The organism is Arthrobacter sorbitolis (assembly GCF_054510995.1).
Genome location: NZ_JBTNDM010000005.1, coordinates 57,672 through 114,608, shown reverse-complemented (window position 1 = coordinate 114,608; position 56,937 = coordinate 57,672). Strand labels below are relative to the sequence as shown.

At 64.2% G+C, this 56,937-nt stretch carries 56 protein-coding genes (1 of these 56 cut by a window edge); 31 read left to right on the top strand and 25 right to left on the bottom strand.

Features of this window, described 5'->3' with window-relative positions:
* Positions 1-113 precede the first annotated feature (113 nt).
* Positions 114-1,274: a ScyD/ScyE family protein gene (locus tag ACX80K_RS11605; RefSeq protein WP_459272031.1), complete on the top strand. Its 1,161-nt coding sequence runs from the start codon at positions 114-116 to the stop codon at positions 1,272-1,274.
* A 40-nt stretch (positions 1,275-1,314) separates the two neighbouring features.
* Here the strand turns inward: ACX80K_RS11605 and ACX80K_RS11600 are convergent, their stop codons facing one another.
* Together ACX80K_RS11600 and ACX80K_RS11595 are read right to left on the bottom strand one after the other, a co-directional pair.
* Entirely contained in the window at positions 1,315-1,692 is a 378-nt protein-coding gene (locus tag ACX80K_RS11600) for a DUF1622 domain-containing protein (RefSeq protein ID WP_459272030.1), read from the bottom strand.
* Positions 1,693-1,729: 37 nt separating this feature from the next.
* Complete coding sequence (locus ACX80K_RS11595) at positions 1,730-2,206, bottom strand: PGPGW domain-containing protein (RefSeq protein ID WP_459272029.1); 477 nt, start codon at positions 2,204-2,206, stop codon at positions 1,730-1,732.
* 145 nt (positions 2,207-2,351) lie between these two features.
* On the opposite strand from ACX80K_RS11595, the gene ACX80K_RS11590 reads away from it, so the two are divergent.
* From ACX80K_RS11590 to ACX80K_RS11555, 8 genes are all read left to right on the top strand, one after another.
* The gene (locus ACX80K_RS11590) at positions 2,352-2,612 is read left to right on the top strand and encodes a GlsB/YeaQ/YmgE family stress response membrane protein (protein ID WP_459272028.1); all 261 of its coding nucleotides are present in this window, start codon (positions 2,352-2,354) and stop codon (positions 2,610-2,612) included.
* A 167-nt stretch (positions 2,613-2,779) separates the two neighbouring features.
* Entirely contained in the window at positions 2,780-3,988 is a 1,209-nt protein-coding gene (locus ACX80K_RS11585) for a LolA family protein (RefSeq protein ID WP_459272027.1), read from the top strand.
* A gap of 32 nt (positions 3,989-4,020) precedes the next feature.
* A complete protein-coding gene (locus tag ACX80K_RS11580; RefSeq protein WP_459272026.1) occupies positions 4,021-4,983 on the top strand; it encodes an ABC transporter ATP-binding protein in 963 nt (320 codons plus the stop codon).
* On the top strand, positions 4,973-5,806 hold the full coding sequence (locus ACX80K_RS11575; RefSeq protein WP_459272025.1) for an ABC transporter permease: 834 nt from the start codon (positions 4,973-4,975) through the stop codon (positions 5,804-5,806). The genes ACX80K_RS11580 and ACX80K_RS11575 overlap by 11 nt, the downstream gene beginning before the upstream one ends.
* A gap of 94 nt (positions 5,807-5,900) precedes the next feature.
* Complete coding sequence (locus ACX80K_RS11570; protein ID WP_459272024.1) at positions 5,901-6,923, top strand: extracellular solute-binding protein; 1,023 nt, start codon at positions 5,901-5,903, stop codon at positions 6,921-6,923.
* Positions 6,920-8,620, top strand: a complete 1,701-nt coding sequence (locus tag ACX80K_RS11565) for an ABC transporter permease (protein WP_459272023.1) — start codon at positions 6,920-6,922, stop codon at positions 8,618-8,620. The genes ACX80K_RS11570 and ACX80K_RS11565 overlap by 4 nt, the downstream gene beginning before the upstream one ends.
* Positions 8,617-9,762 (top strand): ABC transporter ATP-binding protein, encoded by a 1,146-nt coding sequence (locus tag ACX80K_RS11560; protein ID WP_459272022.1) that lies wholly within the window; start codon positions 8,617-8,619, stop codon positions 9,760-9,762. Before ACX80K_RS11565 ends, ACX80K_RS11560 begins: the two co-directional genes overlap by 4 nt.
* Positions 9,759-12,269 (top strand): AMP-binding protein, encoded by a 2,511-nt coding sequence (locus ACX80K_RS11555; protein ID WP_459272021.1) that lies wholly within the window; start codon positions 9,759-9,761, stop codon positions 12,267-12,269. The genes ACX80K_RS11560 and ACX80K_RS11555 overlap by 4 nt, the downstream gene beginning before the upstream one ends.
* 13 nt (positions 12,270-12,282) lie before the next feature.
* Here the strand turns inward: ACX80K_RS11555 and ACX80K_RS11550 are convergent, their stop codons facing one another.
* On the bottom strand, positions 12,283-12,846 hold the full coding sequence (locus tag ACX80K_RS11550; protein WP_459272020.1) for a 3'-5' exonuclease: 564 nt from the start codon (positions 12,844-12,846) through the stop codon (positions 12,283-12,285).
* A gap of 238 nt (positions 12,847-13,084) precedes the next feature.
* On the opposite strand from ACX80K_RS11550, the gene ACX80K_RS11545 reads away from it, so the two are divergent.
* The 3 genes from ACX80K_RS11545 to ACX80K_RS11535 all read left to right on the top strand — a co-directional run bounded on the left by ACX80K_RS11545 (position 13,085) and on the right by ACX80K_RS11535 (position 15,922).
* Positions 13,085-13,909, top strand: a complete 825-nt coding sequence (locus ACX80K_RS11545) for a nuclease-related domain-containing protein (RefSeq protein ID WP_459272019.1) — start codon at positions 13,085-13,087, stop codon at positions 13,907-13,909.
* Positions 13,910-14,231: 322 nt separating this feature from the next.
* The gene (locus ACX80K_RS11540) at positions 14,232-15,092 is read left to right on the top strand and encodes a hypothetical protein (protein ID WP_459272018.1); all 861 of its coding nucleotides are present in this window, start codon (positions 14,232-14,234) and stop codon (positions 15,090-15,092) included.
* 191 nt (positions 15,093-15,283) lie between these two features.
* A complete protein-coding gene (locus tag ACX80K_RS11535; RefSeq protein ID WP_459272017.1) occupies positions 15,284-15,922 on the top strand; it encodes a hypothetical protein in 639 nt (212 codons plus the stop codon).
* 323 nt (positions 15,923-16,245) lie between these two features.
* On the opposite strand, the gene ACX80K_RS11530 is transcribed toward ACX80K_RS11535, so the two are convergent.
* The 3 genes from ACX80K_RS11530 to ACX80K_RS11520 all read right to left on the bottom strand — a co-directional run bounded on the left by ACX80K_RS11530 (position 16,246) and on the right by ACX80K_RS11520 (position 19,732).
* Positions 16,246-17,670, bottom strand: a complete 1,425-nt coding sequence (locus tag ACX80K_RS11530) for an amidase (protein WP_459272016.1) — start codon at positions 17,668-17,670, stop codon at positions 16,246-16,248.
* A gap of 41 nt (positions 17,671-17,711) precedes the next feature.
* Entirely contained in the window at positions 17,712-18,164 is a 453-nt protein-coding gene (locus ACX80K_RS11525; protein WP_459272015.1) for a G5 domain-containing protein, read from the bottom strand.
* Positions 18,165-18,496: 332 nt separating this feature from the next.
* The gene (locus ACX80K_RS11520) at positions 18,497-19,732 is read right to left on the bottom strand and encodes an amidohydrolase (RefSeq protein WP_459272014.1); all 1,236 of its coding nucleotides are present in this window, start codon (positions 19,730-19,732) and stop codon (positions 18,497-18,499) included.
* A gap of 172 nt (positions 19,733-19,904) precedes the next feature.
* On the opposite strand from ACX80K_RS11520, the gene ACX80K_RS11515 reads away from it, so the two are divergent.
* On the top strand, positions 19,905-21,032 hold the full coding sequence (locus tag ACX80K_RS11515; RefSeq protein ID WP_459272013.1) for a hypothetical protein: 1,128 nt from the start codon (positions 19,905-19,907) through the stop codon (positions 21,030-21,032).
* 67 nt (positions 21,033-21,099) lie between these two features.
* On the opposite strand, the gene ACX80K_RS11510 is transcribed toward ACX80K_RS11515, so the two are convergent.
* Positions 21,100-22,260: a GmrSD restriction endonuclease domain-containing protein gene (locus tag ACX80K_RS11510; RefSeq protein ID WP_459272012.1), complete on the bottom strand. Its 1,161-nt coding sequence runs from the start codon at positions 22,258-22,260 to the stop codon at positions 21,100-21,102.
* 245 nt (positions 22,261-22,505) lie between these two features.
* Between ACX80K_RS11510 and ACX80K_RS11505 the strand changes: the two genes are divergently transcribed.
* From ACX80K_RS11505 to ACX80K_RS11495, 3 genes are all read left to right on the top strand, one after another.
* The gene (locus tag ACX80K_RS11505; RefSeq protein ID WP_459272011.1) at positions 22,506-23,672 is read left to right on the top strand and encodes a thermonuclease family protein; all 1,167 of its coding nucleotides are present in this window, start codon (positions 22,506-22,508) and stop codon (positions 23,670-23,672) included.
* Positions 23,673-23,878: 206 nt separating this feature from the next.
* The gene (locus ACX80K_RS11500; RefSeq protein ID WP_459272010.1) at positions 23,879-25,045 is read left to right on the top strand and encodes a TRAFAC clade GTPase domain-containing protein; all 1,167 of its coding nucleotides are present in this window, start codon (positions 23,879-23,881) and stop codon (positions 25,043-25,045) included.
* A 391-nt stretch (positions 25,046-25,436) separates the two neighbouring features.
* A complete protein-coding gene (locus tag ACX80K_RS11495) occupies positions 25,437-26,171 on the top strand; it encodes a DUF4230 domain-containing protein (protein ID WP_459272009.1) in 735 nt (244 codons plus the stop codon).
* Positions 26,172-26,273: 102 nt separating this feature from the next.
* Here the strand turns inward: ACX80K_RS11495 and dhaK are convergent, their stop codons facing one another.
* Genes dhaK through ACX80K_RS11475 form a run of 4 tightly spaced genes read right to left on the bottom strand, consistent with a single transcriptional unit; the run spans position 26,274 to position 29,625 of the window.
* Complete coding sequence (gene dhaK / locus ACX80K_RS11490) at positions 26,274-27,269, bottom strand: dihydroxyacetone kinase subunit DhaK (RefSeq protein WP_459272008.1); 996 nt, start codon at positions 27,267-27,269, stop codon at positions 26,274-26,276.
* Positions 27,270-27,311: 42 nt separating this feature from the next.
* Positions 27,312-27,944: a dihydroxyacetone kinase subunit DhaL gene (gene dhaL / locus ACX80K_RS11485; RefSeq protein WP_459272007.1), complete on the bottom strand. Its 633-nt coding sequence runs from the start codon at positions 27,942-27,944 to the stop codon at positions 27,312-27,314.
* Positions 27,941-28,759, bottom strand: a complete 819-nt coding sequence (locus ACX80K_RS11480) for an HAD-IA family hydrolase (protein ID WP_459272006.1) — start codon at positions 28,757-28,759, stop codon at positions 27,941-27,943. Before ACX80K_RS11480 ends, dhaL begins: the two co-directional genes overlap by 4 nt.
* Before the next feature lie 2 nt (positions 28,760-28,761).
* Positions 28,762-29,625, bottom strand: coding sequence for a class II fructose-bisphosphate aldolase (locus ACX80K_RS11475; RefSeq protein ID WP_459272005.1), 864 nt, complete (start codon positions 29,623-29,625; stop codon positions 28,762-28,764).
* A 174-nt stretch (positions 29,626-29,799) separates the two neighbouring features.
* On the opposite strand from ACX80K_RS11475, the gene ACX80K_RS11470 reads away from it, so the two are divergent.
* Positions 29,800-30,237, top strand: coding sequence for a GlcG/HbpS family heme-binding protein (locus ACX80K_RS11470; RefSeq protein ID WP_459272004.1), 438 nt, complete (start codon positions 29,800-29,802; stop codon positions 30,235-30,237).
* Positions 30,238-30,258: 21 nt separating this feature from the next.
* Here the strand turns inward: ACX80K_RS11470 and ACX80K_RS11465 are convergent, their stop codons facing one another.
* Positions 30,259-30,756, bottom strand: a complete 498-nt coding sequence (locus tag ACX80K_RS11465; RefSeq protein ID WP_459272003.1) for an SRPBCC family protein — start codon at positions 30,754-30,756, stop codon at positions 30,259-30,261.
* A gap of 110 nt (positions 30,757-30,866) precedes the next feature.
* On the opposite strand from ACX80K_RS11465, the gene ACX80K_RS11460 reads away from it, so the two are divergent.
* A complete protein-coding gene (locus ACX80K_RS11460; RefSeq protein ID WP_459272002.1) occupies positions 30,867-31,658 on the top strand; it encodes an alpha/beta fold hydrolase in 792 nt (263 codons plus the stop codon).
* A 48-nt stretch (positions 31,659-31,706) separates the two neighbouring features.
* Here the strand turns inward: ACX80K_RS11460 and ACX80K_RS11455 are convergent, their stop codons facing one another.
* Entirely contained in the window at positions 31,707-33,539 is a 1,833-nt protein-coding gene (locus ACX80K_RS11455) for a LuxR C-terminal-related transcriptional regulator (protein WP_459272001.1), read from the bottom strand.
* A gap of 1,167 nt (positions 33,540-34,706) precedes the next feature.
* Here ACX80K_RS11455 and ACX80K_RS11450 point away from each other — a divergent pair.
* The 3 genes from ACX80K_RS11450 (at position 34,707) to ACX80K_RS11440 (ending at position 38,919) form a co-directional block, all read left to right on the top strand.
* Entirely contained in the window at positions 34,707-35,909 is a 1,203-nt protein-coding gene (locus tag ACX80K_RS11450; RefSeq protein WP_459272000.1) for a HEPN-associated N-terminal domain-containing protein, read from the top strand.
* Between the two features lie 482 nt (positions 35,910-36,391).
* On the top strand, positions 36,392-37,765 hold the full coding sequence (locus tag ACX80K_RS11445; protein WP_459271999.1) for a DNA cytosine methyltransferase: 1,374 nt from the start codon (positions 36,392-36,394) through the stop codon (positions 37,763-37,765).
* Positions 37,762-38,919, top strand: coding sequence for a PDDEXK family nuclease (locus ACX80K_RS11440; RefSeq protein ID WP_459271998.1), 1,158 nt, complete (start codon positions 37,762-37,764; stop codon positions 38,917-38,919). Before ACX80K_RS11445 ends, ACX80K_RS11440 begins: the two co-directional genes overlap by 4 nt.
* 139 nt (positions 38,920-39,058) lie before the next feature.
* On the opposite strand, the gene ACX80K_RS11435 is transcribed toward ACX80K_RS11440, so the two are convergent.
* On the bottom strand, positions 39,059-39,196 hold the full coding sequence (locus ACX80K_RS11435; RefSeq protein WP_459271997.1) for a hypothetical protein: 138 nt from the start codon (positions 39,194-39,196) through the stop codon (positions 39,059-39,061).
* Positions 39,197-39,797: 601 nt separating this feature from the next.
* On the opposite strand from ACX80K_RS11435, the gene ACX80K_RS11430 reads away from it, so the two are divergent.
* The gene (locus tag ACX80K_RS11430; RefSeq protein ID WP_459271996.1) at positions 39,798-40,859 is read left to right on the top strand and encodes a hypothetical protein; all 1,062 of its coding nucleotides are present in this window, start codon (positions 39,798-39,800) and stop codon (positions 40,857-40,859) included.
* Positions 40,860-40,969: 110 nt separating this feature from the next.
* On the opposite strand, the gene ACX80K_RS11425 is transcribed toward ACX80K_RS11430, so the two are convergent.
* Entirely contained in the window at positions 40,970-41,446 is a 477-nt protein-coding gene (locus tag ACX80K_RS11425; RefSeq protein ID WP_459271995.1) for a hypothetical protein, read from the bottom strand.
* A gap of 327 nt (positions 41,447-41,773) precedes the next feature.
* Between ACX80K_RS11425 and ACX80K_RS11420 the strand changes: the two genes are divergently transcribed.
* The 4 genes from ACX80K_RS11420 (at position 41,774) to ACX80K_RS11405 (ending at position 44,766) form a co-directional block, all read left to right on the top strand.
* Positions 41,774-42,031, top strand: coding sequence for a hypothetical protein (locus ACX80K_RS11420; protein WP_459271994.1), 258 nt, complete (start codon positions 41,774-41,776; stop codon positions 42,029-42,031).
* Positions 42,032-43,267: 1,236 nt separating this feature from the next.
* Positions 43,268-43,801 (top strand): hypothetical protein, encoded by a 534-nt coding sequence (locus ACX80K_RS11415; protein ID WP_459271993.1) that lies wholly within the window; start codon positions 43,268-43,270, stop codon positions 43,799-43,801.
* Positions 43,788-44,333, top strand: a complete 546-nt coding sequence (locus ACX80K_RS11410; protein ID WP_459271992.1) for a helix-turn-helix domain-containing protein — start codon at positions 43,788-43,790, stop codon at positions 44,331-44,333. The genes ACX80K_RS11415 and ACX80K_RS11410 overlap by 14 nt, the downstream gene beginning before the upstream one ends.
* Positions 44,320-44,766 (top strand): hypothetical protein, encoded by a 447-nt coding sequence (locus ACX80K_RS11405; RefSeq protein ID WP_459271991.1) that lies wholly within the window; start codon positions 44,320-44,322, stop codon positions 44,764-44,766. The genes ACX80K_RS11410 and ACX80K_RS11405 overlap by 14 nt, the downstream gene beginning before the upstream one ends.
* 96 nt (positions 44,767-44,862) lie before the next feature.
* Here ACX80K_RS11405 and ACX80K_RS11400 read toward each other — a convergent pair whose 3' ends face one another.
* The 3 genes from ACX80K_RS11400 to ACX80K_RS11390 form a co-directional block, all read right to left on the bottom strand.
* Positions 44,863-45,099: a helicase associated domain-containing protein gene (locus ACX80K_RS11400; protein ID WP_459271990.1), complete on the bottom strand. Its 237-nt coding sequence runs from the start codon at positions 45,097-45,099 to the stop codon at positions 44,863-44,865.
* A gap of 409 nt (positions 45,100-45,508) precedes the next feature.
* Positions 45,509-45,958, bottom strand: a complete 450-nt coding sequence (locus ACX80K_RS11395; RefSeq protein WP_459271989.1) for a hypothetical protein — start codon at positions 45,956-45,958, stop codon at positions 45,509-45,511.
* Position 45,959: 1 nt separating this feature from the next.
* Positions 45,960-46,196 carry a helix-turn-helix transcriptional regulator gene (locus ACX80K_RS11390; RefSeq protein WP_459271988.1) on the bottom strand — a complete coding sequence of 79 codons (237 nt, stop codon included), beginning with the start codon at positions 46,194-46,196 and terminating at the stop codon, positions 45,960-45,962.
* 76 nt (positions 46,197-46,272) lie between these two features.
* Here ACX80K_RS11390 and ACX80K_RS11385 point away from each other — a divergent pair, with 76 nt between their 5' ends.
* Positions 46,273-46,482: a hypothetical protein gene (locus ACX80K_RS11385; protein ID WP_459271987.1), complete on the top strand. Its 210-nt coding sequence runs from the start codon at positions 46,273-46,275 to the stop codon at positions 46,480-46,482.
* 511 nt (positions 46,483-46,993) lie between these two features.
* Here the strand turns inward: ACX80K_RS11385 and ACX80K_RS11380 are convergent.
* The 3 genes from ACX80K_RS11380 to ACX80K_RS11370 all read right to left on the bottom strand — a co-directional run bounded on the left by ACX80K_RS11380 (position 46,994) and on the right by ACX80K_RS11370 (position 49,069).
* Positions 46,994-47,626: a hypothetical protein gene (locus ACX80K_RS11380; protein WP_459271986.1), complete on the bottom strand. Its 633-nt coding sequence runs from the start codon at positions 47,624-47,626 to the stop codon at positions 46,994-46,996.
* A 433-nt stretch (positions 47,627-48,059) separates the two neighbouring features.
* A complete protein-coding gene (locus ACX80K_RS11375) occupies positions 48,060-48,533 on the bottom strand; it encodes a hypothetical protein (RefSeq protein WP_459271985.1) in 474 nt (157 codons plus the stop codon).
* 2 nt (positions 48,534-48,535) lie between these two features.
* Positions 48,536-49,069 (bottom strand): hypothetical protein, encoded by a 534-nt coding sequence (locus ACX80K_RS11370; protein WP_459271984.1) that lies wholly within the window; start codon positions 49,067-49,069, stop codon positions 48,536-48,538.
* A 227-nt stretch (positions 49,070-49,296) separates the two neighbouring features.
* On the opposite strand from ACX80K_RS11370, the gene ACX80K_RS11365 reads away from it, so the two are divergent.
* On the top strand, positions 49,297-49,686 hold the full coding sequence (locus tag ACX80K_RS11365; protein ID WP_459271983.1) for a tyrosine-type recombinase/integrase: 390 nt from the start codon (positions 49,297-49,299) through the stop codon (positions 49,684-49,686).
* 12 nt (positions 49,687-49,698) lie between these two features.
* Here the strand turns inward: ACX80K_RS11365 and ACX80K_RS11360 are convergent, their stop codons facing one another.
* Positions 49,699-50,145: a Panacea domain-containing protein gene (locus ACX80K_RS11360; protein WP_459271982.1), complete on the bottom strand. Its 447-nt coding sequence runs from the start codon at positions 50,143-50,145 to the stop codon at positions 49,699-49,701.
* Positions 50,129-51,145 (bottom strand): hypothetical protein, encoded by a 1,017-nt coding sequence (locus tag ACX80K_RS11355; protein ID WP_459271981.1) that lies wholly within the window; start codon positions 51,143-51,145, stop codon positions 50,129-50,131. Before ACX80K_RS11355 ends, ACX80K_RS11360 begins: the two co-directional genes overlap by 17 nt.
* Before the next feature lie 522 nt (positions 51,146-51,667).
* Between ACX80K_RS11355 and ACX80K_RS11350 the strand changes: the two genes are divergently transcribed.
* Entirely contained in the window at positions 51,668-51,934 is a 267-nt protein-coding gene (locus tag ACX80K_RS11350; RefSeq protein ID WP_459271980.1) for a hypothetical protein, read from the top strand.
* 858 nt (positions 51,935-52,792) lie between these two features.
* Here the strand turns inward: ACX80K_RS11350 and ACX80K_RS11345 are convergent.
* Complete coding sequence (locus ACX80K_RS11345; RefSeq protein ID WP_459271979.1) at positions 52,793-53,524, bottom strand: GntR family transcriptional regulator; 732 nt, start codon at positions 53,522-53,524, stop codon at positions 52,793-52,795.
* Positions 53,525-53,897: 373 nt separating this feature from the next.
* Between ACX80K_RS11345 and ACX80K_RS11340 the strand changes: the two genes are divergently transcribed.
* Positions 53,898-55,067, top strand: coding sequence for a DNA cytosine methyltransferase (locus ACX80K_RS11340; RefSeq protein ID WP_459271978.1), 1,170 nt, complete (start codon positions 53,898-53,900; stop codon positions 55,065-55,067).
* A gap of 231 nt (positions 55,068-55,298) precedes the next feature.
* A complete protein-coding gene (locus tag ACX80K_RS11335; protein WP_459271977.1) occupies positions 55,299-55,790 on the top strand; it encodes a very short patch repair endonuclease in 492 nt (163 codons plus the stop codon).
* 406 nt (positions 55,791-56,196) lie between these two features.
* Here the strand turns inward: ACX80K_RS11335 and ACX80K_RS11330 are convergent, their stop codons facing one another.
* Positions 56,197-56,937, bottom strand: partial view of an NgoMIV family type II restriction endonuclease gene (locus ACX80K_RS11330; RefSeq protein ID WP_459271976.1) — the 3' portion only. Its footprint extends 276 nt past the window's final position; only the last 741 of its 1,017 coding nucleotides appear in the window; its start codon lies off the right edge, out of view — the gene reads right to left on this strand; the stop codon is at positions 56,197-56,199.

The window sequence follows — 56,937 nt, the reverse complement described above, 5'->3', positions numbered from 1 at the left end:
GCGGGCCCCGGGGGACTTCGAGGCCGGCGCGGGTGGTACGGCGGCGCTGCCGCCCCTCGGTGCTGGGCCGGTCTGAGCGTCTCAACGATCCCTCGCACCCAAGGACAGCAACCATGAAGGGTTCACGCACGTCCATCGCGGCTGCGGCTCTCGCCGTCGCCCTCACCTCCTCCGCCGTCGCAACCGCGCTACCCTCCGTCGCCGGCTCGGGATACGGCGACCGGGAGGTCACCGCCGGAGACTCGGTCGATCTCGCGACCGGCCTCGTGTCCCCGCTCCGGGTGGCCGTCGGCCGCGACGACACCGCCTACGTCTCGCAGAACTTCGCCGGCCTGCTCACCAGCGTGGACCGTGACGGCAAGACCGCCACGCTGGTCGAACGCCCCGGCATCGAGATCGGTGGGGTCTCCACCCGGTACGGCGACGTCTACTACACCGAGAGCGCGGGCGGACCCGGCAGCACCGACCCGTTCGTCGCCAACGTCAGCGTCCTCGAGGACGGCGAGACCCGCGTGATCGCCGACTTCGCGGCGCTCGAGACCGAGAACAACTACGACGGTGACAACGAGTACGGGTTCCAGGACCTGCCCGAGGCCTGCGCGGCCGAACTCCCCGCCGATCTCCGCGAGTTCCTGCTGCCCCACGGCGGCGAGGTCTACTCGCACCCGTTCGCGACGGCGGTGTCAGACCGGGGCCGCTACGTGTACGTGGCCGACGCAGGGGCCAACGTCATCTGGACGGTGGACACCCGGCGCGGCGACATCGAAGCGACGGTCCTCGACCCCGTGCCCACCCTGGCCACGGAAGAGCTCCTCGCCTCCCTCACGGCCCAGGGCATCACCCTGCCCGAGTGCGTCCTCGGCTACACGTTCAACTCCGAGCCCGTGCCCACGGACATCGAGTTCGGTCCGGACGGGCTGCTGTACCTGACGTCGCTGCCCGGTATCCCGGAGGATCCGACGCTCGGCTCGGTGCGCAGCTTCGACCCGGACTCGGGTGATGTCGACGTCGTCGTCTCCGGCCTCACGTCGCCCACCGGGCTGGCGTTCGACCGGCATGGCAACCTCTTCGTCGCCGAACTGTTCGCCAACAGGATCTCGATCATCCCGGCGGGGACCGACGAGGCGGAACTCTTCGCCGAAGCCACTCAGCCGGCGGACGTCGAGGTCGACGACGAGTACCTGTACTCGACCAGGAACGCGCTGTCGGAGGAGGCAGGCGGAACGCTCGTCCGGACGGGCCTGGACTACACCTCGGACCACGGCGGGCACTAGCACCCGACGACGCGTCCCGCGCGGGGCGCGTCGTCGCCGGTCAGGAGGCTCCGGCCGACCCGTCGGGAGGGCCCGGGGCTTGCTTCTGCCAGGGCCACCGGCCGCTGATCTCGAGTTCGAGGGACCAGCTCAGGAAGGTCCGGATCAGGACGATCACGGCCAGCACCCCGACGGACTCGAAGGTCGGCGTCACGGCCACGGTGCGGATGATGTCGGCCGCGACGAGGAGTTCCAGCCCGAGGAGGATCGACCTGCCGAGCCGCTGGCGGTACCGGTCGTAGATGCCGACGTCCCGTCGGTGCCGCAGGATCGCGGCGCCCGCGATGAGGGTGGCGACGACGGCACCGATGACGATCGCCGCCACGCCGGCGGCATCGACGGCCTTGCCTGCGCCCTCCATGACCTCCTGGAACGTCACGTCGATCTCCTCTCGGGCAGGTACAGGCCTGGCTCCCTCACGGCCGGAAGCGGCGGATGCTGTAGACGATGAACGCTGCGGCCAGCACCGCGGAGAGGATGAGACTCGATCCGACGCTCCAGCCGCCGGTGAGCCACCAGCGCTCGTCGAGCGGCCACCAGGCGGGGCTCGGCGGGTTCACGCCCCAGAGCACGCCGAGCAGGAGCAGCACGAGCGCACCCGCGAAGCTGAGCACGATGGCGCGCTTGGTCCTCACGCCCTGTGCAGCGGCGGCGAAGGCCTTCTCCTTGACGGGCTTCAGCCAGCGCCTCGCCCACTCGTACTGCTGGGCCAGGACGGCGAGGCCGGCCACGAGCGCCAGCAGGCCCGGGCCGGGGAGCACGAGGGCGGCCAGTCCGACGAGCACGAGCAGCCAGCCGACCACCAGCCCGAGAATCCGGCTGGCGCCGTGCGGGCGGCTGCGTCCGGCGGATCGGGCACCGCGGGAGCGCCCGGGCCTGCCGGCTCGCTCCATCAACAATTCCTCAGTGGGCTTGGCATTCCTCTATCGTTGAACCGATCGACGGTATTGGCAACGCCCGAAGCACAGAGGCGGGTCGCTTGCCACCAGGACCACAGGCTTCCCGCGCGCAGCGCGGCCTCTTCCAAGGAGATTCATCATGATCGGTTTCATCATCGCGGGACTCGTCATCGGCGCCCTCGCGCGGCTCATCAAGCCCGGCAGGCAGAACCTCGGGCTCGTCGCCACCCTCCTGCTCGGGCTCGTCGGCTCCGTCATCGGCGGCTCGATCGCGAGCCTCCTCGGGACGGGGAACATCTTCGAGCTGAACGTCTTCGGCTTCATCGTGTCCGTCATCGTGGCCGTGCTGCTGATCGGCGTCGCCGAGACGGTCGCCGGCCGTCGCCGCGTCACGCGCTAGCTCATCCGGATCCATGGGAAGGGACGGCTCCGGCCGTCCCTTCTCCGCGTGTCGGCGGCACGCCTCGCACGTCCCACTCGTTCTCCGAAGTACACGTGCCCAACGTCCAGCTTGCAGGTGTAGCCTTGGCGCCAGATGGGGCACAGATCCGTTCGGAAGGCTCAATCATGAACAAGAACTGGCGCTGGCTCCCGGCCGGCATCGTACCGGTCGTCATCGTCACTGCTGCCGTGAGCGGCTCCGCCGTCGCCGAAGCCCAACCGCAACTGCCCGCGAAGACCGCGCAGGAGCTGCTCGAGTTCGTGGCGACCAGCACCGACGACGCCTACTCGGGCACCGTCGAGCAGTCGTCGGACCTCGGCCTCCCCGACATCGGCATGGCCACTCCCCCGGGCCGCACCTCCAGCTCCGACCCCACCTCCACGGCCCTCGAGCTCCTGACCGCCGACCACACCGCACAGGTGTACGTCGACGGGACGGAGAAGGCACGCGTCCAGGTGCTCGACCAGCTGGCGCAGCGCGACGTCGTCATCAACGGGAACGACGCCTGGTACTACGACTCCGAGTCCAACGAGGCCACGCACGCCGCCCTTCCCGACAAGGACGCCGTGAAGGCGGACCTCGAGGCGAAGCTGCAGGAGAAGGCCGCCGAGCACCCCGAGCTCCTGGACCTCCCCCGGACGCCCGCCGAGGTCGCCGAGGTGTTCCTCGCACGGATCGACCCCAGCACCGAGGTGACGGTCGAGGGGACGAGCCGCGTCGCAGGCCGCAGTGCCTACGAACTCGTCCTCACACCCGAGGACGACGCCACCCTGATCGGTACCATCTCCGTCAGCGTCGACTCCGAGACCGGTGTCCCCCTGAACGTCACGGTCCTCGCGAAGGGCCAGGAGGAGGCCGCGTTCTCCGCCGGCTTCAGCGCGGTGGACTTCAGCACCCCCGACGCCGACGTCTTCGCGTTCACCCCGCCGGCAGGCGCCACCGTCACGGAGGCCCCGACCGCCGACGAGCTGAAGGCGGAGGTCGAGGCCGGGAAGGACCTCGCCCAGGCTCCCGCCGAGGCACCCCAGCAGCCCACGGTGATCGGTGAGGGCTGGAGCACCATCGTCGAACTGCCCGCCGGCACCGCAGCGAAGCTGGGGCTCGGGTCCGCTGCCGGGGACGCCGCCGGCATGGGCGACATCATGGAGATCAAGCCGGGCATGGATCCCGAGGAGGTCGCAGGCGCCCAGGCCCTCCTGGAGCAGGCCCTCACCGACGTCGAAGGCGGGAAGGCACTCCAGACCTCGCTCGTCTCGGTGCTGGTCACCGACGACGGCCGGATCCTCGCAGGCGCCGTCGGCGTCGACCAGCTCGTCGCTGCCTCCCGGCAGTGATCGCAGGAGTACCCGCGGAGTCCGCACAGGCCGTGCGGACTCCGTCCGCGAGCGCCGGCGGATTCGCGATCGAGACGCGCGGTCTGACCAAGGCCTTCGGCAGGCAGCGGGCCGTCGACGGCGTCGACCTCGCCGTCCCCCGCGGCACCGTGTTCGGGTTCCTCGGACCCAATGGATCGGGCAAGACCACCACCATCCGCATGCTCCTCGGCCTCGCCGCGGCGACCAGTGGGGAGATCCGGCTGCTCGGCGGCGCCATGCCGAAGGACGCCCGCGCCGTCCTGCCGCGCGTGGGTGCGCTCGTCGAGGGGCCGGCCATCTATCCGTTCCTCTCGGGGCGCGCGAACCTGCAGCGGTTCGACGCCGCCGACCGCCACACGTCCCCCGCCACTCGGAACGCCCGCGTGGACGCCGCCCTCGACCGCGTGGGCCTCGGCCATGCCGCGAAGAAGCGGGCCCACGCCTATTCGCTCGGCATGAAGCAGCGCCTGGGCATCGCCAATGCGCTGCTCGCGCCGCGCGACCTGCTGATCCTCGACGAACCCACCAACGGGCTCGACCCGCAGGGCACGCGCGAGGTCCGCAACCTCATCAGATCCCTGTCCGACGACGGCACCACCATCTTCGTCTCCAGCCACCTCCTCGCCGAGGTGGAGCAGATGTGCACGATGATCGCGGTCATGAGCGCGGGCCGGCTGGTTGCGCAGGGCACCCTCGACGAACTCCGGTCCGCGGGCACGGCGCGGGTCCGCATCACCACGCCCGACCACGCCGACGCCCACCACGTCCTCACCGGGCTGGGGCTCGTCCCCGAGCTCCACGGGCGCGACGACGTCGTCACCGCCGAGCTCTCGGTGCCCGGGCTCCAGCCCGAGACCGTGAACGCGGCCCTCGTCCGCGCCGACGTGCGCGTGCGGGGCTTCGAGGCGAGCGGCGCGTCCCTCGAGGACCGGTTCGTCGCCCTCACGGGAGAGGGGTTCGACGTTGCCGGCTGACGTCTCGCTCGGACTGACCCTGGTGGTCTCCGAGATCACCGTCCTGTTCCGCAGGCTCCGCACCTGGGCGATGATCGGCGCACTCGCGCTGATCCCGATCCTCATCGCCGTCGTCGTGCGTGTCTCCTCCGACGGGTCGGGCAGCGGCCGCGGTCCGGCGTTCCTCGACAGCATCACGCAGAACGGGCTGTTCGTCTCGCTGACGGCGCTCACCGTCGCCATCCCGCTGTTCCTGCCGCTCACCATCGGGGTCGTCGCGGGCGACACGATCGCGGGCGAGGCCAACCTCGGGACGCTGCGCTACCTGCTCGTGGCGCCGGCGGGTCGCATACGGCTGCTGCTCGTGAAGTACGCGGGGGCGGCGCTGTTCTGCTTCGTGGCGACCCTGACCGTCGTGATCACCGGCGCGATCATCGGGGCGCTGCTGTTCCCCGTGGGGCCCGTGACGCTGCTGTCCGGGGACACCGTGGGCATTCCCGGCTACTTCGGGCGGCTGCTGCTGCTCGCGTTGTACGTGACGGTGTCGCTGCTGGGCCTCAGCGCCATCGGGCTGTTCATCTCGACGCTGACGACCATCCCGGTCGGCGCCATGGCCGCGACGGCCGCGCTGGCCGCGGTGTCGCAGATCCTGGGCGCCCTGCCCCAGCTCGAATGGCTGCACCCATGGCTGTTCACCCACTACTGGCTCGGCTTCGCGGACCTCCTGCGGCAGCCGATCGTCTGGAACTCCTTCGCGGACAACGCGCTGCTGCAGCTCGGCTACATCGCCGTGTTCGGCGCGCTGGCCTACGGGCGGTTCAGCACCAAGGACATCCTGAGCTGATCCCGAATAGCCCTGCCTACTTAACTTAGGCTACCCTTGCTCGTTGAGAGCCTCGCGTTCGACGGACATCCCCCACTGCCTGAGAAGAGACCTGATGCATCCGCGCCCCCTGACGGCCACCCTCGTCGGACTGACAGCCCTGACCTCGATCCTCACGGGCTGCAGTGCCATCGGTGGCGACTCGGCCGACCTCCAGATCTACTCGGCCCGGCACTACGACCTCGAGGGTGCCTTCGGACAGTTCACCGACGAGACGGGCATCACCGTCGAATTCATCACCGGTGACGATGCCGAGCTCCTCGAGCGCCTCAAGGCCGAGGGCGACGACACCCCGGCCGACGTCTTCCTGACCGTCGACGCCGGCAACCTCTGGAACGGTGCACGCCAGGGCGAACTCGCCGCCACCGATTCCCCGGTGCTCGACGAGGCCGTCCCCGAGGACCTGCGCGACGACGAGGGCCGCTGGTACGGACTCGCCCTGCGCGCGCGCACGGTCACGTACAACCCCGACGCCGTGGACCCCGCCGACTTCGATGCGACCGAGACCTACGCGGGCCTCGCGGACCCCACGTGGAAGGGCCGGCTGTGCATGCGGGACGCCACCTCCGCCTACACCCAGTCCCTCGTCGCCGGCCTGATCGACCTCCACGGCCGGGAGCGGGCCCTCGAGATCGTCCAGGGCTGGGTCGCCAACGACGTCGAGATCCTGAGCAACGACGTCCTCCTCCTCGAGGCCATCGACGCCGGGACGTGCGACGTCGGCATCAACAACCACTACTACCTCGCCCGCACCCTCGAGGAGAACCCCGACCTGAACGTGGACCTGTACTGGGCGAGCCAGGCGGGCGCCGGGACGCACGTGAACATCTCCGGCGCCGGCGTGGTCGAGGGCTCCGACAACGCGGAGGATGCGCAGCAGCTCCTCGAGTGGCTAGCCACCGACGGGCAGAACGCCTTCGTCGACGCCAACCACGAGTTCCCCGTCAACCCGGCCGTCGAGCCCGAGCCGGTCATCGCCGGGTTCGGCGAGTTCACGCGGATGCCGCTCAACGCCGAGGCCTACGGGACGCTCAACGCCGACGCCGTCGACCTGCTCGCCGAGGCCGGATACAAGTGACCGACACGGCGGCGCTCGCCGAGCCGCGGCCGCCCCGCCGTCGCTACCGGACGTACGGCGTCGGCCGGCCCGCCTGGTCGACGCTGGTCGTGACCGTCGCCGTCGTCGTCGCCACCCCCGTTCTGGCCGTCGTTCTCGACGGCCTCGGCAGTCTCGGCGGCACCGCCCCGCCGCGGGACCTCGTCCCGATGATCCTCACCACCCTCGCCCTGATGCTGGGCGTCGGCGCGGGGGCGCTGCTGGTGGGCGGAGGCCTGGCGTGGCTCGTGACCGCCTACCGGTTCCCGCTGCGTGACTTGCTGGTGTGGCTGCTCGTCCTGCCCCTGGCCGTGCCGGCCTACGTCCTCGGGTTCATCTTCCTGTCCGTCTTCGACGTCGCCGGCCCCGTGCAGTCCCTCCTGCGGGCCGTGTTCGGGACGGACGTCTGGGTGCCCGAGGTCCGCTCGCTGCCGGCCGCGATCCTCGTGATGACGCTGTCCCTCTACCCCTACGTCTACCTGATGGCGCGCTCGGCGCTGATCGAACAGTCCTCCGGGACCTACGACGCCGCCCGCACCCTGGGGGCCAATCGCGGGCAGGCCCTGCGACGCGTGGTGCTGCCGCTCGCCCGGCCGTCCCTGGCCGCGGGACTGGCCCTGGTGATGATGGAGACGCTGACGGACTTCGCCACCGTGCAGTACTTCAACGTGCAGACCGTCTCGGTGGGCGTCTACCTCGTCTGGAAGGGCACGTTCGACTTCCACGCCGCGACGCAGCTCGCCGTCCTGGTCCTGCTGTTCGCGGTGGCCGTCCTGGCCGCCGAACGGGCGCTGCGCGGCCGGGCACGCTACCACCAGCAGGGCGGACGCCGGCAGGGCTTCCAGCCGGAACGCCTGCGGGGCGCACCCGCCTGGGCCGCGACGGCCGCCTGCGTGGCGGCCCTGTCCGCCGGGTTCCTCATCCCCGTGGGGCAACTGCTGGTCTGGGCTTTCGGTCAGGCCGCCTCCGATGCTTTCTTCCTCGCGGACCCGCGCTTCGCCGACTATCTGGCCAACAGCCTCCTGGTCGCGGCGATCACCGCCCTCGCGTGCGTCGCCGTCTCCCTGGGTGTCGGCCACGCGATCCGCATGGGTGGGGGCCGCCTCGTCTCCTTCGCGGCGCAGCTGACCACGTTCGGGTACGCGGTGCCCGGCGCCGTCATCGGGATCGGGGTCCTGCTGTCCTTCGCCGCCCTGGACACCGCTCTGGAGCGCGCCGGGATCCCCGGGGGCACCGGGCTGATCGTCACCGGGTCGGTGGCCGGCATCCTCTACGCCTACGTGATCCGGTTCCTCGCCCCGGCCTACCAGTCCGTCAGCGCGAGCCTCGAGAAGATCGCCCCGACCGTCACGTCGTCCGCGCTGAGCCTCGGGGCGGGTCCGCGCCGGATCCTCGGGCGGGTGCACCTGCCCCTCGCCCGCCCCGGCGTCGCCGTCGCCCTGATGCTGGTGGTGATCGACGCCATCAAGGAACTGCCCATCGTGCTGCTCCTGCGGCCGTTCGGTTTCACCACGGCCTCCGTGTGGGTGTACGAGCTCGCACGGGAGAACTTCTGGGAGAAGGCCTCCCTCCCGGCCCTCGTCATCGTGGCGGCGGCCATCATCCCCGTCTTCGTCCTCGTCCGCCAGACCCGACGGCGCGAAGTACACGGGACCGCTTCCGGAAGGGAAGGACAGTGACGGCACAGATGCAGAGCGCTCCGCCGGCCGCTACGGGCCCGGCGGGTGCCCCGCCGGCGCTCACCCTCGAAGGGGTGGCCAAGCGCTACGGGTCCGCCCGCGGCGTGGAGGCACTCGATCTCGCCATCCCCGCGGGTGAACTCGTGACCCTGATCGGCCCCTCGGGGTGCGGCAAGTCGACGACGCTGCGGCTCGTGGCAGGCCTGGAGAGGCCCGACGCCGGGCGGATCACCGTGGCCGGCGACGTCGTCGCGGACGGGACCCGGTTCGTGAACCCGGAGAACCGCCGTGTGGGGCTCGTGTTCCAGGACCATGCGCTCTTCCCGCACCTGACCGTGGCCCGCAACGTGCAGTTCGGCCTCGACCGGCTGCCGCGGGGCGAGCGGCGGAAGCGTGTCGGCGACCTCCTGGACCTCGTCCAGCTGGCCCACCTCGCGGACCGGTACCCGCACGAGCTCTCCGGCGGCGAGCAGCAGCGCGTGGCCCTCGCCCGTGCGCTGGCGCCGCGCCCCGCCGTCGTCCTCCTCGACGAACCGTTCTCCGGCCTCGACGAGTCGCTGCGCGCGCAGGTGCGCCGGGACACCGTGGCGGCGCTGCGGGAGACCGGCACCACGGGCGTGCTCGTCACCCATGACCAGACGGAGGCATTGTCAGTGGGGACCCGCGTGGTCGTCATGCACGACGGCGTGATCGAGCAGACCGATATCCCCGAGAAGGTCTTCGAGCAGCCCGCCACGCGCTTCGTCGCCTCGTTCATGGGCGACGCGGACTTCCTGCCCGCCCACGTGCACCGCGCCCTGCTGACCTGCGAGATCGGCGTGGTCTCCACGGTGCCGGGGTGGGCGGACAGCGACGTGGACGTCGACGTCGTCCTCCGGCCCCACGAGGTGGCCCTGCGCCCGGCCGCGGACGCCACCGCCCACGTCTCGGCCGTGGAGTACCACGGCGCGTTCGTGCTGCACCATGTCACGCTCGCGTCGGGGCGGACCCTGCGGTCCTGGCAGCCCCACGACGTGCGCCACCCCGTCGGCACGGCGGTCGTCGTGACGGTGGCCCCCGGCACCTCCCCCACGCTCCTCGTCGGTGACCGGGCGGTCACCACGCCGCCCCGCAACGCCCCCCGACCCCCGGCGGCCCTATGAGCCTCGACCCGGACCTCTCCGAGGCCACGTTCACCGACCTCGCCCGCCACGGCGACCGGCCCGCGCTCCTCACCGCCGACGGCGTGCTCTCGTACCGCGAGCTCGCGGCCTGTGTCGACGACGTCGCGGCACGCCTCGGCACGGAGCGGCGGCTCGTCCTCCTCGCGGCACGCAATGACGTGGAGACCCTCGTGGCCTATCTCGCGGCGATCACGGCCGGCCACCCGCTGCTCGTGGTGCCGGCGGACAAGCCCGCGGCGCTCGAGTCCCTCGTCGCCGGCTACGAGCCGGACGTGGTGCTCCGGACCGGGAACGGCTCGCTCGACGTCGACGAGCGGTGGCCCGGCACCCGGCACGAGCTCCATCCCGATCTCGCACTGCTGCTCAGCACCTCGGGGTCCACGGGCTCGCCGAAACTGGTGCGGCTGTCCCGGGCGAATCTCGAGGAGAACGCGAGGTCCATCGCCGAGTACCTGGGCATCGGCCCCGACGACCGGGCCGCCACCACCCTGCCGTTCTCCTACTGCTACGGCCTATCCGTGGTCAACAGCCACCTGGCCCGCGGGGCCGGTCTCGTGCTCACGGACCTGTCCGTCGTCGACCCCTGCTTCTGGGACGTCTTCCGCGAGCGCGGCGCCACCTCCTTCGCCGCCGTGCCGTACAGCTTCGACCTGCTCGACCGGGTGGGCTTCGCGGACATGGACCTGCCGAGCCTGCGCTACGTCACCCAGGCGGGCGGGCGGCTGGCGCCGGAGAAGGTCCGGTCCTGGGCCGAGACGGGCCAGCGGCGGGGCTGGGACCTGTACGTCATGTACGGGGCGACGGAGGCCACCGCGCGGATGGCCTACCTGCCCCCGGACCTGGCGGCGGAGCACCCGGAGACCATCGGGGTGCCGGTCCCCGGCGGCTCCTTCCGCATCGATCCCGTGGACGGCCTGCCCGACGGGGAGCTGGTCTACACCGGCCCGAACGTGATGCTGGGTTACGCCGAGCATCCCGGCGACCTCGCGCGCGGGCGCGAACTGCACGAACTCCGGACCGGGGACCTCGCCCGCCGGCACCCGAATGGCCTCTACGAGGTGGTGGGCCGTCGCAGCCGGTTCGTGAAGATCGCCGGTCTGCGGGTGGACCTCGGGCAGGTCGAGCGGATCCTCGGCGACCTGGGCGCCGTCACCGCCGTTGCCGGCTCCGACGACGGCCTGGTGATCGCGGTCGAGGGCGGACACGACACGGATCTCCTGGCGAGAATCCTCGCCACCGACCTGGGGCTGCCCCGGGCCGCGGTCGGGCTGCACCCGGTGGAGCGCCTGCCCCGGCTGACCACGGGCAAGATCGACTACCCCGCGGTCCGGCGCCTGGCGGCAGCGGAGGCCGGAGCTACCGCCGACGAACGACCGCACCAGGAGGGTCCCGACGATGTGCCGCGGATCTTCGCGGAGTGCCTCGACCGCGCCGACGTGCGGGCCTCCGACACCTTCGTCACGCTCGACGGCGACTCGCTCTCCTACGTCGCCCTCTCCGTCCGGCTGGAGGCGGCCCTCGGTCCGCTGCCCACCGACTGGCATCTCCTGACCGTGGGCGAACTGTCCGGCCGTGGTAGGCCACGCCGCCGACGGCTCGTCTCCTTCCTGGAACCGTCGATCGTGCTGCGGGCCGTCGCGATCATCTGCATCGTGGCCGCCCACGTCGAGCTGTTCACGTTCCACACCGCCCATCTGCTGTTCGTCGTCGCCGGCTTCAACTTCGCACGGTTCCAGCTGACCGGGGACCGGCCCGCGCGGCTGAGGCGCCATGCCAGGAGCCTCGCGAGGATCGTGGTCCCGTCGGTCGCGTTCATCGCGGTGGCGTACGTCCTCACCGACGACTACAGCGTCGCCAACATCTTCCTGCTCAACGGCATGGTGGGGCCGCAGGAGGTCACCAGCGAGTGGCACTTCTGGTTCGTCGAGATGCTCGTCTACGTGCTCGTCGCCGTCACGGCCCTGCTCGCCGTGCCCTGGGTGGACCGGCTCGAGCGCCGCGCGCCGTTCGCGTTCGCCCTGGGTCTCCTGGCGGTCACGCTGCTCAGCCGGTACGACATCGTCGATCCCGGCCTGCCCAAGCCCCTCCCCGTGTTCTGGCTCTTCGCGCTGGGCTGGGCCGTGGCGCGGGCCGGGGACACCCGCCGTCGCCTGCTGGTGTCCGCCCTCGCGGTGCTGACCGTGCCGGGCTTCTTCGACCACCCGCTCCGCGAGGCGACCATCGTGGTCGGCCTGCTGCTCATCACGTGGGTGCCGGCACTGCCCGTGCCGTCGATCCTGCGGCGCGTGACGGGCTGGCTCGCCGCCGCGTCCCTGTACATCTACCTCACGCACTGGCTCGTCTATCCCGTGCTGCTCCCCCTCCACCCGGTCCTCGCCGTCGTCGGATCCCTACCGGTCGGCGTGGGCTACTGGGCGCTGTGCCGGTGGGCGCCCATCGCGTTCGCGCGATGGCGGCGGCGCAGGGCCCTGGTCCTCACGCCTTAGACTCCCCCGGCAGTCAGCGCGACCGCGCTGGCTGCGCCGCGGGCCACAGCATGTCCAGCGAGTGCAGCGCGTGCTGCCGTGCGATAGCGACGACGGCGGCGGCACAGATTTCCGCGTCGCTTCCTGCGTCGTGGTGGCGGAAGGTGCCCAGGCCGAGTGCTTTCGCGATGTGCGGGAGCTTGTTCACCTCGAGGCCGAGGAGGCGCCGGGCGAGAGCGACCGAACAGTGGAACGGGTTCTCGGGCACCGCGAGCCCCGACTCCGCGCATGCCCCGCGCAGCACCGAGCGGTCGAAGGGCGCGTTGTGGGCGACGAACGGGTCGTCCCCCGTGAAATCCATGATGCGCCGGAGGCTCTCCGGCCATCCCGGGGCCGTGCGGACGTCGGCGGGGCGGATGCCGTGGACGGCGACGTTGATCGGGGAGAACTCACTGACGGAACGCGGGGGCCGGATCAGCCAGGACGCGGATTCGACGACGACGCCGTTCATCACCCTCGCCAGGCCCACGGCACACACCGAGCCGCGCTTGCTGTTCGCGGTCTCGAAGTCGATCGCCGTGAAGTTGAGACCGTGCACTGTTCTCCCTGTAGCCGTGCCCGCTCGTTCTGCGGCCTCGACCAGCGTAGCCGCCCGGCTCGGGGCGGTCCGGCAGCCCTTCCGCTGCGAGGTGCGGAAATGCTGACGGAATCCTGCCGCCAACCGGCGTAGCAGACCGGCTCATTGCTGAGGACCGGGCGATAGATTCGTCGTACCCGGTGAGGCTCAGCTCGGCCGGGCCGCTCAGGGGGATCCGCATGCACTACGGACACAGGCCGTGAACGCCGTCGCGCCGCTCGACGACGCCGCGCACATCGAACCGGCGACACTGGGGCTGCTCAGGAACCGCATCCCGGGGCAGTCCGTGATGGAGCAGCTGCTCGACGTCCACGGCACGAGGTCCCCACGCGGGCTGATAGCGCGGACGTTCGGGGTCCACCCGCTCGGCCCCGAGGGCCGTCCCTGGTACTGGGGTGCTCTCGGCGAGCGTGCCGTCGGCCGCACCCTCGCGTCGCTGGGACCGGAGTGGACCGTCCTGCATGCCGTCCCCGTGGGCGAGAAGTCCTCAGACATCGACCACGTGGTGATCGGCCCGACCGGCGTCTTCACGATCAACGCGAAACGGCACGCCGGCCAGAACGTCTGGACGGCGAAAGGCACCTTCATGGTGGCCGGTACACGGTATCCGTACGTCCGCAACTCGGAGCACGAATCCGTGCGGGCCGGGAAGCTGCTCTCCGCGGCCGTGCGCCACGAGGTCGTCGCGACGGCGGGGATCGTCGTCGTCGGTGCGCGTCAGGTGACGGTGAAGGAGAAGCACCGGACGGTCTCCGTGCTCACCCAGACCCAGCTGCTGCGGTGGATCACCCGGCGCCCGACCGTCCTCTCGCCCGAGCAGGTCTCCCTCCTCTCCGCCGCGGCCGCGCAGCCGTCGACGTGGCGGCGAGCGCCCTCGGCACTGAACAACCCCGCCGACGTCGGTGGGTCCTTCGAGGCGCTGCACCGGCTGGTGGAACAGGCACGACGACGGCGGATCGGCTGGCTTCTCGCCGCGCCCGCGGTTGTCCTCGCGTCGGTGGCCGGCGCCCTGCCGCCGTTCTGACCCTTCCGTCCCCTTCCGTCCCTTCCCCGACCGAGAGCCCTTTCTTGCTGCACTTCCCCTCGACGAACAGCGCCGCCCACCGGGCGGCTCCGACCGACGTGACGCGCCTGCACCAGCTGCTGGGCGACCATGTCTGGGCCTTCAGCAACTGTCGCGTCGACGCGCCTGGGCTTCCCGTCGCCGAGGTCGACTGGCTCTTCTACAACACGCTGAGGGGACCTTCATCCTCAGCGAGTGGAAGCGGTACCCGGCTGCGGTCCTGCAGGTGATGGATGAGGGAAAGCCGTGGCTCCTCGCGAACGGGTCAAGAGTCCCGAACCCCGTGGAGCAGGTCGGCAGGCAGCTCCAGGCTGTCCGCCAAGTGCTGCGGCAGCACATCTGCAAGGAGCACTTCCAGTCCGTCGACCAGCACTCGATCAATCTGTATCCGAGCGTCTATTCGCCAGAGGTCAGTGACGCCACCCGGCGCGAGCGGTTGCGCTACGGCACGGTCTACGGGTCACTCAATGAGGTTGCGCTGATGGTGGAGCGCAGGGCCGTCACTGCTCCCCTGGTCGTCTCGACAGGCAGCGCTCAGCTTGAGCTGGCGGAAGCGTTGGCTGCCCTCTTCCGCTGCTCCATCGGCTCGGCGGTGCGCCGGGAGCTCGACCCACCTGCACCCGCACGGCCCGATCCTGCGATCCTCATGGCAGCGATTCATCGCGAACTGGCAGCCCTCCATATCGAACTTGCCGCGCTTGTCGACCTGGCACCTTCACAAGCGCCAACGCCTGTGGCTGAGCCGGCGGCTTTCACCGTCGGTGCCGCAAAAGCGCCGTCCGCAGCGCCAGACGTGGCAACCAAGCTCAGGGCGGTACTTCCACCTACTACGCCTGCAATTACTCAGAAAATACCACCGCCCCTTGCCCCACCGGGTAATAAGACCTCGTCAGCGAACGGGCATCTTCAGCGACACGTCGTCAAGCACGTCCCGCCCTCGTCCGCTGCCCCAGAGCATGTGCGTGCAGCCTTCCTCGCTGCACTACAGGACAGGCAGTTACGAAAAAGGGGGTTACACGTCGGACAGTTTTGCTCACTGGTCGGCCAGCGTTTAGAAAGGGACAGGAACCTGGGAGCCTGGCCCTGGGCACCCTTGGGAAGTGGTGTCTGGCGCAGGCGGCCGCAGCAGGAATATCAGCTGTGAAGGATGTCGCTGATCCAGCCATCGTAAGGGTAAAGGGATAATAGTGAAATGATTGGGTGACGATAAAAATCGTCCATCGATCACGAGTTCGCGCACTATCGCTTTGCTACCGCTTCGGGCGGCGCTGGTTCATGACCAAGACGGAGCACTCGGGGCAACGGTTGCTCCACGATTGAAGAACAAGGAACAAGATGAAGAAGATTCTCGCCGCCCTGACTTTCTCTGCCACCCTGGCACTCACCGCTTGCGGCAGCAGCAACGATGCAGTCAGCTCTGCAGAGCCGAGCAGCGAGGTGAGCAGCACTCCAATTTCGGCACCGTCTGCGGCTCCGGTAAAGACAACACCATCACCGAAGAAGACTGAAGATGAGAACTTAAGCTCCCGTGGGCACTTGATCATGCCATCAGGAGCTTTCGGCACCATCAGCGATGCTTACCCAGGCGATCTTCAAGCAAAATTCTCTGTCAATTCCATCGCGCCCATTGAGTGCACAGGGGAAAATGCAGCCTACTACCCTCCTGAGAACGGCACTATGATCGCGCTCGACCTCGTCGTGGAGACATCGCCCGAATTGGCGCAGAGCACGAATCCGAACTTCCGACTCAGCGGTTACGATTTCAAGTACATTGCTGAGAATGGAACCACATTCAACGGCAACTTGAGTACAGCCGCGACCTATGGGTGCATTGATGACTCCCTTATATTCCCGTCCGCAGGCATGGGCCCGAATGAGAAAGTAACTGCCAAGCTCCTTCTTGACGTTCCCGCGCCGACTGGGACTCTTGTAATGCTGGGTAACAACGGGAGGGGCTTCGAGTACACGTTTTAAAATTGCTTGAGCAAGACTGTAGGGTCGGCTGCCGTAGGGTGCCGACCCTACACATGCAAGATTCGATTGAAGCTGCGATTCAGGTTAAGCCATGTTCCGCATTGTGGCGGGGTCGAACGCTCCACTCAACCGGGACCGGCTGGCCCTCCTCGCCGATTCGATCTATCCGACTGCGCAAAGTGGCGGCAACAAGCTAGTTCCTGGTACATCCGGCGTTATCTTCCAGCTTTCGGAGCAGCGTTAGCTGCCGGCCTAACGAGTAGCTGAAGTCCTGCTGGCCTAGTCAGTAAAAGCACGCTAAGCATCCGGTCCTCTGCTCCCTACTACAGCTCCGGCGCCCGCTTCGCCCAACCGGTCGCCTGCTCGAACGCATAGGCCACCTGCAGCAGCTCCAGGTCGCTGCCGTGCGGCATCGCCAACTGCAGTCCGACCGGTAGCCCACCTTCGCTGAAGCCTGCCGGCACCGAGACGGCTGGCAGGCCCGTCGCCGAGATCAGGGTGGCCGAACGCATCCAGTCGACATAGGTCTCGAACTCGACACCGTTGACCGAGGTCGGATACCGCTCGGTCGCATCGAACGGCAGCACCTGAGCCGTCGGACTCGCGAACACGTCGTACGTCCCGAAATAGCGGCGCACGCTGGTATCGAGCCGCGTGCGGGCGATGGCGGCGTCGACCATGTCCTGCGCACCCAGCTGCAGCCCCTGCTCCACGTTCCAACGGATCTCCTGCTTGATTGCCTCGCCGTGCTTCACGACCAAATCGCCGAGTCCGAGCACGAAGTCGAAGGCCCGCGTCGTCCGGAACACCCGATCGGCCTCACGGAGATCGGGCGCCGCCTCCTCGACGGTGGCGCCGAGATCGGCGAACACCTGCAGCTGCCCCTCGAGGACCCGCAGCACCTCCCGGTCCACGGGGACGCCGAGTCCGAAGTCCGGCGACCAGCCGATCCGCACGCCCGTCAGGTCGCGCTCCAGCGGCGCAGAGAACGAACCCGAGACGGGGTAGGCGTACGGCAGGGCGGGGTCAGGGCCGGCGATCGCCGCCATGCCCAGGGCGATGTCCTCGACGTTGCGCGCCATGAGCCCGGCGCGGTTCAACCACGCCCAGGCGTTGCGGGTTGGCACGGAGGGGACGACGCCGATCGACGGACGGTATCCGGCGATGTTGCAGAACGACGCCGGGTTGCGGAGCGAGCCGCCCATGTCGCTGCCGTCGCCCAGTGGCTGGATCCGCGCCGCGATGGCGGCCGCCACTCCCCCGCTGCTGCCGCCGGCGCTCCGGCTCGTGTCGTACGGATTGAGCGTCGTCCCGAACACCTCGTTGAAGGTGTGCGCCCCGGCGGCGAACTCGGGCACGTTCGTCTTGCCGGTCGTCACCACGCCCGCGTCCTTCAACCGGGTGATGATCAGATCGTCGAAGGTCGGCACGAAGTCTTTGAAGACGGTCGACCCCTGCGTCGTCCGCAGGCCCTTCGTGTTGTGCGTGTCCTTGTGCGTCATGGGCAGCCCGTGCAGCGGCGGGAGATCCGCGCCCGACGCCGTCAGTTCGTCGGCGGCGGCCGCGAGCGCGGCGGCCCGCTCACGGTCCTCCGTGACGACGGCGTTGAGCGAGCCGTTGACGGCGTCGATCCGGTCGAAGTGCGCGTCGAGTGCTTCACGGGCGGACACCTGGCGACGGCGGATGGCACCGGTCAGCTCGACGGCGGATAGCTGGAAAAGGGGCGGGTCGTCAGTGCTGCTGCGCATTTCTTGACCCTAGCGACCCCTACCGGCATGTGCAGGGCCGACTACTCACAACCGAAGCCGTCTCCGTTGCGGTCGAGGCCGTAGATGTCGGAGCCCACGATGCGTACGGGCCCCTGCACATAGGAAGGACCGTTGCCGCTCCCGCTGGCGCAGTCGACGTCGCTGTCGATCGGCACGCAGTCGCCGTCGTAGTTCGGATCACATCCGCCGGCGGCGGGTACGGCGGCCTGCACCGGGGTGGGAGGCGCGACGACAACCGGTGCTTTCGTGCCCACGGCGATGACTTCCTCCACCGGAACTGCGCGCATCTCCTCGCCGGCAGCCACGCGCCCGGTCTCGATGCCGTCCGTCAGGGTTACCAGGAAGCGGGTTGCCTTGACGCCCGCGACTCCGGCGATCGCGAGCGCCTCGACACCGCGATCGAGGTTCGGATCGTCCTGACGCCGCGAGGTGAAGGCAACAGGCTCCTCCACCCACTCCTCGCTGACGGTCACGACCGGCTCCGGGGTCGACGTCGGCGTTGGGGTCGGCGTCGGCGTAGCCGTCGGCTTGGGAGCCGAGGTCGCGCTCGGCGCAGAACTCGCGGTAGCGGAGCTGGATGGCGTAGCGATGGTCTCCGCCACCTCGATGAGCGATGCGTTCGACCCTCCGCCGCAGCCGGTCAGTGCCAGCAGACCTACTCCCAGGAGCACCGAGCAGAGCCTGGTTTTGGACAGGACGGATGTAGCCATGGTTATCCCCATATTCGTGGTGGTGATTGCGTCACGCTAAGTATGGGTACTGGTCGTTCTTGTTTCGCTCAGTTTCCGTCGAGGATTAATCGGGTTTATGCCCCGGTCCCTCCCTTCGACAGAAGGGCGGTCATCGCCGCCCTGACGCCGGTGGTCAGCGTCGGCTCGATCACCGGCGCGAAGTACGGCGAGTGGTTGCCCGCGATCGGGCCGTCGCCGTCGAGCACCTCCTGCGGGTGCCCGCCGAAGAACCAGTAGACGCTCGGCACGCCGATGGCCTCGGCCAGGAGGCCGAAGTCCTCGCTGCCCATCACGGGCGGTGACTCGACGACGGCGTCCTCCCCCAGCACCTCGCCGAGCACGGCCATGAGGTCCTCCGTGGACGAGGGGTCGTTGTAGCACTGCGGGAAGCTCGACATCTCCTCGATGACGGGCTCCGGCGCTCCGGACGCGGCGGCCTCGGCGCTGATGATGCGGCGCAGGGAGGCGAGCACGCGCTCCCGCACGTCGACGTCGAACGTCCTCACGTTAAGGGTGAACTCCGCGGTCGCCGGGATGATGTTCTCCTTCAGGCCGCCGTGGAAGGTGCCGATCGTGACGACGGCAGACTTCATCGGATGCACCTCGCGGGACACGATCGTCTGGATGCGGACGACCATGTGGGCCCCGAGGACGATCGGGTCGATCGACTGCTCGGGCTGCGACCCGTGCGCCTGCTTGCCGTGCACCGTGACCTTCCATGAGTCGGCCATCGCCATGGCGGTGCCCTTGGTGATGTTTACCGTTCCGGCGAGGCCAGGCCACACGTGCTGACCGTATACGATCTCCGGCTTGGGCGCCTTGTCCCACAGCCCGTCCTCCACCATCGCTTCGGCGCCCTCTCCGGTTTCCTCGCCGGGCTGGAAGACGAACACCACGGTGCCGGACCACGCGTCGCGGTTCTCCGTCAGCAACTGCGCGGCGGTGAGCGCCACGGTCACGTGGGTGTCATGTCCGCAACCGTGCATCACCGGCACCTCTGTGCCGTCGGCGAGCGCGCCCGTCGTCGTGCTCGCATAGTCCAGCCCGGTGTCCTCCTGGATGGGAAGGCCATCCGTGTCGGCGCGATAGGCGACCACTGGTCCGTCGCCGTTGCGCAGGATGCCGACGACGCCGGTTCCGCCGCACATGAACGTGTCGAGCCCGAGGTGGCCCAGCTTCTCGAGGATGAAGGCAGCCGTGTGCGTCTCCTGCATGGACAGCTCGGGGTGCGCGTGGAGGTGCCGGTACAGCTCGTGCATGGCGGTGGTGGAGGTGTCGGAGAGCTCGAAGACGGCGGTGTCGATGGTCATGGTGTCCTTCCGGGAACGGCGGGCGTTGTCCCGAGTACATCAGGTGCGGAGGACGGAACGCGAGACAAACCCTTCGCGGGGTGTTCACCCGCGGGCTCCGTGGAGGCCACCGGCCCGTGGCTCCCCCTCGGCAGCGTGGAGGTGACAGCACCACCGCCCGACGAGGAGCCCCATGAAAGCAATCGTCCGCGCCATCACCCTTCTCCTGTCCGCAGTCCTCGTCACCGGTGCCGCGAAGCCCGCCGTCGAGGACTTCCCCGCCACGATCGACGGCGGCGCCTGGCCCGCCGGGCACGTTCAGGGCATCGCCGTCGACACCGAGAACGAGGTGGTCTACTACTCCTTCACCTCGATGCTCGTGAAGACCGACCTCGACGGGACCGTACTCGGCACCGTCACCGGCTTCACCGGGCACCTCGGGGACCTCGACTTCAACGAGAAGGACGGCCGCGTCTACGGGTCGCTGGAGTACAAGGAGGCCGAGTCCTTCTACATCGCCATCTTCGACGTGGACCGGATCACCGGGGTGGACATGGACGCCGAGACGGACGGCATCGTCACCGCCGTTTACCTCGACGAGGTGGTGCAGGACTTCACAGCGGACATGGACGGCGACGGCGTCTTCGACGGCAATATCGCCGACACCCCGGATCACCGGTACGGCAGCAGCGGGATCGACGGCGTCACCTTCGGCCCCGCGTTCGGGCGCAAGAACGGCAAGCAGCTCCTCACCGTCGCCTACGGCATCTACTCGAACACGGAGCGCACGGACAACGACCACCAGGTGCTCCTGCAGTACGACGTCACGCGCTGGAGGAAGTACGAGCGGCCCCTGACGCAGACCGCCCCGCACGCGAGCGGGCCGGCGACCACCGACGGCAAGTACTTCGTCCGCACGGGCAACACCACGTACGGCGTGCAGAATCTGGACTACGACGCCTTCACCCACACCTGGTTCCTCGGCGTCTACAAGGGCGTGAAGACGCAGTTCCCCAACTACTCGCTCTTCGCCATCGACGGCTCCTCACGCCCCACGCGCGGCATCATCGAGGGCCAGCGCAGGCGCGAGGAAGGCCTGCTGCTCCCCCTGCTCCAGCAGGGGCTGCGCCACGAGCCGACGGGCATCCGCGGCTGGAACTTCACCGCCGACGTCGGCCTGGAGTCGCTCGGCAACGGCTACTTCTACATCGCCACGCAGGGCCGCGTCGTCGAGGACGGCGTCACCAAGCAGACCGCGGTGCTCGACCTGTTCCGCTGGACCGGGGCGGCGTCCTCGCCCTTCGAGCTCGTGGGCCGGTAGGTCGACAGGAACGACAGCGGGGCAGTCACCTGGGTGACTGCCCCGCCGTTTCTTCTCGTGCGATCGGTCAGCTTTCGCAGCCCACCCCGTCGCCGTCACCGTCGAACTTGGCTTCGAAGCCGGGCGTACCCGCGTAGATAGGTGCTGCTCCGGCGGCGCGTACCGCAGAGCAGTTCGCGTAGCTGGCACCTGGGGCGGGAGCGACGGGCGCCGGTACCGGTGCGGGCGCAACCGGTGCGGGTGCTACGGGAGCGGGCGCAACCGGAGCAGGAACGACGACGGGCGGCGCGACCGGCTCCGGTACGACGGGCGCCGGGGCAGGAGCAACAGGCTCGACGACGGGCGCGGGCGTCTCGACCGGCTGGACCGGCGCGACGACCGGCGGCGCTACCTGGTTGGTCGGCGCGAGGGTGCCGGTGCAGTCGGACAGGATTCGGACCATCGCGTCATGTTCGGCCTGCGTGACCCACAGGGTGTACGTCGCCTTGACGGAGACCTGACGCGCCACGTACTCGCAGCGGTAACCGTTGTTGGGCGGCAGCCAGGTGGCGGCGTCGCCGTCGCTCTTCTGCTGGTTGGTGGGGCCGTCGGTGGACTGGAGGTTCAGCGGATCGTTGGCGAAGGCGAGGCGCTGGTCGGAGGTCAACTGCTGGGCGCCCTTCTGCCACGCGTCGGACAGGGCGACGACGTGGTCGATCTGCACGTCGCTGCTCGTGTCCTGACCCCGAAGGAAGGGGATCTCGGTCCCGGTGTACGGATCGTCCAGCAAACCTGACTGCACCTTGCAGGGCACGGAGTTGGTATGGACGATATCCGTTAGGTCGCGGTTCAGCATGTCGTTGCGGGTGTCGCACCCGTTGCGGTCGACGTCGGCCCACGCCTGCCCGAACTGCTCGCGGTCGTATCCGGTCTTCGGTGCGCGGCCCTTGATCGAAAGCGTCTCCAGCAGGGCCAGGGCGGTTGTGTTCGCGGCCGGCTGGGTGGAGGGAGCCTTGGGCGTGCCGGTCACGTCCGGAACAGCTTCGGAGTCGAGCGGCGCAATGTCCGACGGCGTCGCGCTTGCGGTTGGAGACGGCTCCGGTTTCGCCGACGCCGTCGCGCTTGCTGTCGGTTGGGCTTGTTCGGTTGCTTCGGCGACGGCCGTCGGGGGCGTGTTCGACGCCGGCGCAGTGGCGCATCCGGCTAGGAACAGGGCAACCCCGGCGGCGATCACCGGGGAGATTCGCACCCTTGGCTTTTTAGACGACGTCTTTTGGGCCGGCGGACGCAATGGTAAATCGATGGAAAGCCCCTAGGGTAAATTCAATGTCTAAGGGAAGCGTACTCGGGCCAATTGCCAGACGCCGACCTATCGGTATCCACTGGTGGATTTCAGCTCCGCCCAACGGCAACCGCACCCCTACTCATACCTGCAGAAGAAGAACGATGAATCATGCTCGTGTCCGTCGCCTCGCACCGGCGACCCTCCTGACCGTGGCGGTTCTTGCCTCGACCCTGACTGCCTGCACCGGTTCCACCCCGTCCGGTGAGACGACCGCGGACTACACAGCGGGCACCGTGGTGCGGGTGGTAGATGGTGACACCCTCGTCATCAACTTCGACGACGCAGACCAGACCGTTCGCCTCCTCAACGTGGACACCCCTGAGACAAAGGACCCTAACAAGCCTGTCGAGTGCCTCGGCCCGCAGGCCACCGAGAAACTCGAATCGCTGACCCCTCCTGGAACAAAGGTTGGTCTGGGCTTCGATATCGAGCGAACGGACAAGTACGACCGTGTCCTGGCCGCGGTGTTCATCGAGGATCAAACTCTGGTAAATGCGGAGCTTGCCCGGGTGGGTCTTGGTGTCCCAATGCTGATAGAGCCGAACAAAAAGTACTACGACGAAGTGCAAGCGGCATACAACGAGGCGACCGCACAGGGCGTCGGCTTGCTGGACGTCGCTGAGGGGTGCACCCTTCCGGCCGAGGTGACCGATGCCGTGGATAGTCTTGCTGCGGCGACTGATGCTCCGGTTGGCGAGACGGCAACAGCTGTCGCCGCGACGGCTGCCGGTGTCCTCGCAGCCCTGACGGTAGCGAAGGCTGTCCGGGAGACACTTGAGGCAGGCAAAGATACGATTCGCGTACTAGCTGTCGGAGCTGACCGTACTGCGACGTTGGCCCGCGATCTCGACGCGCAAATCGAGAAGGGTGAGCGCTCGATGGCTGCCGCCAATGCCAAAGCCACGGCTCTCAAGGAAACAGAGAAGGCAGCGCAGGCCGCAGCCGCGGAAGCAAAGGCTGCAATGGCGGCGAAAGCCGCGCGGATCGAGGCCGAACGCGTCCAGGCAGAAGCTGCGGAAGCCGCGCGGATCGAGGCCGAACGCGTCCAGGCAGAGGCCGCGGAAGCCGCTCGCCTCGAAGCCGAACGTGTTCAGGCGGAAGCCAACGCTCGTGCTGAAGCCGACCGGTTGGCGGCCGAAGCGGCAGCCGCCGCAGAGCAGGAGCGGATCCGAAACCTTCCGCCGGTGCCTCAGCCCTACATCCCGCCCGCCGCGCCAAATGTCCCTCCCGCTCCCCCTGCAGCTGCGGATCCCTATCCCGGCTACACCGGTCCTCGTTGCTACGCGCCCGGCGGGAAGACCTACCGCCCCTGCTGAGCGGAACGTCAGTCGAGCAAGATTTACGCTTAACGGAGCTATCCAGCCGCATTCATGGACGACAGACGAGCGGGCTGGCCACATAGCGGACGGGTCTGCTCTTCTGTTCAAACGATTCGAGATGTGTGAGACCCATCTCGACGCACATATCGACATGTGGGTGTTAGCTACCCGTCCTTCACTCGGCCATGCCGTAAGTTCGTCCTATGGAGCTAAATAAGGTCGCCCGTGAGCAGCAGATTGCCGTATTCGGCGAGAGCGGAAGCGGCAAGACCGTGCTTTTGTCCTCCTTCTATGGGCTAGCGGTTGAGGACCTACTCTCCGGCACGGAACAGTTCAACGTTCTCGCTGCCGACAACGCGCAAGGTCGGCGTTTGCATCAGAACTACCTCGGCATGAAGAACTCGGCGGAGCTGCCGATGGCGAATCGGTTCTCTGCGACGTCGTATGCATTTGCAATTAAACGAAAGCCTGGAACCGCCCCGAAAGTTAACAAGAAGGTTCCCGAAGAACTGCGCTTGGTATGGCACGACTACCCTGGTGAGTGGTTTGAACAGGAGCCAGGCGAAGCGGAAGAAGCAGAGCGCCGAATCGACACGTTCCGCGCTCTGCTAGGTTCCGATGTCGCGCTCGTGTTGGTGGATGGTCAGCGCCTTATCGACAATGTTGGGGAGGAGGAGCGCTACCTCAAAGCGCTACTCAGCAACCTCAGCACTCAACTTCTCAAGCTTCGCGACGGCCTCCTGCAGGATGGCAAACCGCTCGTGACTTTCCCGCGGATCTGGCTGATCGCTCTTTCGAAGGCCGACCTGCTGCCTGAAATGGACGTGGTCGATTTCAGGAACCTACTCGTAGAAAAAGCCGGAAGAGAGCTGAACAAGCTGCAAGAGGTTATCGCAACCTTCGTCGAGGCCCCGGAGGCGTTGTCAGTGGGAGACGACTTTGTGCTGCTCTCCTCGGCGCAGTTCGAGCCAGGGAAAATTGAGGTAACAAAGCGAGTGGGGCTTGATCTGATCTTGCCGATTGCAGCAATCCTTCCCTTCTCTCGCTATGTGGGGTGGGCCCTCGCGATGCGAAGAGGTGGGGAAGCGGCAGAGCACTTGCTCCGGGTAGCCACACCGCTGGCCAGCTTGCTTGGCCACGTAAAGTCGCCGAGCTTCCTAGCCCGAGCGGCTGGCTCGATTGGTCCCGTTGCTCGCTTAGTGGGCCCCAGCCTCATGCAGACAGTGCTCGACCTCGCAGGGGGCAAAGTACAGGACATGCATGCTGAGGCGCGGAGGAAGCACGACTTCCTCACCGAAACATTGACGGGATTCCAACTTGAGCTCGACCGCGGTGATGCCGAAAAGATCCTACTGCGGAGCCGTGAGTGACGGCTGCTTGTAGTCCCCATGAACACGAGATGCTCTTCCTATGGGCAACGCGCGGTAAAAACTGGGGCTTTAGATTCTTGCGCACAGGGAATCAGCAGAGCCCGCTTAGAGTTTACGAGTCCGCGTTTTCCGGGACTGAAGACGCTGCGGAAGCTTTCCAAATGAACCCCGACACAGTCGCGTTTCGCTTCCCTGATCCCGAGGAACGTCGTGACGCAGCTGGCAGAGTGATTCCGCATGAATTCGTACTGTTCCTGCCGCTGCCGAGCAGGGTCACTTCAGTGCAACAAGGGTTTGACTTGGTCTGGCCCCTCGTAAGGGAAGAATTCGCTCGTGACTGGGAGCAACCCCGTCCGAATATCGGCAATCCTTAAAGCAAGCACGAGCTACGTTGGCCGGCGTAGTCGCACTCACGCGCTACAATGAGGCTGAGATTACCTGTCCGGCACAAATGCTGGACAGGAGAACTAAAGATCGGCCTCCGGGCCTTCCAAGGGCTGAAACGGAGCCGACGATCGCGAAGCTTCTCAAAAACTTCTTTTTCATGGTGTCTGGCCTAATCGTAGCCGTCGTCGGACTTGGAGTAATGAACTTAAACGGGTTTAACTTGTTTCAGGTCAATCAGATGGATCGTAGCCAGCCTGCTCTGCTGACATCAGTCAAGGACATAAGCCAGTACCACGCGTCAGTGGGCACCTTTCAGCAGGTACTCCAAGTCGAGGACGACGTCCCTTGGGTTCCCGACCTCCTGGCCGGCCGGCAGACGACGTTCATCGCGGTGGGCACCGTCAACGCCTATGTTGATCTGGCGGAGCTCGCCGAGGACGACCTAGTCCTGTCTCCGGACGGCAAATCGGTGAAAGTGCGTCTGCCAGAGCCGCAGCTCGACAAGCCCAACCTTGATCCGGAGCTGACCTACGTAATCGACCAAGACCGCGGAGCCCTGGATCGAATAGCTGACGCCGTCGATTTGCCCGAGCAGTCGCAGTACTACCAGGACGCCGAAGCAAAGATAGCGGCCGCTGCGGAAGAATCGCAGCTTCGGAACCAGGCCGCTGAGAATACCGAGGCGATGCTGACAGGCATGTTCGGCTCGCTCGGAATCGAAGCAACTTTTCTGGATTGAACAAGCAGCTAGGCGGGTTTCTGCAGACGATCCCGACGGCTGTGATGACAGCGGGCCGGTCACCGAAAGGTGACCGGCCCGCCGTTCTGTTGTGCGGTGGAACTAGAACACGCGGATCGGGATCTCCGCCGGGTCCATAAGCAGCGACTCGATCTCGTCATCGAGCCGGACCAGCGTGATGGACGCGCCGGCCATGTCCAGGGACGTGCAGTACTCCCCCACATAGCTGCGGCCCACACTGATGCCCTGCTCGGCCAGGCGCTTGTGCGCCTGCCCGTACAGCAGGTACAGCTCGCTGATCGGGGTACCGCCAAGGCCGTTGATCATGAGCGCCACGCGGTCGCCCTCCTTGAACGGCAGGTCCTTCACGATCGGGGCGAGCATCTCCTCGACGATCTCGTTGGCCGGCATCATCTTCCCCCGACGGCGGCCGGGCTCGCCGTGGATGCCCACGCCGATCTCGATCTCGTCCTCGCCGAGTTCGAACAGCGGGCTGCCCTTGGCCGGCGGCGTACACGCGGTCAGCGCCACACCCATGGTCCGGGTCACCGAGTTCACCTTCTCGCCGATACGGATGACCTCGTTCAGGTCCGCACCCCGCTCGGACGCGGCAGCCACGGCCTTGATGACAAAGAAGTTACCCGCCACCCCGCGGCGCCCGATCGTGTAGGTGGAGTCCTCCACGGAGACGTCGTCGTTGATGAACAGCGTCTTCACCTCGATACCGTCCGCCGAGGACATCTCCTCGGCCATCTCGAACACCATCTTGTCGCCCGTGTAGTTGTTCACCAGCAACAGCACGCCCTTGGGCGACGCCATGAGCTTGGTCGTCTCGTACACGTAGTCGAACGGCGGTGCCGCGAACACGTCACCCGGACAGGCGGCGTCGAGCATGCCCTTGCCCACGATCATCACGTGGGCCGGTTCGTGCCCGGAACCGGACCCCTGCACGATGGACACCTTGCTCTCGTCCGGGCCGTCGGCGCGCATGATCAGGTTGTACTCGGGCACGTACTTCAGGGTGTCCGGGTTGGCGAGCGCCAGGCCCTCGAGCATCTCCGGGACGAACTGCTGCGGATCGTTGACGAACTTCTTCATGGGGGCTCCACTTCGTTGTGAGTCGGGACGGGGGAGGAAAGATCAGGGCCAATCGGCCACGATGCGTTCGATGATGATGGCCACGGCCACCGCGCCGGCGTCGGGCGACCCGATGCTGCGGGTGCCGCTATAGCTGGCGCGACCGCGTCGAGCCTCCATGGTCGACGTCGCATCGGCACACTCGCGGACCTTCGCGGCGAACGCCGCTCGGCATTCCTCCGGCGAGGCACCCGCAGCGAGCTGGCGTTCGAGCTCGTCGGTGGCGGGGATGAGGGCGTCGAGCAGCGTCTTGTCGCCGAGATCGGCGTTGCCGCGCTTCTTGATGCCGTCGGTGGCACCGCGGAGCATGGCGACGACAGCGGCCCCGTCGATGGTCTCCGTGGTCTTCGCGGCGGCGGACGCCCGCAGGAACGCGGTCCCCCAGAGTGGCCCGGAGGTGCCCCCGATCCTGCTGGAGATGGCGAGCGCGATCTGCTGCAGGAACGTGGCGACGTCGTCGCGCTTGAACGAGTCCCAGTCCGCGAGCACCTTCTCGAAGCCGCGAGCCAGAGAGTAGCCGAGGTCGCCGTCGCCCACCACGGCATCGAGGTCGCCGAATTCTTTCTCCTTCTCGACAGCGGTCTGCGCCAGGGAGTGGACGACGTATTCGACGTCGGCGAGTTTGGTGGTGCTCATGGTGTCTCCGTTCCGGTCGACGATGCGTGGGAAGTCGACGGCGCTGCGTCGGCGTCGAGCAGGGCCTGCAGGGTGGCGAGGGTGACGACGCCGCGGACCCCGACGCCGTGCGGGTCCTCGAGGACCTCGGCCCGCTCGCCGTTCGGGTCGCCGAGGGAGCTGACGACCAGCGCCGCACCCGTGAAGTTCTCGTCGCGCGTGAAGCCGCTGACCGTCACCACGGTGGCCAGGCCGGCCCCGACGGCGGCACGCAGCCCGTTGCCGCTGTCCTCGACGACGATCGCGTCGTCGGCCGGCACCCCCAACTCCGAAAGGGCCAGCAGGTAGATGTCCGGCGCGGGTTTCTTGGCGGGCACGACGTCGCCGGCGAATACGGCGAAGCGCGAGGCGAGATCCTCCCCGACGGCGTGCGTGAGGACGGCGCGGACCGCAGGCTCCGCGGAGGTGGAGGCGACGGCGAGCGTCCATCCAGCGTCGTGCGCTTCCTGCACGATGCGGGCGATGCCCGGCCGCGCGGGCATGACGCCGCTCTCCACGAGCCCCTTGTAGATCTCGGTCTTCCGCTTGTGCCAGGCGAGGATCGCGGCATCCGTGGAGGAGTCGTCGTTCAGGCTGAGCTCGGCCACCAGTGCGGGGGTGAGGATGCTGCGCATGCGCTCCTTGCCGCCGCCGATCTTCACCTTCTCGGCGTACTCGTCGACGCTCCACTGCACGGGTACCCCGAACTCGGAGAAGGTCCGGTTGAACGCGGGCAGGTGGCCGTACTGCTCGGTGTCGGCGAGCACGCCGTCGCAGTCGAAGATGAGGGCCGGCATGGTCAGCGGCCGCCCTTGCCGGCGCTGCCGAACTGCTTGCAGAGGTCCGTCACGAGGGCGACGACGTCGGTACGGGTGTGCTTGAACAGCGACGGCGGATCCCACTTGTTCTTCTCCTCGGCCTGCTTGAGGAAGGCCAGGCTGGACTGCATGTAGGTCTCCTTGAGGGCCGTGGAGATGTTGACCTTCGCGCAGCCGCGGGCGATGAGGTCGGCGAACTGCTCGGGGCTCAGGCCGCTACCGCCGTGCAGGGCGATCGGGATGCTGCGGGCCTCGACGAGCTGGGTGACGCGGTCGGCGTCGAGCACGGGAGCGGCCTTGTAGCTGCCGTGCGCGTTGCCGATCGAGGGGGCGAAGACGTCGACCCCGGTGGCGTCGATGAAGGCGAGCGCCACCTCGAGGGTCTGCTGCCGGGACACCTCGTCGGATCCGTGGTCGTCCTCGACGCCGGTGATCGCCTCGATCTCGCCCTCCACCTGCGCGTTGTGGCGACGGGCCTCGGCGACGACCTCGATGGTCTGGCGCTGGTTCTCCTCGACCGGCAGCTCGGACGCATCGAAGAGGACGGAGTTCCAGCCGACGCGCAGGCAGTCGGTGATGACCTCGCGGTCAGGGCAGTGGTCCAGGTGCAGCGTGACGGGCACCTCGATGCCGCGCGTCATGGATCGCCACATGTCGAAGAGCACGCGGGAGCCGATGCTGCGTACGGTCTTCACCGAGGTCTGCAGGATCACCGGGGAGTTGGCCTCCACGGCGCCAGCGAGCACGCCCTCCATGGTGAGGTCGTTGAAGATGTTGATGGCGGGCACCCCGTAGCGTGCCTCGAATGCGGGATCGAGAATGTCCTTCAGTGGTACGACGGCCATGGTGATTCCTCCTGGTCAGGCTGTTCCCCACGCTAGGGCGGCGTCCCGGCGTTGGGTATGGGGGTTCTCCCGCCCTCCCCCCTGGGGGAAACCACCACCTCGTCAACGCTGGATGCGCGTGGTTGAGTGGGCCGCGGCCGCTCGGCCTCTCACTTCGACGACGAAGGAAAACCCATGACTCCCGGATCAGTTCTCGAAACCATCACGTCCAAAGAAGCCCGCGTCGTCATCGATGCCGCGGCGGCCAAGGCCGAGGAGATCGGCCAGCCGATGGACATCGCCGTGGTCGACGCCGGCGGGAACCTGAAGGCGCATATGCGGATGGACGGCGCGAACATCGGCAGCATCACCATCGCGATCAACAAGGCCTACACGGCCATCGCGTTCCAGTGCGAGACCGGCGACCTGCAGGAACTTACCAGGCCGCACGGCCCCATCTACGGGCTGAACGATGCCCACGGCGGGCGCCTCGTGGTGTTCCCCGGCGGCATCCCGCTGGTCCGTGACGGCAGCATCGTCGGTGCCATCGGTGTCTCCACCGGCACCATCGAACAGGACCAGGAGGTCGCCTCCGCTGGCGCCGCCGCCTACCTGGAGTTCGCGATCGCCTGACTCCGGCGCCGGGTCACGGTCCTACGGCCGGCCCTGACCGGACGCGCCGGACTCGGCGATCCGCTTGATGGCGGCGAGCGTCGTCGGGATGCCGTCGAGCGCCTGCTGGGTCCGGTCGGCGATCTGTGCGGGAGCGTCCTCCCCGAACTTCTCGTCGAAGAAGGCGATGCCGCCCGGCAGGAAATCCCAGGATTCCGTCAGAGTGGTTCCGGTGCCGGCCGGCGCCAGTGTGTAGCCCCAGCGAACCCGGTCGCCGCCGACCACCCAGGCGAACTCGTGGCCGTGCTCGGCAGCTACGACCTGCGATCGGGTATCCCAGGTCCGGTGCGGCAGTTCGTTGCGCCCGGTGAACCAGGAACTCACCTGGCCTGCAGCGGCGTCGTCCTCCCACCAGCACCGGGTGCAGACGGGACTCCACTCGCCGGTGCGGGTGATGTCGGAGACGAGCTCGTAGACGGCCTCGGATGACGCCTGGATGGTGATGGACTCCTGGTGGTGGCGGATCTCTGGCTGGCTCATGGGCCCATTCTCACAGAGCGGTTCTCCTGCGCGGTCGTGCCGCCACTGCGGGGAACGGCTGTAGCGCTCTGCATAGACTGAGACCTCGCGCCGCCTACGAAAGGTCCCTCATGCTGAACATCGAACGAACCGGCACCGGAAGGCCCCTCGTCCTCGTGCACGGGCTCGGCTCGAGCGTCCGCACCTGGGACCCGATCCTCCCCCTGCTGAAGGAACAGCGCGAGGTCATCGCCGTCGATCTCCCCGGGTTCGGCAGCAGCGAGCCGCTCGCGGGCGAGGTGACCATCGCGACCCTCACGGACGCCGTCGAGCAGTTCCTCGAGCAGGAGAACCTGCGCGACGCGGATATCGTCGGAAGCTCGATGGGTGCGCGGATCGTGGTCGAGATGGCGCGGCGCGGTCACGCCGGCAACGTCGTCGCCCTCGATCCCGGAGGATTCTGGAACGACACCCAGGTGCGCATCTTCAATGGCAGCATCACCGCGTCCATTGCGCTGGTACGGCGCCTCCAGCCCGTCCTGCCGTCACTCGTCCAGCAGGCTGCGGGCCGGACGGCGCTGCTCGCCCAGTTCTCCGCGGCACCCTGGAAGCTCGACCCGAACCTCGTCCTGACCGAGCTGCGCGGATTCGCCACCTCGCCCAGTCTCGACGAAGCGCGTAAGTCCCTCGCGCACGGACCGCGCCAGGCCGGCGCGCCCCAGGGGACGATCAAGGGCACGCTGGCGTTAGGCTGGGGCCGGTCGGACAGGGTCACCCCGCTCAGTGAGGCCGCCGTCGCCATGTCCCTCTATCCGGACGCCACCCTGCACGTCTTCGAGGACTGCGGGCACTTCCCGCACTGGGACCAACCGCAGGAAACCGCCCGGTTCATCCTCGACGCCACCGCTGCTGGGTCGTCGTAACGGTCCTCTGAGCCGCACACCTGGCAACCGTGTCGGCGGTGCTGCTGCCTACCTGGAGTTCGCGATCGCCTGACCCTGGCGCTGCAGGCCGACCAGCATGGTGCGGTTGCGGGTCCCGGTCTTCCGGAGCATCGCGCTCACGTGCTTCTCGACGGTCTTGACCGAGATGGCGAGCCGCGTGGCAATCTGCTTGTCCGCCAGACCCTCGGCCAGGAGGTCGCGGACCTCGAGTTCGCGGGCGGTCAGCTGGATCGCCTCGCCGGCGTCCGCCGCACGGGTCTCCGTGAGTCGCGTGAACATCGCCCCGTCCAGCAGGGCGTCGCCGCGGGCGGCGGCGACGACGACGCGTGCCACCTCCACGGGGGTCGAGGACAACGAGAGGAAGCCTCGCACACCCGCTGATGCGGCGGCCGCCAGCAGTTCGTCCGCGAAATGGTCGACGACGGCGACCACCGGCCGCTCGACGGTGTCCGCCTCCATCACCCGAGCTTCCGCAAACCGGGACAGCAGGTGCTCGTCGAGGACGATCATGTCCGGCTGCAGCAGGGACACCGACTCCGTGAGGTCCTCGAGCGTCCCGAACTCGCCGAGGACCTGCACCGACGGCTCGGACGTCTCGAGCAGACGGACGAGCCCGGCCCGGAGCAGGGGCTGGGTGCAGGCGACGAGGACCTTCCACCGTTCGCGGGAGGCGTCGCCGTTCGAGGAGTACGGCACCTGCGCTCGGACGCTCGTCCCCCAGCCCAGCGTCGACTCCACGTGGAGTTCTCCCCGGAGGTAATGGGCCCGAGCGGCCATGCCGTGCAGACCGAGCCTGCTGCCCTTCAGGTCCGTGGTTTCCTGGCCCTCGAACCCACGGCCGTTGTCCTCGACGACGGCCGTGATGCCTGCGGTGTCGTAGAAGATGCCCACCCGGCATGCGGTCGCAGAGGCATGCGCCACCGCGTTGGCCACGGCCTCCTGGATGATCATGAAGAGCTGGTGGGCGACGACGGGCGCCAGTTCGTGAGGATTGCCGGTCACAAGCAGCGTCACGTCCATCGGATCGCTCGCGCTCACCCGGTCGAGTTCCTGGCGGACCGCCTCCTCCAACGAGCGGTCGGCCAGGCTGGAAGGTCCGAGCCCCAGCACGGTGCGGCGGGTCTCGAAGAGCGCCTCGTGGGCGAGCACCCGAGCGGAGTCAATGTGCTGGGTGGAGGGCGAGCCGCCCGGCGTCGCCTTGTCCGCGCGGTCGAGGTGCAGCAGGAGCGAGCCCAGGGACCGGCCGATCGTTTCGTGGACCTCCTGCACGGCACGCTCGCGTTCACCTGCCACGGCAGCCTCGCGTTCCTTCGCTGCAGCGGCTTGGTGGAGCCGGGAGTTCATGATGGCGATGGCTGCGTGGTTGGCGAAGAGCTCCACGAGGGACGCGTCACCCGGGCTGAAGACCCGGCCGGGACCGTCACTGAAGATTGCGAACGTGCCGATGATGGTGCCGGCCCAGGTGATGGGGACGCCGATGACGGCGCTCCCCCACCGAGGGTCCGCCTGGTCGATGTGGCCCATCGGCACGGATGCGTAGCGGTCGAGGATAACGGTGCCGCGGGTCTTGACGATCTGCCCGGTGAGGCCCTCGGTCAGCGGGAAGGTCTGGCCCTCGCGGCAGCCGACGCCTTGGTCAACTTCCTTGCGGTAGTAGCCCTCGGCTTCGTGGACGATCGAGATGGAGCCGCTCTCACACTCGAGGAGGGCGGCGGCGTGCCCGAGGACGCGTTCGAGGAGCGGGACCAGCTCGAACTGCCCGGCGAGGTCGCCTGCCAGTTCGGTGATGCGGTCGAGTTGTGAGGGCGGCGTTTGGTTGTGCTGGTTCTGGGTGATGCTGGGCGTGGGAAGCTGCTGCATGAACGGCACCTGTCTCCTGCGACCGGGCGCGGCGCTGCGCACGGGCCTTCAGGATAGCGGGACGAGCACAAGCTTCAACTGATCGGTCAGCCACCTCTAGCCCCCCCCGGCGTCCGGGTGTCCTGACGTCTGTCGATTTCATTGAGGAATCAGAGTTTTAAGTAGGTGGCCCGCGCGCGGCCAGTCGTCGTCTTCTGAGCCCTTAATACGATCGCAGGCGGCGGTACCGCATGCGCTCTCGCTGGTCCCGACGACTGACCTGGGCCGCCCAAACCTGATCAGCTTTCTTGGCCACGATTTTTGTCGGCTCCTCATGCTCTTAAAACCGGAGCACGGTCCGACCATTTTCACTCAGTACAAGGGCACGCTGACGTTGGGCTGGGGCCGGTCGGACAGGGTTACCCCGCTCAGTGAGGCCGCTGTCGCCATGTCTCTTTGCCCGGACGTCAGACTGCACGTCTTTAACGACTGCGCGCCCTTCCGCATCAGGTGCGAAAGTTTCATATCTCTAGCAGTAAGGAATTTATAAGATATGGACAGTCAGCGGAAAGCATTGGAGCGGACGATCGCGGCGGGGGCCGACTTTCTGACGGACAAACACGAGGCATTGTTGGCGTTATGCCGTGAACTGGCCGGGCAGATGGATGATGCCGCTACAGACGGCGGGCCGTCAACCCGGTTGATCGCCGCATACTTGTCGGCCCTCAAGGACTTAGGGCGGGCTCTGGCAGTACCCGAGAAGGATCGAGTCGGCGGTAAGTTGTCGCAACTGCGTGTCCGCAGTGGTCCGGTACCTGTGGTGGCACGAGGTGGTCGTGCGCTCAGAAAGGTGGCGGAGCGTGAAGGAAGATAACGGCAGAGGGACGGACTGCGGCTCCGAGAGTTGCGGGGCGGTGCTCAAGAAACTCGAAGATCTTCGCGACGAGGTTGGGCAGCTTGCTGGGCTTATTGTCACGGCAAGCATTGGGTCATGACCAGTAACGACACACCTCTGCCTGCACGCTCCTCCTAGGTTGGACCAGAGCGACCGGCTGCGGCGAAGACATAGCGGCGAACAGAGCGCAATCGAGGTCGGCTTTGCGATTGGGGCGTCGGCCAACCACAACGACCGGCAAACGCCATCGTCGAGTCACTATGCTTGGTCGCATGGGTGGAGCAAAGAGGGCAATGGAAGAGCAGGAAGCACGCGGATGGTCGGCAAGCGACGAGCGGATTTGCAGTGGCTGTGTTGAGGACTATGCGCTCAAAGCCGCAGTGGCAGCAGAGGAAGAGGAAGGCCAAGGGAACTGCAGCTTCTGCGAGTCCACCCAATCGGCGTCCTTCGACGCACTGCTTGATCCCTTTGTTGATGGCATCCGCTTTGCTTACGAGGATGCACTAAACGTCCTCTCCTACGTGAGCTCGGAGGGAGGCTATGTCGGCGGTTCGTCGGTAGACACTTGGGATCTCCTACATTGGGAGCTTTCCGACGTATTCGACAACTCTGATATTTCCGATCACCTCTACGAGTGTATCGATGATAAAACCTGGGTACGGCGTGGGGAACCTCGCCGAGAAATCCATGTTGTCCTCATAGATGCTTGGGCGCGCTTTTGCCACGCAATTAAGCATGAAACCCGCTATGTTTTTTGGCTCACGTCGGCCATCGCTGACGACCTCGCCGAAGAAGAGAACTATGGCGAAGTCGGACCAACCCGAGTCCTCTATCACATCGGAAAAATCATCGAGGAGCTAGGATTACTTTCAACCTTTGAAGAAGGAACAGAGCTCTTTCGAGCGCGTACTTATAGCAATCCACCTGCCAGCCCTTGGGGAGCTGGTGATCTCGGCACACCGCCTCGTGACCGTTCCAAACAAGGGAACCGGATGAGCCCAGCAGGTATCCCGATGTTCTACGGTGCTGAGTCCCTAGACGTAACCATGGCAGAGGTTAGTGTGCGCACGGAAGATAGGAAGGCCAGTGCCGGGCGCTTCTTGACCTCGCGCCCATCCCGAGTTGTCGATTTGACAAAGTTGCCGAGGGTCCCGAGCATTTTCGATGCGAAACTTCGCCACAATCGTTCTGAGATCCAATTCCTGCACCGTTTCACGAAAGAGATTTCAACACCGATAGAGCCCGGCAGGGATCAGATCGACTACGTACCCACTCAAGTCATGACTGAATACCTCTTGCGCGTCCAATGGGGTCACAAGGGAGTCGCAGGCATCCGATATCCTTCTGCTGCATCGCCGGCGGAAGCTTGTGTCGTCATGGATGTGAGCAACGAAAACTGTATAGACCTCGGAGATGAACTGACTCCTGATCAATTGCAGTTGGTCCTCGTAAGTCAGCAGTCTTTTGGAGGAACTCTTACCTGGTCGCCCGCCTGACCACGACGAGGACCGCCCGTCCCAACTGTAGGTACGCGCGGCTGGAGATGATGCCCTGCGCGAGTTTGCCATTACTGTTCTAGCAGCGACTTGAGCCCAAGTTATAGGCGCAGCCTGTTGGGGTCACCCTTAATGGCTCTGTCGGATTCAGGGCGGGCTTGGCATTAAGTCTGTGGCCTGAGCCGTTTCTTGGTGCGACCCCCGACATGCTCTCGGACAAACCGAAGCTGCCGAGTAATTGCCCGCAACGTGGTCGTCCTTCACGGTCCTATTGCTCTGAAGTGCCCTGTTGTTGCGCTTGGTGCCCATAACACCGGCTGAGGGGACGGACTTCCGCCTCTCGCTTCCTCAGCCCGCCTAGGGGAACGCGCCCCGGCCTTGTCGGTGCCGAGCCGTATAGTGAATCGCGGCTGGCCCTGCGCCCCAGCTATCACCGCAATCGTGCGTGACACCTCCACGAATGCATCGGAAGGAACCTTTGAATGAATGAAACGCGGAACGTGACTTCAAGCACCTTGGATCTGGGGCAGGGCGTGCCGGCAGCAGCCTCGCAGTCGTTGGTGCCTCTGCAGAGTCCGGAGAGCGTGCCAGCTCGGATGACCGCTGTTGACCTCTTCGCCGGAGCCGGCGGGGCTAGCCTTGGCCTTACACGAGCCGGTTACGATTTGAGGCTCTCAGCAGAGATCGACCCCTTCTACGCCGCGACTCACGAACTGAACCTCCCGGGAGCTGTCCTGGAAGCGGACCTTCGGCACGTCACTGGCGATACCTTACTTGCCGCCTCCCATCTAGAACCGGGGGAACTCGACTTATTGTTCGCGGGTCCTCCGTGCCAGGGGTTCTCCATGATCGGGCCCCGTGTGGTTTGGGATCAGCGCAACAACCTCTACTTGGAAGTACTGCGGGCTGTTGACGCCCTGCGCCCTCGTGCGGTGGTCATTGAGAATGTTCCCGGCCTAACAACCCTTGCTGGAGGCCGTTACCTAGCCGAAATTCTCGATGGACTTCGTTCTCACGGGTATCAAGCTTCATGCGGACTAATGCTCGCTGCCCAGTTCGGGGCTCCTCAGATGAGGTGGCGGCTCATCATCATCGCGTGGCGAGATGATCTCGACATTGAAGCGGGGTACGGCTTCCCTTCGCCGACCCACGGCACGGCGGAAATTGGAGACTTGCTTCCCAACGTATCCATACCTTTGCACCAATATGACGGCTTTTTGACCACACGAGATGCCATCGGCGACTTACCCGGGGTCGAAGCTGGCGGGAGTGTTGATCGTTACCTTGGCAGCCCTGCTTTGCCATATCAGACCACCTCCCGTACCGACGTAACCGGGAAGCGAATAAGTTCGTCAGTGCTTTTCGACCATTATGCGCCAGCTCTTGCCCCCCAGACGCTTGAGAGAATTAGGGCGCTCCGCCCCGGCCAAGACTGGCGAGACCTTCCTGTTGAACTGCTTCCGGCTAGCATGCAACGCGCCCTGCGCAAGGACCACACCCGTCGCTACCGTCGTATGACCTGGGACGGAACACCCAGAGCGATAATTACGCGGTTTCGAGATCCGAAGTCTGGAGAATACACGCATCCCTCACAGGACAGGACAATTACAATTCGAGAGGCGGCCCGAATCCAAGGCTTTCCGGACTGGTTTGCCTTCTCGGGACCCAACACCAGCAAGTACATGCAGGTTGGGAATGCCGTTCCGGTTCCGTTGGCCCAGGCGATTGCTGCCGAAGTTCGTACATGCCTCCTCGGAGTTCCTGCCTCCCCACGGGTGCAAGACCCTTTCAGACGTCAATCATTGTCGTTCCTAGGTCGCCACGGCGAACTAGTCACCGCAGGCGGTTCCAAATGATTCCCGTACGCCCCAAACTTACTGCTGCCGAGCGCGGGGGTCTCCGACCGCACATTTCGGAGTGGTTCGGGCATCGTGTCTTTCCCTCCGTCGCCAGCCACGAGAAGTCGTTGGAAGATCAAAAAAATCAACGCTGCCCGTTCCTCAGCCAGGTCGCTGAGAAAGACACTGGCTGCATAAAGTCAGACAACAGCCGAGGAGTTTGCACGATCAGCGCGGGAAGCAACGGCCCCCGCCAAGATTGGCTTGTATGTCCTCATCGCGCGCTCGACGACGACCTTCTGCACGCAATGGTCCGACGGCTGTTCGGGCTAGGCAGTACCCAACAAGTTCACGTCTTGCCTGTCACCAACCTCAAGGACGACGCCGTCCGCCACCGCTTGATTGCGGACGTTCATGACCGTGATTCACCACCTCAATTCATTACCTTTCAGCAGTACTTCGGCGGCGAGATCAGCCTCGCGAGGTCACTAGCCAGCCCAGAACTGTCTTTCGACGTAACAGTCGTGGAAGTCATGCCGGGAGCGGAAGGCGAAGTGCGCCTTGGTCGGTACGGCGTGATCGAATTGCAGACCACAGACACCCATGGGTCATACCGGCACGCTGTTGACGCGCTGCGCGGTGCACTTGACCTTCATATTGAGGACTTTGCCGAGCAGGTCGCTGCCCACCCGGATTGGCCGGGCCGTAAAGTTGAAGGTCCAAACATCTCGAATGTCTTCAAGCGAACTTTTTACCAAGTCATGTTCAAGTTTCAGATTACAAGGAGGGCATCCTCTGCAGGCTGCATACTTGCTCTTCCCCGCCCAGTTTGGGACTCATGGCAGCCGTTCCTAGGCGCTCCCGACCTGGTTGACTTGGGTGACGGAACTCATGCTCTTGCACCAACTGGAACGGCAGCCAACGGCCATGATGTTGTCCGCCCCGAGGCCCCAAACTGGATTTACGTCTTCGACATAGCAGATGAACCGCCGACCGACGGTTCGACTACTCCAGTGGAGGTACAACTCGTGGTAGCCACTGACGCTCCAACGTTGAGCTCATTAGCTCTCGACGTCGCGCCGAACAACGCAATCGGAGATGTCGACGCCTTAGACTCCGTTATGGTCGCGCTACGGCGGCGAATTGGTCCTTACTTCGGGGGGATCGTTTAGGGTTCGGTGCTTCGACTTCAGTGGCAGGGTGCGGCAGCATGCTCGCCCAGACAACGGCCAGGGCGAGGGCTCAAGATCTTCGTTAGGCATTTAGCCTGACGCAATCACCTCGGTCGTGGCTCCGTACATCACCCTGACGTCAGAGCCCGCGACTCCCTATCTGGATACCACGTAGCCGGCCAGTTTTCAGCAGCGCGCGGACGAGGGGCAGCCCGACTTTGCGTTCCTCAGCAACCCGCTCCATCGTCAGAAAGCGGCGCATCGCCTCGTCGATCACTTGCTCACGGTGACGGTTGACGCGATGGGCGGTTCCGCGACACTTTTTGGACCTTGATGCTCGAGAGCTCAAGGAAGCTTTCGAGGGTGCAGGTTGTAGTAGTCACGTCCATTACCCGTTCATTCGCGAAAAGCTCATGCCGTTGGACACCGGAAACTTCTTTCCGTGTTCACAAGTTGGAATTATCTGTCCCCGATCCCTGGCAGCGCTGACTGGAACTGGGCCACGTCCGGGGTCCGAGGCTCGGTGATCCCGAGATTTCTTTCCCTAGGGGTGCTTGGGAGGGCTGAAAAACTTGCTTGACCGATTTACCCCTGCACGGCTCGTAAGATCAGTCCATGAGATACGAGGTCTGGCGGGTTGTGCCTCGCCTAGCAGACAAGGGGAAAACACGATTGTTCGGCAGCAGACTACGTGCCCAGGATGTATGGGAACAATCACGGTTAGGGTCGCCGTAGCACCGACTGACCTGGTTCGTTTCTATGCCCCATGCCCCTCGTGCTCCACACCTATACGGGGATCAATTTAGGGCTGTAGCCTTCCAGACTTCCGCCTACACATAGAAAGCGGGTTCCGTCAAGAGGAAGGGGACTTCCCTATTGTGAGCGTCAACCCACAGTTCCCAATCAACAGGCATGCCACTGTGTTGGACAGCCCTAGCGGTAGTCAAAATATTTTGTTCGATCAACTTGCCGGTGGAGGTGAGAAAACACTTCGCCTCATGGCGATAGCCCGTGGAGTCAATGAAAGCATCGAAGTAATTCCAGAGGTACGTCGCCTCCTCGAATATTACGAACATGAGAACGAGACTGCTTTTTGTTCATTTTTCGAAAGCCAAACAAGTCAGACGAAACCGAGCGAGATGAAGCCTGGTACGATCCACGGTGTCCTTCACCACATTTGGATGAACTGGACTTCGAGCTTTGTCGGTGGCCTGCCCGACACCGTCGCCGTTGCAGAGGCCATGGGAGAGGTAGCCGACTGGCATCACCAAAGTCTTGCCAACGCCGCATACTGCTCTGCCCTGGAGACTTCCGTTACGACTGGCACGAGCCAAGTCCTCACTAGGAGGGTAATCAGCGCAACTAGGTCTCTCATGAGTGCTGCGCCCGCTTGGAGCGTCGGATATCTACGAAATCGTGTCGCTGACGAGGCAAGGCTGGGTCCACTGGACCTACTTCAGGATGAGTTCGACCGGCTGCGCGACGTATACCAAAATGTCTTTGAAGCCTGCTGCTCCTCGCTTTGGATCATAGTCCTCATGCGCAACACTGTAGAAAACGGATCGCCAGATGATTTCACCGGAATTAGCTACACAAAGCCCAATAATCCAAAAAACTACACCATAAACACACTCTCCCAATTCAATAAACTTGCAAATTCATATAAGGTTTCAATCGTTGCTGACTTCCCTAAGGTGGGGGCTAGCATGGCGTACTTGAACTCGCGGACTCGCAACGCAATAGGTCACGCCTCCGCTCGTCACGACCTCCGTACCGGTGATATCAGAAACGATGAGGGTGACATTAAGCCTTACTTCGATTTCGTCGGCGAAGTGTTCTCGCTCTTTGGCCCTCTTGCCGTCGCTGTGCAATGCAGCAGATCTGTGGCAGTTGCGGGACGTGACGATACCTTGCCGAAAGTTGTGGCCGTCGCACCATGATGGCCTCTGCAGAATCCCCGCGGGTAATTTCTGGAGGGATGATGAGCGCGAATATTCACGGTCAATTCTGGGGATCGCGCAGTCAAGGGGTCGGTCCGGACTTGTGCTTCCTATGCGGAAACCACATCCCCGAAGGATCCGGCCAACGAACGGTCGAACACGTCTTTCCGAAGTGGCTGCTGAGGGAGCTCGACCTTTGGGATGGCTCCGTGAACCAGCTCGACGGACGCCGCCTTACTTACCGAAAACTTACAATCCCATGTTGCTTTACCTGCAATGGCACGGATCTCAGCCCCGTTGAGAAACGGGTTAAGGCCGCGTTTGATGAGCGCTTTGACGCCTTCAAGCAGCTCGACCGACGCGATCTTTTTATCTGGCTGGGAAAGATCTACTACGGACTCATGTACCGCGAGAGTTTCCAACCGAAATCCGTGCGCGAGCAGAGTGGGGAACGCCTCGTGCCGGAGGAGCACCTTCGGAGTATCGCGTTCCACCACTTCCTCCTCCAGTCTGCAGTGGGTCTCGTCAGATGGGAGCCTGCGATCCCAGGGCCCGCCAGCTTCCCCATCTTCGAGTGCCTTGATCACGAAAATCCTTTACGTCGATTCGATTACATGGACGACCTCTTGGTTCCGATGCTCGGTCTTCGTATGGGAACAATCGGTGTGGTTTGCGTGCTTCAAGACTGGGGGCGCTGAGAAGGAGTCTAGTAGCCACACCTCATCGCTGCGCGAGGGATGAAGCTTCATCCCACCCCGTTCAGGGAGACGTACGGACGTCTCAGCTACATGACTAAGGCCTCTTGGAATGACAAGGTGCATCCCGTTGTCTGAGGCAAAGATGTAGTCACCGTTCTCGCCGGTCCACCGGGTGAATTCGCCGGGAGCTTCGTCGTCGAGGACTTCGCGCACGTGATGGCTTCTCTTTGGGACGTCCCGGTCGAGGCCATCTACAAGGACGGCTACACCTACTCGACCCTTTACGACATGCACGCCGACAGGCCCAACGCTGCCTCCGACCAGGAGGTCATTTTTACAGCTCCACACGGCCACACCGGCCTCTGGCTGGCGCACTCTTTGGATCAAAAAACTCCAAGTACATACTCGGCGATGGATATGGCGGGCAAAGCTGAAGGGCTGGCGAGCATGCAGGAAGGGACGACCAAGGGGTGACGTCAGAGGCTGGAGATGGAGTGACCAAAAACTTTTGGTAGGGCCGCCCTAGGCGTGGAGTCAGTAGTGCTGGATCCGGGCACACCTTGGGCACATTTTGGGCACAGAGTCAGTGAAAAGCAGCTATCTCGGGTTATGTAAATCCTTGGAATAACAGGGTTGCCCGCGCCATCCCTGGCCGAGATAAGAGTTCAAATCCCACCGTCACCGCCATGTAGCGAGGCCCCGGTCCCCCTGGAAGCAGAGGGAACCGGGGCTTGTGCTTTGCCAAAGACTGGCTCATTGGCAAAGATTTGGTAGAACACTCCTTGGGCGCCCATCGCTCAGCCGTCAACTACACGCTTCAGCCTCATAGGGGCCTCTCTTCAAGAGCGGCGTGGCAAAAGCACGTTGCTCAGCTTTGTCAGCATCAAAGGCCGCCAGCGTAGTGGATACTGAGCCGCAGCTGCTCGGCGCGCCGCATCTGGGTCCTAGAAGATCGCTTCGGCCAACTGTTTGCGTCCGGTCACGCGACTGTGGTCGTTCGCGTTGCCAGCGTCCAACACCGCGGACACGGCCTCGTCCCGGCTGCTGCTCAAGACCCCGTTGACGACTTCGGTCCACTCGCCGTCGCCGCTGCTCGAGCCGATAAGGCAACGCTCGCGGACGCCGGTCGTGTGCCAGGTCGATGGCGCGTCCAGCCCGCTCGAGCAAATGGTGCCACGGCCTGATCTGACTCGCTGTCATAAGCCAGTTTATCGGTGATGCACTCAAGGCATATGGGATGGGGCGCCAACGTCATCCTGTGTCCTGATGTGCGACACGTTCCTCCCGTCGTCGCGTGGTTGCTCTCCCCTGAGGTTCCGAGCGCCGAGTCAATACCTTGGTACTCCGGGCTCTGCAAGTGCAGCGTGCATGCTTGAGAGCCTCTGGGTGCAGGCGCGCTGCTATCGGGCTGTGTAGTGAAAGGACCATGGACAAGCAGCCGGTGGCGTGAAGGGCAGCTGATTTACAGTGATGTTGCTGTGGTGACCGTGCTTCACTGATAGGCGCCTCCAGCCCGTCATCCCGGGGATCAGGAGGGGTGCCAGCGCGAGTGGGTCACCCTTCATGTCCGGCGCTCACCTGGAGTGTGTGCTCACGTGGTGCTCACGCCGGCGCTAGTCGCGAGCTTTCCCGCTGCTACCCGGTAAAAGGTTGTGTAGCGTAGGGCTACGGTTCACATATGATGACCGCCACAAGTCTTAAGTGCTGCTGATGGCTAGCAGCATCGCCAACGGGGGTTTACAGTTGACTAAAGTGGATCGACTGCTAGTGGCAGATGGTGCCCATTTTGACATCGAGTGTGCCGTGCGCGGCGACTTGAGCTCGCCCGTTGAAGTGTTCTTGGATGAGATGAGAGCAGGTTCATGGGTTCCGGATGACGAAGATGATGAACTCGAGGCGGACGAGCAAATCAACTGTTACTCCTGGTTCTTGAAAGCATGCAAAAAGCTCGCCGAGACAGGCCAGCCCATCCATCGACAGTCGTTTAACCAGTTGCAGAACGGCATTTGGGAACTCAAGCACTACAAACTTCGTATCTCCTTTTACGATACTGACGGCACGGGAACCTATGAGCCCTTCATCGACCGCGACTCGTACACGGGAACCTTCGCCAGCAGGCCTTGGCCGGAGGGGTTTGACGAATACCTTCGACTAACTACCGCATTCGGTAAGGCCAGCCAGGAGCGACACATTGTTCTGGCCCAGGAAGTAAGAGAGGAAGACCTTGAGCATGACCGAACCTAGAGCCTGCCGTACCTCGCTGGCCGATGCGCTCGACTTCGAAATGCCTCTTGATGCTGCTGCAGCAAAAGCAGCGGTTGATAGTGTCGCACTCATCAACAAGGTCGTTGATGATTCGGGACTGCTCCAGTCGGCCCTAGCAAAGGCACTTGGAGTTACCGAGGGACGAGTCTCGCAAGTCCTGAACGGTGACGGAAATGTCCGCATTGCCACCCTCGCCCGGTTCCTCAAAGCGGCCGGCTATGAGTTGGATCTCAAGGCTAAGCACGTCGATGACGTAGACGACTCTAAATCAGAGTGGCCTACGTTTGTTGCAAGAAAAATCGTGACCTGCTTTAGCGGAGACCAGTTGTACACGAGTGACGTTGTCGAATTCTCTGACACTCACCCAGATGCTCGCTTGCACGAGGAATACACATACGTAGGTAACCTCCAATCTGGTGAGGCAGAGGATCTTCCTCGGCCAGTCAAGCGAGAGCCATCTATGGTCGGTATGAAGCTCGTCTCTTCGGAGGTGCGTCGTGTCCGAGCATAATGTGAGCCTTAGTGACTTCGAGGACGTACAAGTTCGCGGCCTAGCCGGAGACCTCAAGCGGCACTGGCGACCCAAACAGCTTGAGTTGTTAATGAATTCGAATATTGGAATTGACTCTGACGAAAACCGCGCCAAGGTGGAAGTCGAAGTGGAGTTGTTCGGCTCAAAAACTCCTGACGATGGGGAGCGTATCCTGACTTATGCGGGTTCAGTTTCACTTCACATCGTTCCTAACGATGGCTTCCAGTTTGTTGAGGGTGTAAGCCAAGCAAACCCTTTGCTAGCAGCCGTTTGGCCGATCGCTAGAACATCGCTTATCGAGCACGCTCATCGCTTGGGCGCTCATATGCTTCGCGTTCCAATCTCAGTTGATCACCTCGAGATTGAATCTGAGGAAAGCACTCGCGTGCCATCTGACCCATCGAGCCACTAAGGCTCTAAGGCTTGCTGATTGGGAATCAGCCGACACCCATTCTGCCCGCGTCATTGCTGGGAAGTTTGAGCGCGTGAGCACGCTTGCACCTGGCAGTTACGCCTCAAGCAGCGGTCGCCAACCCGGGACCGCCGCGTCAAGCGCGGTCGCCCGGTCAGTCCGCAAGGTGGCTGCCGTGCACCTCTTGCGCTGGGACATCATCCAGATTGCCAGCGATCGCTCCTCCGAGCCTTTCGCGGCTTCATAGCTGGGGCGACGCCCCTCCCCCTTCAGGAAGGCTTGGTAGGCGTCAAGGCGCTGCTCCCAGTGGTCCCTTGCTCGGGGCCGGGGCATACCAGTCCAAAATCTGGTCCAACAAAGCCACTTGGTCTGGCGTTAGCCGGCCGGCGTGATGCTCGTGGCGTTGCAGATACAGGAATCCATGGCACTGCCGCTCCCACGTGGACCCGTCCTGCCGAGGGCACCGGCCCATTGTCTCGACGAACCAGCGCAGGTTGTCGTACTTCTGCTGCCAAGTCAGGATCGGGTGTTTGCGCGGGAGCGCGGGTTGATTGTGGAGGACTAGTCGGCGGCCGAAGGAGGCCGGGTCACACCGGTCCTTGCTCGACGTGATGTGCCGGACGTTCCGCAGGTTCGTTTTGCACAGCCCCGCAATGCGCTCGGGTGGCAAGCCGCGCTCGTACATGAGAAGCCACTCGTCGCGGGACTCGCATGGCCCCCACGCGTTGACGTCCACAATTCGCTACTCGGGCGGACTCTCTGGTGCCTGCCGTCTCCTCCGCTGCAACGGGCGCCCCTTCGCATCCCTGACGCGCTTAGGGAACGATTGGGCCGCACCGGCGACGCCGATCAATGCGAGGAACACGATCACTGGCAGGAGCGCCAGCCACCAACCACCAGTCCCGATCACGCCCAGCCCCATAATGACCGACGATCCGATCAGGAATAGGGCCAATGCACTTCCAGTGGGGTCACGCCGGGCGTCGCGTGAAGCATCAAGCGACTCGAGCTGAGCATCGATACGGTCCAATACCCGCTTCTTTTGCGATGACTCATCGGGAAGCGCGTTGTAGATCTGGAGGTCAATGAGCACACTTGAGCGCTGATCGCGAAGAAAGCGTGGCAGGCCCAGCAACGCGGCCACCACCGTCGCAGTGCCGACGACCAATGGCTCGAGCAGCTCTGGATCCACTTCAGTCTTCCTCGGCGATGTCGTCGACAGTCAGCGACTTTCGTGCCGCCGCCGACTGCTCGTACATGCGGGCGATGTACTCCTCGAGCTTCACCCGCTCCACACGCCACTGACCACGCCCGCCCACCTGGATGGCCGGCAGGTCCCCCAACTTCACCAGGGCGTACATCTGCGACTTGCTCACCGCCAATTCCGCCGCGGCATCGGGAAGGGTCATGAAACGGGGCTGATCGGTCATGGGCCGATCCTAATGTCAGCGACGGGTCATAGCGTGCATTCAATGGGACGAAACACAGACAATCAGGGAGTAACCGATGCCGCGGCGTGAACCACCACTGATCGTCAAGGAAAAAGCCGAAGCCCTCAACCAGACAGAGAAAGCAATCCGCTACCTCTGCGCCGTCGGCGCTTTCCCCAACGCGTACAAGATCGGCAGCGGCCGCAACACAGCCGCCTACCGGATCCCCGCGGCCGACCTCGACCGCTACGAGCAGACCCAAGCCCGCGCACACAACGGCCATTAGGGCGTTGGCGCGTGACGCTTAGGGCCCTAGCCGATACTGACCCGTGGTGTGAGGTCTACTCGGTGCAACAGAACCGAGATTAGATCTCAGCCATAGACTACTTCGATGACAAGCACGGGCAAATCGGGGCAGGTGAATCGCCCTGGGTTTAGTGGACTCTCACATAATGCGAGTCTCCATCAAACCCAAAGCGGTTCACATAGTCATTGAACTGCTAACAGGGGCCCAACCAGAGTAGTCAATAAGGGCCGCCTTGAGCTAAGCCTAGGGAAATATGTATCTGAAAGAGCCCGCCAAGCAAATCGCTTACAGGGGTAAAGGGTCGTTCTAAGGGGAGCAGCAATGGCAAAGATGGAGTACGTACAAAGTGATAATGGCAGAAACCTCGCCGACCAGGTGAGCCGGATAATCCGCAGCTACCAAACCGACCAAGTCAGCGTCCAAGTACTCACCCCCTTGGTGTCTGATCCGCGCACCCAAGGAGGTACCAAGCTTATCTACGAGGCTTACATCATTCATCCGGTTTAGGGTAGTGGGAAACTTCTTTCAACTCCCCGTTGTGCCACCTCTTCCAGCGGGTGCCCGCCGAGTCCGTAAAGATTGCATAAGCGCCATCGACCCCATCCGCTGGGTGGCGAAAGCTTCCAAAGTCGTGCGGCGGGATTGAGTGAAAGTACTCCTGCCCGGCTTCTATGCGGGTTCTGTCGATTACAACGGCGGCCACACCAAAAATTGCCAGGGCTCCGTCATTACGGATTTCAATCTGTACGCGGTCAGGAGTGCTTATGGATAGCTGCGCAACTGGCTTGTAAGGAATAATTCGCACCGTCACAGCTTCCGCCTGGGCTCGGCGCCTAGATTCCAATTCACTGTGTCTATCACGTACCTGCCGCTGGTACGTCAAGGCTGCAATTAGGAGAGCTCCACCTGTCAGTAAAGCACCGAGCGCTGCTGCAACAGCTCCCCAAACCGTCGAGATGGCACTGAGCCACTCTGCCGCGTTTGGTGGATCAGTTGCCGTCGGTCCCTGCAGCACCCCAGACACGAAAATGACCACTGTAACGACACCCAGGAGGATGGCAGTGCTGCCAAGGATTACAGTCCAGTGCTTCCATTTCCTCAAGCGGCCCAAACTCTCCTTCACCAAAACGTTTCCTGTCGATGGGCTATCCGCGCGGTCCGGCTGCAACCCCAGCGCTGCACCTTAGGTGAAGAATATCGGGCGGGGCCGGGCGGCACCCCAGCCGCACTTTCCGGACCTCGCCGGTTCTCTGCGCTGGTGGCGTGCGGACAGGACACCGGCCGGGAGCTGCAGTCCTCCAAGCCCGCCCACCCCTGGTCACGGAAGTCGCTCACTCACCGATTCGCACAGGTCCGGGAAACACCCATCGCCTTAGCCGCGTAAGCCACAGGGCGACTGGAAAGGACCCGTTCGACAAGGACCCGCCTACCCGTGGGGGTCAGGTAGGCCTTAAGGTGTGACATGAGGACCTCTTAGTCATTGGCGTATGTGGTAACCACCTACCTAAAAAGTCTTCACCCTTTCACCGTGTGGCCAACGACCTGTCTTAGTACAGCTAGTCGAATGATTCGGGCTTGTCGCGAAACCGGCGTGGGTTGTAGCTGTGTACCTTGCCGCTCACAGTGCGAATCCATGCAACTTGCGAGTTGTCCTTGAACAGTGCTGTCGGTGCTTTCTTAGAAGATTGTAGGGCAACTGAATAGCTTTGGCTGGGAAGTAGTACTTCTTTGCTACCGGCAATCTCTCCGTTGTAACCGCCCACCATTAGGAAGACATCATAAATGGGCTCATCGCTTAGATTTGTAAGGATGTAGCTTTGGTTTTCTACGGGGCCTGATTCGTGTCCCTTCAACGTGAGTTGGATGAGGTTCAACTTCTCAGACGTGTAAACAACCTTCCTAGCCTGACCTATACGTCTGACTTTGGCATCTCTGGCAATAACTAAGACCGCGGCAAAAAATGCGGCGGTCGTACCCAGACCGCCCACCCAGTCAGCGACGGTCCCCCAAGTATCTGGGTTGAAGTCCACCGTCAAGATTCCCCAGGAACTCGAAGGTCATGACTCACAAGCCGCTCCAACGCTTCGAGCTTTTCGGCAACCACATTAGAAGCAGCATCAAAATCAACCCTACTCTGATCGGATTCTTGCTTGTCGATGAAAACCTGAGCGAGCTGCTGTGTTGCCTTCATTGCTTCGATTGCAGCCCGCCAGACGTCCTCTGGCGCGAGAAGTCGAATATCGAGCGTGTTCACTTTGCGGGCCGCTAGAACCAAATCAAAAGTGCCCTTGATGTTAACACCCGCGTATAACTCTCCGACCAGTTGGTCTATTTCCCTTACCTGGCTGATGAAGCTCTGGTAGGCGGCCACTTTGCGGTCTCGCAACCATTGAGCGTGTTCCAAAACTTCATCATGTCTGCGGGCAGCCTCAGCTTGTTCCGCCGCCGCTTTGATGGAAGCCTTTGTGTTTCGGCGGTTGAAGTCCCCAGCTATGAACGCGCCGCCCAAGCCGGCAATGACGGCACCGATGGCCGCCACAAGCAGCCGTATCGTCTCCTGGTCCATACACCAAGGCTATACAGAAGACGCGCAGCTGGGCGCAGCAGTACGTGCCAACTCGGAAGCTATGCGGCAGGGGTCCGAGATCCCCCGATCGACCGACACTCATCGGGAGGACCGCGAGTGGGTGACAGGGTGATGAGAGAGACGTCCTCGAGCAGAGCCGAACCTGATCGAGCACCTCCCCTACGCCCTCCTGGTGGACATGCGTCAGATCGCGAGCCTCAGCGCAGGTGCTCGCGAGGCCTTCAGCTCCGAGACAGTCGTCTTGGCCGCGGCGATGCTACGCCACACACCAGTTGAAAGAGTCATCGCAGCATCAGTGCAGCAGTCTGTGGGGCTACCCGTTCCTCGGCGATCACGGCTTGCTGCCACATCAGAATACGATCGGCTACTGGTGGAGGAAGACCCTTACCAACGCTCGACACTCAGGCATGCGCTTGCACGACCTACGGCACTTCTATGCCTCGGGACTTATTGCGTCCGGGTGCGATGTCGTGACCGTGCAGCGGGCCCTCGGGCACTCGAAAGCAACGACAACGTTGAACACATATTCACACCTTTGGCTTACCGCGGAGGACCGCACACGCACTGCTGCCGGCTCGATGATGGCCGAGGCGTAAGCGACTCTTGGCTCAGGTCAAGGTGCGGTCAAAAAACTCCCGCATCACGTTGATGTCGATGACCGCGTTCGATCGAGCACGAGCTGATGCGCCGGCAGCCCGTCGCGTAACTTCCCAGGGCGTACCTGGCTGGTGGGTTAGCTCACTCAGCTCACGACCCGATAGAGCACCAAAATTCTTCAGGACCGCGTCAATCACGATCTTTTGCTGGCCAGACAAGGCGCTGATCCGACCCGAGGGCCATGATCGGACTGAAAAATCTCCCCTGTGGCGATCGAACAGATCGTAGGAAACCGGCCCGTTTGCCCAAGCCTCAAACTCTTCGTCGAAGAGAGGTTCCTCAAGGAGTGTCAGGCTCCAGCCTTGACTGAAGAAGGCTAGCTTCTGCAGCTTCATGGTGGATATGCCCGTGTCGAAATAGTCGACGATGTATGCCGCTACATCATGAATGTTCGCCATTGACAACTCCTTTCGCCTGTTGTGAGTCTAGTGGTCTCGATGGACTTTTTAGCCGTCCGTTTGCCGAGGCTAGATTCGCGTCGAACGCCAGAGCGACCAGTCGCTTACGAGCTTCTGTGACCTCTGCGGCAGTCTCTCTACCGCCTTGGACGAGCGTCCCCATGCCTAGAGCGATGATCGTCGCGATCGTCCAGCCAATCGCCTTGTCCTCTGACGTGAAGGCGACGGGATCGCGTGTATCGATCATCATGATCCCCTTGCTCTTCTTCCCATCCCTCAGGGGTATGAGAAGAGTGGAGCACCAAACTGCATCGTCAGCGCGATCGACCGTGATGCTCGCTAGCTTGGGATCCGAGATTGGCACCGCTGTGTTGCCCAGAGCTATGCCAATGACAGCCTTCCCGTGCTCGTTGTCCTGCGTGAAATAAGCTCTCGGATGGTCGGCGCGACCCGCGAACGCCTTCATGTTCAATGCGTAACGCTCGGGTTCCTCCACACGAGCTGATCCATCGTCGTCAGATTCGTCAACGCGGCCTAGCGTCTCAATCAGTTCAAGCTCGTAAACGCACACCCGAACACCCTCGTAGGACACCAACGCTTGTGCTTGGCGAACTGCCGCTGAGAAGAACTGATCACTCGCTTTCGCGTCGTGGTCTGACTTCAGTAGCTCCACAAAGACACTAATCATGGAGGACAAGTTGTCGTTGAAACGAGTCAGGTGGGCACTGCGCTTTTCCTCGGCCCGTCTCGCCTGCCGTTTTGCGCGCACCTGGTTAGTCACGGTCAGCGTGGCCGCGAGAAGCACTAATAGAGCACCCCAGACAATGAAGTGAGGATCGCCTCCTTCCCGTGATCCGAAGGCAATGACACTCGAGCCTGCCGTCGTAAGAAGGATCGCTAGGACAAGTGCGCCCCAAACCCAAAACCAGTGCTCCCTCCCGCCGGGTGGCATCCCAAACACCCGCTTTGCGATGGCTACGGCCGCTTCCAAACGCTGCACTCCGTTCAATTTTGCTAAGTTCTGCGGACTTTGGGCGGACTGCGGCCACCTCACGGGGCGCTGACTCGGGTAAACAGCCACACGCTACACGTTGAAGCGGGACCCCACCGAATTCCGATGGTCGTAAAAGGTCCACCACTGCCAGAATGAGATCAAAGGTCTGGTCGCCCACCGACGCTCGCCCAGTACGGACACTCGTCATTGTGGTTCCCCCAGTCGCATGCGTTGGGTCCTTCGTGGTAATGGCACCCGCCGAAGCGAGCAAGCTCTTCATACCAGTGCTCACATCGGATTACTCGAGGAGAACTGTCTGTGCTGTCAGCGACCACAGACTCATGATCTCACTCCAAGTGATGCAAATTTTTATGCGCTACTCCAGTGCGCCTTCGTACCTTGGTCACGGAGGGCCGGAGCCGCAGGAACAAATTCTGCTGGTTCGTTTCCGATGATCGATCTGCAACCGGACCCGATCATGTCCGAACCCGGGAAGCCGTTTGAGTACCGACCATTAAAAACGCCGCGATGAGAGATTTCAACTACTGCGTCTCCCGCACCCGCTGGTCCTTGCTGAAGTCCGGAAAGGAGCAAGTCATCCCGCAGGAGATTCTGCGAACCATCACCGGCGGCTTCGACGTCAACTCTAAGTACCTGATCGAGGAGGATGGCCCGTTCCCCGAGCAGGTTCAGGCGATTTGGAGCTGCTGCGCAACCTGCGTCTGGCCGAGGTGCGCGACTTCGCCGCCCCTACGCCAGGCCCATGGCCCGGGACACGCCGAAGGCGATCACTAACATCGCAGACGAGGCGTAGCCTAGCTGCAGCCGATCAAAAGCGCCGCCGGGGCGGCCCGGCGGGGCTTTTTATGGTGCTGGTAGCTAAGCGAACCAGTGCGCGCCCCGCTACCGGGAAGCGCTCATGACGGCAGTGCTGCCGGAGTGGCGGCGACCGTGCCCTTCTTCTAAGGAGCAGCTGCTCCTGTAGCAACGTGTCGACCCACGGTCGGGGACCTCGTACACCCTTGGTCAGCTCTGCTCAGCCTGCTCGGTCTCGCCGCCTTGTTCATCACCTCACTGGGATGCATCATCGGATTGCTTGGTCGCGAACCCGACTCTGACCGAGCAATCCGACGCGAAAGCTACGCACGACCGGAACATCTTTCTGCGGTTCTGGCTCGAGGCGGTGTGGATGTCGTAACAGTCGATCCTGCCAGGCTCCTCCTCGACCACCGCGGGCGGCTGCAGGTGCCGATCGGGGACGAGAGCGGGCTAATGGGTCGGTCTCCTCGGAATATCCCCACCGGATATCCCCAGGAAAGAGTTTCGCGCGGTTGCTCTTTGGATCGGCGGATGTCGGAGGCACTGAGGGCCAGTCCTGAGCGGCACGGGAAGTCCCAGCGTGTGCGCGATCATCGAGGAAGGCCTGAGGCCCAGGATGATGATTCCTCTCCGGCTATCCAAGTCGCATCCCGCGCCCGTTGTGGAGGGTCATCCTGCCAGGAAGACGATCGGGCGACGCACTACGGTCCCTTACATCTCGCGGAAGGGACCGATAACGAGTCGGGAGCTGTGGTTCGTATCAGGGCCGCGTCCTCCCCCCGTGTGGAGGCGAGATCATCCCTCGGCGCGACCCGAGAACTCGGAGATCGAAGATCACGCCGACGGCCGTCCTCGTCCTGTGGGGTGATTGATCTCCAGCGGACCTGTCTCGGGGGGGAGGACGATCTTGGCCAGGTAGAACGGTTGGGAGCCCAGGTGAACTGTTTGCATCACGTTCAGGACAGGTGAAGTGGGTCGTATCCTCAGTGATTTCGCCTGGAGCACTTCCGGCGTGCCTGCTGTCAGTTCCGATCGCCCTGTGCCGAGGGCCGGCCCGAGCTCGGAGATCAGAGAGCCGAGGCATGTGCGCTCCTCATCGACGTTCTCGACCAGGTCCTGCACCTGCGTACCGAATGCCTGAAGATCCTCCCCCGCCGGGAGGTACTCCTGGACCAGCGCGACCGGCCTGCCGTTGCTGGAAAGCACGGACTCGATGAACGTACTAGGTGACGTCGAAGCGATACCGAGGCCCGCGCTAATGAAGGATGCTGATCGCGTCTGCTGCGTCACCTCGTTACGGCTGACGGAGAGGTCATGGAAGCGGTCGAGGAGGATCTGCTCCATCGGACGCAAACGCTCGAAGCCCACGGCCGCTCGGGCGGCGGAGACGACCCGGCCGATCCCCCGGCGTGACCTGACGAGCCCGTCCTCCTCGAGCAACAGCAGCGCCTCCCGCACGACCGTGCGACTGACGTCCATGGCCTCACCCAGCTCGCTCTCGCTGGGGAGCAACGACTCCGGTGGCAGCGCACCTGTACGGACGGCACCCGCGATCCGGTCGTACACCTCGACCCGGAGCGGAACCCCCGGCCGTGGAGTGATCGCACCCAGCAGAACAGTCATCCAACCATCAAAGCACGAAGACATATCATACTTGCTTGTATAACAAGCTCGTCTTATCATAGGAGGGTCGAGCTGCGGACCCGGATCCCGGAAATCTGCTGCTCACCTCCCTCGCCCGCGTGGCAACCGTCCCGATGACGGCGGCCTCACGTCCGGCCGAGGACCAATGACCTCTCAGTGCCCTGGACGGTCTGACGTCCTCCACCGCCGCGAACCCCAGGAATTCACCACCATGAAAGTAGGCCCACATGATGCTCGGACATCGACCCCACCAGCTGGTCCGAGCGTGGCTCGTGGCCCGATAAAATTGGGTTTCATGAGTCCTGCACAATTCGATCCTCCCGTCCCCTCCGCCCGCATGGTGGATCTCTTCGCGGGTCCCGGAGGTATGGATGTCGCTGCGCGCTGGCTGGGCGTGTCGGTGACCGGTATCGAGTGGGACGAGAACGCGTGTACGACCAGGCGGCGTGCTGGGCTGGGAACCGTGCAGGCGGACGTGCGGCAGCACGGGCCGGAGGACTTCCCCCATGCGACGATCCTCACAGGAGGCCCGCCCTGCCAGACCTACACGGTCGCCGGCGGTGGTGCCGGGCGGCGGGCCCTGGACCAGGTCCTGTCCTTCATCGGGCGCATGGCCGAAGATGAGGACGTGACCGACGATTTGGCGGCTCTTGACGACGAACGCACCGGACTGGTGCTGGAGCCACTACGTTGGGCGCTGGAAGCCCACCGCACGGGGCACCCCTACGAGGTCATCGTGTTGGAACAGGTGCCTGCCGTCCTGCCCGTCTGGGAAGCCATGGCGAAGGTCCTCGAGAAGATCGGGTACGAGACCGCGTCAGGCATCCTCCACGCGGAGGAGTTCGGGGTTCCCCAGACCCGCCGTCGTGCCATCCTGATAGCCAGTCGGAACGGCACCCCGGCACTTCCCACTCCGACTCACCATCGGTTCAGGAAGACACCCATGAACTCCGAGGATCACCACGTCCTACTTCCCTGCGAGACCATCGGAGGTGCTGTTAAACGAGCTGGCTCGTTCGTGGTCGTCTCCAACTACGGGACCGGGGGCGACCCGAAGGCCCGTGGTCGGCGCACCTCCGACGAACCCGCCTTCACCGTCACGGGCAAGGTCTCACGTAACCGTGTGGTGTCCCACGACGGTGCGGAGCTCGAGCGTTTCAACCTCTCCGAAGCAGGTCGGCTACAGACATTTCCGATGGATTACCCGTGGTCGGGCAAGGACGTGTCCCAGCAGATCGGCAATGCCATCCCGCCTCGCCTGGCGGCCCACGTCCTCGCATCAGCCCTCGGTCAGGAGCTCGACGCGGGATTCCTCGACAGGATGATGAACGCCCCCTGGACGAGGACCGACACTGGTGAGAAGCCCATACGTTGGACGGAGCTGGAGCCGGCGTCCGTGGCGCTACCAGGAGATCCATCCAGTACGGGTAATGAAGGCCGCGAGCTCGCGGTACCGCGGGCATGAATGGACAGAGGCCCAGTCACACCTGATCACGGCGTCGTGAAGCGTCCCTGTGATCATCGGACCGCCGAGGGGACACGAGAAGAACCGGTGACAGGTTGTTCCTGGTCCTACTGACACGATGCGTGCCGTCCTGTCCTCGTCGTCCGTGGAAGCTCTCGACGGGAGTGGTTCGGGCGTGCCGAGCGGGCAGCATCCCCTCGCACGACGCAGTCGAAGGGAACCTCTCCGACCATGCGGAGGACGAGGAAGGACACCACCATGGGTCGGTCTCGGAGTGATGCGCCCAGTGGGGCGGAGCCAGTCCCGCTGGGTAACGACGAAGTTGATCCTGCTACCCGTTCACGCATGTCACAGCAGCGCCGGAGGGACACGGCGCCGGAACTGCGGTTGCGGAAGTCGCTGTTCGCCCGCGGCCTGCGATATCGGGTGGACGCCCCGTTACCGGGGATGCTCCGCCGCCGTGCGGACGTCCTCTTCCCCCGTCGACAGGTGGCAGTATTCGTCGATGGTTGTTTCTGGCACTCCTGTCCACTCCATGCGACCACGCCTCGGTCCAACCGTGACTGGTGGGTGGCGAAGCTCGAAGCGAATGTGACCCGTGACCGTGGAACCGATGAACATCTCCGCTCACGTGGATGGGTGGTTCTACGCTTCTGGGAACACGAGGACATGGAGTCGGCGGCAGCGGTCGTCGAACAGGCAGTCCGTCCGTCGACGGCTTGATCGGTCACCCGGGACGACCCTCCGATGCACTCCTGTCCGGGGATCTTCCATTCCGGCACCTTTCATCATCCGGGGTGACGATGAAAGGTGGTGACGCCAGCTCCGTGATGTTGGTACGGCCGACGGGCCACCTCGACCGGACGGATCGGCCCAATGCACTCGCTCTCCGATCGGTGGTGCTGAAGTCCAGATCGGGCGTGTGGGACGCCGCCCTGGTAGATCACCCGGTGCGGTGGGATCCGTGGGACGAACGACTCAGGAGCTCTCCGCCCCCGAACGCCGCCGACCGATCTCGTCCGCCCAGTAGCGCAGCCGTCTCCTAGAGGAAAGACTCCGCGTCCGGTGTTCCTGAAGTGTCCTACTAATACAGCCGAGAACCCGGTACGGCCCATCATGTTCTCCGGGTTCAGAACAGGGCGGAGTCGACACCCTCGTCGTCGTCAACAGCGGTTTCCTCCGCGTCTGCGACGGCCCCTTGAGGAACAGTGCTGGTGGGCCGAGTCGGAATTGCGTGCACGGCGTCCACGAGGTCGTCGTAGTCGCGGAGTCGTCCTTGGTTCAGCAGGCGGTCGAAGGTCACACCAGGACTCCATCTGGCACCCTTCCGTGCTCTGACCTTCTCCATGGCGCGGGTCAGGGCCGGTAGATCCAGGTGATAAACGTAGTCCACCGAGCCGGATTGATCGGCGACGATCTTGAGCATCGAAGGTCGAGGCTCCATGGTGATCACCCCGTAGTGGGGCATGGGTCCCCGGCGCTGGGAGGCGAGCTTGGAACCCTGCGACACGCAATCCTGAGCCCGATCTGTGCGAAGCGACCACTTGGACGACAGACCCAGGTAGAGAGGTGACTCCCTCCCCTGTAGATCTGAAGCGAATGTCAGGTCGAGGTTAAGAAGGGATTCCTTGGGCATATGGAGCTTCAACCGTGCGCTCATGCGGTCCTGTTCGGCGAAGTCCACGACCGCCCTGTCCAGCTCTCCCTTGAGACGTGTCGTCGCGGCAGATGCGGGCAGTCGTTCGGCGATACCTCGCAAACGCTCGAGGACAGGCGCCGCGCCCTTGTGACCCGATACAAACTCCGGAAAGACCCTCAGATGCGCATACTGCTGGAACTCCAACGCGGATCGCGAGCGTCGTATGACGAG

Coding starts and splice junctions, on each gene's coding strand:
- ACX80K_RS11605 (WP_459272031.1), top strand. CDS start 114: ATGAAGGGTTCACGCACGTCCATCGCGGCTGCGGCTCTCGCCGTCGCC.
- ACX80K_RS11595 (WP_459272029.1), bottom strand. CDS start 2,206: ATGGAGCGAGCCGGCAGGCCCGGGCGCTCCCGCGGTGCCCGATCCGCC.
- ACX80K_RS11590 (WP_459272028.1), top strand. CDS start 2,352: ATGATCGGTTTCATCATCGCGGGACTCGTCATCGGCGCCCTCGCGCGG.
- ACX80K_RS11585 (WP_459272027.1), top strand. CDS start 2,780: ATGAACAAGAACTGGCGCTGGCTCCCGGCCGGCATCGTACCGGTCGTC.
- ACX80K_RS11570 (WP_459272024.1), top strand. CDS start 5,901: ATGCATCCGCGCCCCCTGACGGCCACCCTCGTCGGACTGACAGCCCTG.
- ACX80K_RS11555 (WP_459272021.1), top strand. CDS start 9,759: ATGAGCCTCGACCCGGACCTCTCCGAGGCCACGTTCACCGACCTCGCC.
- ACX80K_RS11535 (WP_459272017.1), top strand. CDS start 15,284: ATGAAGAAGATTCTCGCCGCCCTGACTTTCTCTGCCACCCTGGCACTC.
- ACX80K_RS11530 (WP_459272016.1), bottom strand. CDS start 17,670: ATGCGCAGCAGCACTGACGACCCGCCCCTTTTCCAGCTATCCGCCGTC.
- ACX80K_RS11520 (WP_459272014.1), bottom strand. CDS start 19,732: ATGACCATCGACACCGCCGTCTTCGAGCTCTCCGACACCTCCACCACC.
- ACX80K_RS11515 (WP_459272013.1), top strand. CDS start 19,905: ATGAAAGCAATCGTCCGCGCCATCACCCTTCTCCTGTCCGCAGTCCTC.
- ACX80K_RS11500 (WP_459272010.1), top strand. CDS start 23,879: ATGGAGCTAAATAAGGTCGCCCGTGAGCAGCAGATTGCCGTATTCGGC.
- dhaK (WP_459272008.1), bottom strand. CDS start 27,269: ATGAAGAAGTTCGTCAACGATCCGCAGCAGTTCGTCCCGGAGATGCTC.
- dhaL (WP_459272007.1), bottom strand. CDS start 27,944: ATGAGCACCACCAAACTCGCCGACGTCGAATACGTCGTCCACTCCCTG.
- ACX80K_RS11480 (WP_459272006.1), bottom strand. CDS start 28,759: ATGCCGGCCCTCATCTTCGACTGCGACGGCGTGCTCGCCGACACCGAG.
- ACX80K_RS11475 (WP_459272005.1), bottom strand. CDS start 29,625: ATGGCCGTCGTACCACTGAAGGACATTCTCGATCCCGCATTCGAGGCA.
- ACX80K_RS11470 (WP_459272004.1), top strand. CDS start 29,800: ATGACTCCCGGATCAGTTCTCGAAACCATCACGTCCAAAGAAGCCCGC.
- ACX80K_RS11465 (WP_459272003.1), bottom strand. CDS start 30,756: ATGAGCCAGCCAGAGATCCGCCACCACCAGGAGTCCATCACCATCCAG.
- ACX80K_RS11460 (WP_459272002.1), top strand. CDS start 30,867: ATGCTGAACATCGAACGAACCGGCACCGGAAGGCCCCTCGTCCTCGTG.
- ACX80K_RS11455 (WP_459272001.1), bottom strand. CDS start 33,539: ATGCAGCAGCTTCCCACGCCCAGCATCACCCAGAACCAGCACAACCAA.
- ACX80K_RS11450 (WP_459272000.1), top strand. CDS start 34,707: ATGGAAGAGCAGGAAGCACGCGGATGGTCGGCAAGCGACGAGCGGATT.
- ACX80K_RS11445 (WP_459271999.1), top strand. CDS start 36,392: ATGAATGAAACGCGGAACGTGACTTCAAGCACCTTGGATCTGGGGCAG.
- ACX80K_RS11440 (WP_459271998.1), top strand. CDS start 37,762: ATGATTCCCGTACGCCCCAAACTTACTGCTGCCGAGCGCGGGGGTCTC.
- ACX80K_RS11420 (WP_459271994.1), top strand. CDS start 41,774: ATGGCTTCTCTTTGGGACGTCCCGGTCGAGGCCATCTACAAGGACGGC.
- ACX80K_RS11415 (WP_459271993.1), top strand. CDS start 43,268: ATGGCTAGCAGCATCGCCAACGGGGGTTTACAGTTGACTAAAGTGGAT.
- ACX80K_RS11410 (WP_459271992.1), top strand. CDS start 43,788: ATGACCGAACCTAGAGCCTGCCGTACCTCGCTGGCCGATGCGCTCGAC.
- ACX80K_RS11400 (WP_459271990.1), bottom strand. CDS start 45,099: ATGCCCCGGCCCCGAGCAAGGGACCACTGGGAGCAGCGCCTTGACGCC.
- ACX80K_RS11390 (WP_459271988.1), bottom strand. CDS start 46,196: ATGACCGATCAGCCCCGTTTCATGACCCTTCCCGATGCCGCGGCGGAA.
- ACX80K_RS11385 (WP_459271987.1), top strand. CDS start 46,273: ATGCCGCGGCGTGAACCACCACTGATCGTCAAGGAAAAAGCCGAAGCC.
- ACX80K_RS11370 (WP_459271984.1), bottom strand. CDS start 49,069: ATGGACCAGGAGACGATACGGCTGCTTGTGGCGGCCATCGGTGCCGTC.
- ACX80K_RS11360 (WP_459271982.1), bottom strand. CDS start 50,145: ATGGCGAACATTCATGATGTAGCGGCATACATCGTCGACTATTTCGAC.
- ACX80K_RS11350 (WP_459271980.1), top strand. CDS start 51,668: ATGAGAGATTTCAACTACTGCGTCTCCCGCACCCGCTGGTCCTTGCTG.
- ACX80K_RS11340 (WP_459271978.1), top strand. CDS start 53,898: ATGAGTCCTGCACAATTCGATCCTCCCGTCCCCTCCGCCCGCATGGTG.
- ACX80K_RS11335 (WP_459271977.1), top strand. CDS start 55,299: ATGCGGAGGACGAGGAAGGACACCACCATGGGTCGGTCTCGGAGTGAT.